Source organism: Pseudomonas putida (assembly GCF_001976065.1).
Classification (GTDB): Bacteria; Pseudomonadota; Gammaproteobacteria; order Pseudomonadales; family Pseudomonadaceae; genus Aquipseudomonas; species Aquipseudomonas serbica.
The window spans coordinates 1-57,671 of the sequence record NZ_MNAH01000016.1 but is presented as its reverse complement, the minus strand read 5'-3'; the positions used below and the strand labels follow the sequence as shown (position 1 = coordinate 57,671).

The window sequence follows — 57,671 nt, the reverse complement described above, 5'->3', positions numbered from 1 at the left end:
GCCCGACGGCCAGGGAGGCGGCAGAAGGCGCGGAACTGGTGATCACCATGCTGCCTGCTGCCGTGCATGTGCGCAGCGTCTGGCTGGGCGAAGACGGTGTGCTCGCCGGTATCGGCAAGGGTGTGCCGGCCGTGGATTGCAGCACCATCGATCCGCAGACTGCCCGTGATGTCGCCGCGGCCGCGGCCAAACAGGGCGTGGCCATGGCCGATGCGCCGGTCTCCGGTGGCACCGGTGGCGCTGCGGCGGGGACCTTGACGTTCATGGTCGGCGCGACCCCGGAACTGTTTGCGACCCTGCAACCGGTGCTGGCGCAGATGGGCCGTAACATCGTCCATTGCGGTGAAGTCGGCACCGGTCAGATTGCCAAGATCTGCAACAACCTGCTGCTGGGCATCTCCATGGTTGGCGTCAGCGAAGCCATGGCGCTGGGTGATGCCTTGGGCATCGACACCAAGGTGCTGGCCGGCATCATCAACAGTTCCACCGGACGTTGCTGGAGTTCGGAGATGTACAACCCATGGCCAGGCATCGTCGAAACGGCACCGGCCTCGCGCGGCTATACCGGTGGCTTTGGTGCCGAGCTGATGCTCAAGGATCTGGGCCTGGCCACCGAAGCGGCCCGTCAGGCGCACCAGCCGGTGGTGCTGGGTGCGGTGGCGCAACAACTGTATCAAGCGATGAGCTTGCGTGGGGAAGGGGGCAGTGACTTCTCGGCGATCATCAACGGTTATCGTAAACCGCAATAATCGAACCTATCGACATTTACCGGGAAATCACATCGCGTGATCTCCCGGTTTTTTTGCATCAGGCAAACACGAAATATTTGCGCACGGTTTCCACCACTTCCCACGTGCCTTTCATCCCCGGCTCAATGACGAAAATGTCGCCGGCGCGCAGGTGGATCGGCTCTTTCCCCTCAGGGGTGATGATGCAGTAACCTTCGCGGAAATCGCAGTATTCCCACTTCACGTATTCCACATACCACTTGCCCGGCGTGCAGATCCAGGTGCCCATGATCTTGCTGCCGTCTTCGCTGGTGTAGGCGTTGAGGTTGACGGTGTGCGGGTCGCCTTCGAGTTTTTCCCATTTGCAGGCGTCGAGTACGGGCAGCGGGTGGGTGTCGCGAAGTACGGTAATCGGTGCGGACATGATGACTCCGGGCGTGAGGGATAACTGAAGTCGCACCCTATAGGGCCTGGTGCGGTATCAGTTGTCTGTGCTCGACATCGGGGTATCCAGAAACGCAGTGACCTTCACCCGCTCAACGCCTGCCAACGGCTGTGGCGCCATTGAAATTTCCACTCGGTAAACCGCCGATATCTGGCAGTTTGTGCGAAAGCCCCAGGTTTTTTCGAAGGTTTTTGCAAGAACATGCACAGGTATCGCTCGTATCATTCACTTCGGAAAAGGCCGAGAGCTGTGCAATGAAAAAAACAATGTCGTGGTGGGACATCAGCCCGCCCTTGAGTACCGCAACACCGACCTGGCCGGGAGATACGCCGTTTCAGGAAGAACGCGTCTGGACGCTGGGGCCTGAATGCCCGGTGAATGTCGGACGCATCACGCTGTCGCCGCACACCGGCGCCCATGTCGACGCGCCTCTGCATTACAGCAAGGACGGTGCGGCCATCGGCGATGTTTCTCTCGATGTGTATATCGGGCCGTGCCGGGTCCTGCATTGCCTGGGCAGCGACACACTGGTGCAACCCGGGCAACTGCAAGGTCGTCTGGCCAACCTGCCCGAACGCGTCCTGCTGCGTACCTATCAACAGGCGCCGCTGACTAGCTGGGACCCCGAATTCACCGCGGTCGGCAAAGACACCGTCGACCTGCTGGCGAGTCTCGGCGTGCGCCTGATCGGTATCGACACGCCGTCGCTGGACCCGCAGCAATCCAAGACCATGGATGCGCACAACGCCGTGGCGCGCCACGGCATGGCCATTCTCGAAGGCATCGTGCTCGATGACGTCCCGGAAGGGGATTACGAGTTGATCGCGCTGCCGCTGCGTTTTGCCAACCTCGACGCCAGCCCGGTCAGGGCTATCTTGCGTCCACTGAATTCACTGCCACATGAGGAGCCTGGTCAATGAGCCAATGTCCGTATTCGCCTGCCAATCAGACAGATGAATGGCATAACGCCGAGCTGAATTTTTCCGACTCCATGAGCTACGGCGACTACCTGGACCTGGGGCGCATCCTCAGTGCCCAGCACCCGTTGTCGCCAGACCATAACGAGATGCTGTTCATCATTCAGCACCAGACCTCCGAGCTGTGGATGAAGCTGATGTTGCACGAGCTCAAGGCCGCCCGCGAACACGTTCGTTTGGGTGAGTTGCCGCCGGCCTTCAAGATGCTGGCGCGGGTCTCGCGGATCTTTGACCAACTGGTGCATGCGTGGACGGTGCTGGCCACCATGACGCCCACCGAGTACCACTCGATCAGGCCTTTCCTGGGGCAATCGTCGGGCTTCCAGTCGTTTCAGTACCGTGAAATCGAGTTCATCCTGGGCAACAAGAGCGCGACGCTGTTGCGCCCCCACGCCCATCGGCCGGAGCTGCTGCAGGAACTGGAAAAAGCCATCGCCACGCCTTCGCTGTATGACGAAGCGATTCGCCTGATGGCCAACGCCGGGCTGACGATCGACCCGCAACGTTTCGAGCGTGACCCAACCGGCCCGACGCAGCATGACGCCTCGGTCGAAGCCGCCTGGCGCGTGGTCTACAAGGATCCGACGCGTTATTGGGACCTCTATCAGTTGGCCGAGAAATTCATCGATCTCGAAGACTCGTTCCGCCAGTGGCGCTTCCGCCATGTCACCACGGTCGAGCGGATCATCGGCTTCCAGCCCGGCACTGGCGGCACGGAAGGGGTGGGTTATCTGCGCAAGATGCTCGATACCGTGCTGTTCCCGGAATTGTGGCGAGTGCGTTCGACCCTTTGATCCGGCAGGCATGAAAAAGCCCCGGCATTCGATGAATACCGGGGCTTTTTGTTGCGCGCTGGATTATTGAGCGACTGGCAAGCGGCGATCGCGCGCCACGCGCACCCGGTAGAACAGGTAGATGATCGCCACCCATACCGGGATGGCGATGACCGACGCGCGTATGCCCGGAATCATCCACATCACGCAGATGATCATGGCCATGAACGCCAGGCACAGGTAGTTGCTGAAAGGAAACCAGAACGACTTGAAGCCCGGCACGATGCCTTGCTGGCCCATGATTTTGCGAAACTTCAGGTGGGTCAGGCTGATCAGTGTCCAGTTGATCATCAACGAAGCGACCACCAGTGCGAACAGCAACTCCAGCGCTTCATGGGGCGCCAGGTAGTTGACCAGCACCGACAGCATGGTGATCAGCGCCGAGATGCCCAGCGCCCGCAGGGGCACGCCCTGTTTGTTCAGTTTCATCAGCGACTTCGGTGCGTCGCCCTGTTCGGCCAGGCCGTAGAGCATGCGGCTGTTGCAGTAGACGCCGCTGTTGTAGACCGAGAGCGCCGCGGTGAGCACCACGAAGTTGAGGATGTGCGCGGCGGTGTCGCTGCCGATCAACGAGAAGATCTGCACGAACGGGCTGCCACTGTAGGCATCGCCGGACGCGCCGAGGGTCTGCAGCAGTTGATCCCAGGGGTACAGCGACAGCAGCACGGTGAGGGCGCCGACGTAGAAGATCAACACGCGATAAACCACCTGGTTGATCGCCTTGGGAATCACCTTGCGCGGCTCGCTGGCTTCAGCGGCCGTGATGCCGACCAGTTCCAGGCCGCCGAAGGAGAACATGATGAACGCCATCGACATCAGCAAGCCGGTGGTGCCGTTGGGGAAGAAGCCGCCGTGGCTCCACAGGTTGCTGACCGACGCCTGCGGGCCGCCGGTGCCGCTGAACAGCATGTAGCAGCCCAGGACGATCATGCCGATGATTGCCACGACCTTGATGATCGCAAACCAGAATTCCATCTCGCCGAAGACTTTGACGTTCATCGTGTTGATCAGGTTGACCAGGACGAAGAACACCGCGGCGCTGACCCAGGTCGGAATCTCCGGCCACCAGAACTGCACGTACTTGCCCACGGCCGTCAACTCGGCCATGCCCACCAGCACGTAAAGCACCCAGTAATTCCAGCCGGACAGGAAGCCGGCATAACCGCTCCAGTACTTGTGGGCGAAGTGACTGAAGGAACCTGCCACCGGCTCCTCGACAATCATCTCGCCCAACTGGCGCATGATCAGGAAGGCGATGAACCCGGCAATCGCATAACCGAGGATCATCGACGGCCCGGCCGACTTGAGCACGCCTGCGGAGCCCAGGAACAGCCCCGTACCAATAGCCCCGCCCAAGGCGATGAGTTGAATATGTCTATTCTTCAACCCCCGCTTGAGCGTTCCCTGTTGCAAGATTTCATCCGCCATCTCGATCCCTTCTGGTTATTGTTGTCAGGCCTGATTTGAAAGATCAGATATTACTCTCGGTAAACTTTTCGTAATACAGGTGAACACTGTCCAGCGCCTGGGCCTGCAACCAGTCCTTGATCGACTCGACCATCGGCGGCGGGCCGCAGACGTACATGTCGACCGGCGCGTCGCGCAGTTCACTGATGTCGAAATGCTCGGCAATGTAGCCGCGCTTGCCCGTCCACTGGGGCGAAGGGTCGCTGACCACTTCGGTGTAGCGAAACCCTGGAAGACGTTCGGCATAGGCCTCGATTCGTGCGCGTTCACACAGATCGGCAGCGTCGCGCACGCCGTAGTACAGATGCACCGGCTGCGCGCAACCGCGTTCGGCGAGATCGTCGAGCATGCCCAGCAGTGCCGACAGCCCGGTACCGCCCGCTACCAGGATCAGCGGTTTGGCCACATGCCGCAGATAGAAGGCGCCCAGCGGTGCCTCCAGCATGATGTCGTCGCCCACCTGGCAGCGATCACGGATGTAGTTGCTCATGACGCCGTCGGGCAACAGGCGAATCAGGAATTGCAGTTGATTGCGTTCACTCGGCCGATTGGCAAACGAGTAGGAACGCTTGCTTTCGGTCCCGGGAATCGACAACCGCGCGTATTGCCCCGGCAGAAAATCCAGTGGGGGCGACGTGCCAAGATCCAGGTGCAGGATCGCAGTGCTGGCTGAAACCTGCCTGACTTCAGTTACCGTCGCGCTCAGTTGTGCCGGACCCGCGGCGTTGCACAGGCTGGAGGCGAAGTCGAAATAGAACGCCGCGTCGGACTTCACCCGCGTCTGGCAGGTGAGCATCTTGCGCTGCTGCAGGTCCAGGCTGGAAAGCGCTTCCTCGTCAACGTAATCCTGGCTGTAGTCGCCCGACTCACAGCGCCCCTGACAGGTGCCGCAAACGCCTTCGCGGCAATCCAGGGGAATATTGATGCCGTTGCGCAGGGCGGCGTCGAGGAGGATTTCGTTGGGTTGTACGGGAAAGAACAGGGTTTTGCCGTCGGCAAAGCTGAACGCTACTTTGTGATTCATGCCTCGGTCTCCAGGGGCTCAGAGGTGGTAGAAGTCGAGTACCGAGTTGATGGTGTCGTTGAGCAGCAGCACATGCTTGCGGCTGATCAGCCAGCTGTCGGCGTGAGGCTTGAGCCGGTAGGTCGCGCGGCCATAGAACTGCTCGGACGTGGCCAGGCGATAGAACAGCGTGTGCCAGTTCAGGCGCACCTCCAGTTCAGCGTTTTCGAGTTCGTCGATCCGCACGTTGTTGATCAGGTGCAAGGTGCGCGGCATTGGCGTCGAGGACGCGGACTTGCCCGTGCGCAGGCGGAACACGCGATCTTCCAGGCCTGAACGGTTGGGGTAGTAGATCAGCGACATCTCGCGCTTGGGGTCGCGGGTGTAGACGTGTTCCGAATCCCATTGCGGCAGGTGGAATTCACTCTGCTCGTCGAACAGCTGGACGTAGGCGTCCCAGTCCTGGGCGTCGCACAGTTCGGATTTGCGGTAGAAAAACTGTTCGATCTGGTACTGCAAGTGCGCATTCATCATTGCACCTCACGGAGTTTCAGGGATTTCGCGTCCAGGCCATCGAGCAGGAATTTCTGCCAGTTGCTGTGCTGGTTGACGTAGAGCCCTTCGTGGGTGAACTCGGTGCCGGTCATGGCCGGGGCAATGCCGATCGCCTCGCTGTTGGGCGTGGCGCCGGTGGCCCAGCGATGACTGCCACGGGAAATGTCGCTCCAGCGCTCCAGGCGTGCCTGGAAGCCGCGCTGGGCTTCACGGAATTCCACCAGGTCGTCCGGTGTGCCCAGGCCCGAGACGTTGAAGAAATCCTCGAACTGGCGAATGCGGTTTTCGCGGTCAGCGTCCGACTCGTTTTTCACCCCGATGCACTGGCTGATGATCTCGGTCTTGTTCCAGGCCACCGGGCGGATGATGCGCAGTTGTGAGCTGATCTGGTCGAGGAAAAACAGGCTCGGGTAGATGTTCAGGTTACGCAGGCGATGCATCATCCATTCGGCCTTTTCCTGGCCGTGTTCTTCGACCAGGCGCGGCATGATGGTGGCGTAGCCCGAGCGTACCGTCGGGTTCGGCATGTCACTGAACAACACGCTGTGACCGTTGTTGAAGGCGAACCAGCCATCATCGGTATTGGCATCGCCCGCCCCGAGCTTGCTGTAGTCCAGGGTGCTGCCACTGCCGGTGCCGTTCTCGCTGTTGACCTGCTGGCGATGCTGCACCGTGGCCACGTAGTTATAGTGGACGGTGCTGACGTGATAGCCGTCGAGGCCGTTTTCGTTCTGCAGTTTCCAGTTGCCGTCGTAGGTGTAGGCCGACTTGCCGGGCAGCACTTCCAGCTCACCGGTGGGCGACTGGGCGACCATCATGTCGAAGAACACCTTGGCGTCGCCGAGGAAGTCTTCCAGGCTATTGTCGGCATGCACATCGAGGCTGATGAACACGAATCCCTTGTAGCTCTCGATGCGGGCTTTCTTCAGGCCACGGGTGGCCTTGTCGAAGCCTTCGGGATACTCGCCAGGCGCCTTGACCTTCACCAGGCGCCCGTCGCTCTTGTAGCACCAGGCGTGGAACGGGCAGGTGAACGTCGACTGGTTGCCCTTGCCGACGCGGGTCAGGGTGGTGCCGCGATGCTGGCAAGCGTTGATCAAGGCGTTGAGCTGACCATCGCCGTCGCGGGTAATGATCATCGGCTGGCGGCCGGCACGCATCGTGACGAAGTCGTGGTTATTGGCCAGCTCGCTTTCATGGCAGGCGTAGATCCAGTTCTTCTCGAAGATCAGTTCCATCTCCAGATCGAACAACTGCGGCTCGGTGAAAATGTCCCGGGCGATGCGGAACACGCCTTCTACCGGACGGAAGTCCAGGCAACCCTGGATAAACGTTTTCCACTGCTCGACGTTTTTTTCGCCACTCATGGGTGTGCACCTGTTTTTTATTGGGGCTAATCGGTGTGCGCATTAGAGGGAGTGGGGTGGGCAGGGGTCTATCCGGTTTGTGGGCGAAGGCAGTCCATAAAATTTGTGGGGTAACACTTGGCTGGGCAGTGACTACCCAAACCGCGCACCAAACGATGAACGGCTGCCCCTGTTTGCAGCAATCAGGTACTGTCTTGCGCAACGTCGAGTGCCTGTTGGAGAGCGTTCACCGGCTGCGTTATCCGCATAGTCGAGGATTGCTATCCACTTAGTTGGCGCCGGCGTTCAATGGCTTGGAACTTGCCTTTTCCACGCCTGAGACGCGCCGTCAGAGCGCGCTGGAAAATAGCCCGTGGGTGCACCGTGATGAACAGCAAAACCGATCCGCAGTGTCGCGACATTCGTGTCGACAGCGATGATCTTGAGGCCGCGAGAAACTGGATGTCCGGTATTTGCGGGCCGCATCGACTCGTGACCACGACGCCCGAGCGAATCCGCTTCCATCACAGCGCCAACATGTTCAAGTCGATGGCCACGACCCTGGGCACCATCGAGTACGGCACCGATGTCACCATTGATATCGAAGATCCCGAACACTTCAGCAGTTACAGCCTGAGCCTGCCCCTGGTGGGCGAGCAGGAACTGAGCAAGAACGGCAGCGTGGTGAAATCCGACCGCGACCAGGGGGTGATCATTTCCCCGAATGAAAACCAGCTGCTGGCGATTTCCGGCGATTGCCGCAAAGTCCAGGTGGTAATCACCCGCGTTGCCATGAGCGAGTCCCTGCAAGGCTTGCTGCAAAGACCGCTGGACGAGCCGCTGCGCTTCGAACCGATGATGGATGCGGTCGACGGCGCGTCGGCGTCTTGGTGGCGCATGGCGCGCTATTTCATCGCCGAGCTGGAACGCAGCAGCGAACTCTACGAGCAGGTCGCCTTCACCCGGGACATTGAAAGTTCTTTGATCAAAGGCTTGATCCTCGCTCAGCCGAACAACTATTCGGAAGAGCTGCGCGAAGTGCTGGGCGTGAAGTTGCCGCACTACCTGATCCGGGCGCGGCAATACATTCACGACAATGCTCGCGAGGCCCTGCATCTGGAGGACATTGAACTCGCCGCCGGGGTTTCGCGCTTCAAGCTGTTCGAGGCGTTCAAGAAGTACTTCGCGTTGTCACCGATGGTCTACCTGAAGAAATACCGATTGAACGGCGTACGCCAGGAGATCCTTGAGCACGGTTCGGCGCGCAATATTTCCGCGATCGCCATGGGCTGGGGATTCAGCCACCTGGGGCGTTTTTCCGCCGAGTACCGCAAGCTGTTCGACGAATCCCCGAGCATGACCTTGCAGCGCAATGAAGCCCGGCGCATGCGCAGCTTCTGAGCGAACCCTGTGGGAGCGGGCTTGCTCGCGAATGCGGTGGTCCAGTGAACATTGATGTCAACTGACACTCCCTCTTCGCGAGCAAGCCCGCTCCCACAGGTTTAGCCGTGCGTTGCTCCCTTACTTGCGCACCACCAGGTCCAGCAACGCTTCGCGCTCCTTGATTTTCTGCAGGACGATTTCCGAGCGGATGTCGGTCACGCCCGCCGTGCGGTTCAAGTGGTTGACGATGAAATCGGAGAAGTGCTTGAGGTTGCGCGCCTGCACCCGCAGCACATAGTTGCTCGCGCCGGTGATCACGTACGCGGTGACCACTTCCGGCCACGACTGGACCTTCTTGATAAAGGTCTCGTGCCAGTCCTCGACGTCCTGTCGCAATGACACATGGACGATGGCCTCCAGTTCGATTCCCAGCCGCTCGGCATTCAGCACGGCGCGGTAGCCGGAAATGACTCCCTCGCTTTCCAGCAGACGCAAGCGGCGTAGACAGGCCGACGGCGACAGGGCGACTTTCTCCGCCAGTTCCTGGTTGCTGATACGGCCATCCTGCTGCAGTTGATGGAGGATTCGCAGGTCTGTCGAGTCGAGATTCATGGTTGAAATAAATCCGTGCTAATGGGCATTGAATTCGAATTTTCTGCGAGATAAGTACTATACGGCTGCTCACTTTGCACGAAAATTCTCCAATGCTTCGTTCATTATCTCTCCACAGAAAAGGCCCGAAAACGCCTGAGCAAACGCTACGACCTTCAAAGAACAGGACGCCCGATGACAACAAGAAACGATTGCCTGGCGCTTGATGCCCAGGACACTCTCGCGCCGCTACGCCAGCAATTTGCGCTACCCGACGGTGTGATTTATCTCGATGGCAATTCGCTGGGCGCGCGCCCGGTCGCGGCATTGGCGCGTGCTCAGGAGGTGATCGCCCAAGAGTGGGGCAATGGCCTGATCCGTAGCTGGAACACTGCCGGTTGGCGTGAGCTTTCCGAGCGTCTGGGAAATCGCCTGGCCGGGCTGATCGGCGCCCGTGACGGTGAAGTGGTGGTGACCGACACGACGTCGATCAACCTGTTCAAGGTGCTCAGTGCCGCGCTGCGTGTGCAAGCCACCAGGTCGCCAACCCGACGGGTGATTGTCACCGAAAGCAGTAACTTCCCCACGGACCTGTACATCGCCGAAGGCCTGGCCGACATGCTGCAGCAGGGTTACAGCCTGCGCCTGGTCGACAGCCCTGAAGAGCTGCCGCAAGCGATCGATCAGGACACGGCAGTGGTGATGCTCACCCACGTCAACTACAAGACGGGCTACATGCACGACATGCAAGCCTTGACCGCACTGGCTCACGAGTGTGGCGCGCTGGCCATCTGGGACCTGGCGCATTCCGCCGGCGCGGTGCCGGTGGACCTGCATCAGGCGGGCGCCGACTACGCCATCGGCTGCACCTACAAGTACCTCAATGGCGGTCCGGGTTCGCAGGCGTTTGTCTGGGTCAATCCACAGTTGTGCGACCTGGTGGCGCAGCCGCTGTCGGGTTGGTTCGGCCACTCGCGGCAGTTCGCCATGGAGTCGCGCTACGAGCCGAGCAGCGGCATTGCGCGCTACTTGTGTGGCACCCAGCCGATCACTTCCTTGGCGATGGTCGAGTGCGGGCTGGACGTTTTTGCCCAGACCGACATGGCCTCCCTGCGCCACAAATCCCTGGCCCTGACGGACCTGTTCATCGAACTGGTCGAGCAGCGCTGCGCCGCTCATGAGTTGACCCTGGTCACACCGCGTGAACATGCCAAGCGTGGCAGCCATGTCAGCTTCGAACACCCTGAAGGTTATGCGGTGATCCAGGCCTTGATCGCCCGGGGCGTGATCGGCGATTACCGCGAGCCGCGGATCATGCGCTTCGGCTTTACCCCGCTGTACACGACCTTCACCGAGGTCTGGGATGCGGTGCAGATCCTTGGCGAGATTCTCGATCAGAAAACCTGGGCGCAAGCGCAATTCCAGGTCCGCCACAGCGTCACCTGATACCGCCGATGTTCACCCTTGTTGCCGGGTTTCCCGGCAGCAGGGTTTCGGTCGTCCTCGATTAACAGTTCTGTGCAATCACAATAATAAGGAGCACGCAGAATGAGACTGTTCACCTGGCCCGCGTTGCCGCTCGCCATCAGCAGTTGCCTAGGACAAATGGCGTATGCCGCCACCGACAATGGATTCGTCGAAGACAGTAGCCTGACCCTGACCAACCGTAACTTCTACTTCTACCGCAACAACCTCAACAACCCGGGTGGTCAGAATTACCGGGATGAATGGGCCCACGGGATCATGCTCGATTACCGCTCCGGCTACACCCAGGGCACGGTGGGGTTCGGGGTCGATGCCTACGCGCAACTGGGCATCAAGCTCGACAGTGGCAAGGGACGCACGGGCACAGGCTTGCTGCCGGTGGATGGAGAGGGTCGTCCCGAGGATGAGTACTCCGAAGCGGGCGGCGCGGTGAAGGCGCGGATATCCCGCACCGAACTCAAGTACGGCAACCTGACGCCGCTCAACCCGGTGTTCGGCACCGGCAATGCGCGACTGTTCACCAGCGTGGCCACCGGCTTTCAGCTGACCAGCAATGAGCTCAAGGCCCTGCAACTGGACATCGGTCATTTCACTGCCGGCAACGACAGCAATTCGACCAATGCCGATGGCGCACTGAAAGCGCTGTACGCTGGCGTGGAAACACGCAGCGTCGATTATCTGGGCGGCAGTTACGCCCTGAGCGATCAACTGAGCGTCAGCCTGTACGGTTCGCAGTTCACCGATATCTGGCGGCAGTACTACGCCAACACCAACTACACCGTTGCCCTGGGTGAAGGCCAGTCGCTGAACCTGGATTTCAACATTTACCGCACTAACGACGATGGTCAGAGCCTGGCCGGCAAGATCGACAACACCACCTGGTCGCTGGCCAGCGCCTACAAGTTCGGTGCCCATCGATTGACCCTGGCGTATCAACAGGTCGATGGCAATGAGCCGTTCGATTACCTGGGTTTCGACCAGCAGCCGGGCACTTCGATTTTCCTCGCCAACTCGGTCCAGGTGCTCGACTTCAACGCCCCCAACGAACGCTCATGGCAACTGCGTTATGACCTGGACATGGCGGCCTTCGGCGTGCCGGGCCTGAGCTTCATGTCGCGTTACGTCAGTGGTGACCATATCGACGACAGCCATTACGACGGTGGTCCCAATAGCGCCTATGGACGCTACGGCGACGATGGCAAGCGCTGGGAGCGCGACATCGAAGCGCGCTACGTCGTGCAGTCGGGCAAGGCCAGGGACCTGTCGGTGCGGGTGCGCCAGGCCAGTGTGCGCTCGACCGCACAAGTGGCGCAGGCCGATACCACGGACAACAACGAAGTGCGCGTCATCATCGAGTATCCACTGAGTATTCTCTGATCCGTGTCCTGCTGTGCGTGGCTGATCCCCACCGGGTAAAAACCAAGACGTGCTCTTCAAGAAAGACAATATTCAGAGGACATAAAAAATGACCGATAACACCGGTTTTGAAACGATATCCAACCGCGAACAGGGCCTGCGGCGGCAGCTGACGTCCGGGCAGATGAGCATGATCGCCATTGGCGGTGCGATCGGCACCGGGCTGTTCATGGGCAGTGCCTACGCGATCGGCTATGCCGGACCGAGCGTGCTGCTCAGCTACGCCATCGGCGCGATCATCACGCTGTTGTTGATGGGCTGCCTGGCGGAAATGACCGTGGCCCATTCGACCTCCGGTTCGTTTGGTGCCTATGCCGAATTCTATGTCAGCCCGCTGGCCGGATTCCTCGTGCGCTACGCCTATTGGGCGGCGATCGTGCTGGCGGTTGGCACGGAGGTAACGGCGGTGGCGATGTACATGAAGTACTGGTTTGCCAACGTGCCGGAGTGGGTGTGGATCGTCTCGTTCTCCAGTGTGCTGATCGTGCTCAACGCGATCAGCGTGAAGACATTCGGTACCTTCGAGTACTGGTTCTCGACCATCAAGATCGGCGCGATTGTCGGTTTCATCATCCTCGCGGTGTACGTGGTGTTCGGTTCCGGCAACCCGGAATACGGCGTGCACAACTACACCGCCCACGGCGGTTTTTTCCCCAATGGCCTGCAGGGCATGTGGGTCGCGGTCATCGTGTCGATCTTCAGTTACCTGAGCGTGGAGATGATCGCGGTGGCCGCCGGTGAGGCGCAGGACCCGGAGCAAGCGGTGAAGAAAGCCTTTCGCGCGACCATCGTGCGGCTGGTGGTGTTCTACCTGCTGACCCTCGCCTTGATGCTGGCAATCGTGCCGTGGGTCCAGGCTGGTCATGCCCAGAGTCCGTTCGTCACGGTCATGCAAGCCATCGGCATTCCCGGCGCCACCGGGGTGATGAATTTCGTGATCCTGATCGCCGCGCTGTCGGCGATGAACAGCCAGTTGTACATCACCACGCGCATGATGTTCAGCCTGTCCCGTGGCGGTTACGCACCCAAGTCCATGGGCAAGCTGAGCAAGACCGGGATTCCGCTCAATGCCCTGTTGTTGTCGAGTTCGGGCATTGCCCTGGCGACGTTGCTCAACATCCTGTACCCGGAAAGTTCGTTCACCCTGATGATGGCGATCTCGATGTTCGGCGCCATCTTCACCTGGTTCATGATCTTCCTGACCCACTACTGTTTCCGTCGTTATCACCAGCGCCACGGCGAGCGAAAACTGTCGTTTCGCATGCGCCTGTTCCCCTTCAGCACGCTGTTGGGACTGGTGTTGATGGGGGCGGTGATGATCACCACCTACTTCACCGAGGCCTTCAAGATGACCCTGGTGTTCGGCGTGCCGTTCCTGTTGCTGCTGACGGTGGTCTACGGCCTGTTTTTCAGGAAGCCCAAACCGGCCTCACTCAGTGCGCAAGGCCTTGAGCAGCGCTCTGGCATAACCGGGCAGGCCAGCGAACGAGCGGGCGCACAGCAGTAGTTTTCGCTGTGCCCAATCCTCCTTCAACGCGTAACTGTTGAGCGGCTGATCCAGTTCCCGTCGCTGGATCGCCGCCAGCGGCACGATTGCCAGCCCGGCGCCGCGAGCGACCATGCGAATCACCCCGTCGAAGCCTTCCGCACGGATGCGGATCTGCATACGCATACCCGCGTGCAACGCCTGTTCTTCGAGGTACACCGCGAGTGCGCTGTTGGCGGCCAGTCCCACGTAATCGTGCTGCAACGTATCGCTGAAACCTGGCGGTTCGCCCTCGGCCAGGGGATGCCCGGGCGGCATGATCAACACCAGCGGATCGTCACGAAAGGGCAGGGTTTCAAGGGAGTGGGTGTCCACCGCGTCGGAGACGATACCCAGGTCGGCTGCGCCCTGGCGCAAGGCGTGGGTGATGCGCGTGCTGGGCAGTTCCTGCAGGTCGATGTCGAGGTTGGGGTGCTCGCGCAGGAAGTCGGCGAGCAACTCCGGCAGGTATTCGGTGATCGCCGTGGTGTTGCACAACAACCGCACCTGGCCTTTGACGCCCTTGGCATAGTCGGCCAGGTCCTGCTGCATGCGTTCGGCCTGTTGCAGCAGGACGCGGGCGTGTTGGGCGAGGGCCTTGCCGGCAGGCGTCGGCGTGACGCCGCGACGGCCGCGTTGCAGGAAATCTGTGCCCAGTGACGTTTCCATCGCGCGGATTCGTGCACTCGCGGCCGCCAGGGACAGATGGCTGCGCGCGGCGCCGGCGGTGATGTTGCCGCTGTCGAGGATGTTCAGGTAGAGGCGCAGGTCGGTCATGTCGAAGTGCATCGTCAGCCCATTTACAAGTGTCGTCTGGGAGGGGCCCTTCGCGGGCAAGCCCGCTCATACAGTGGATCTGTGTCGTTCACATAACCATTGTAGGAGCGGGCTTGCCCGCGAAGGCGTCATTAGCCACAACAAATATGCCAGCCTCTGGATAAACAAGAGGCTCCCTCAGTATATGGCAGATTTTCAACCGTCCCAATCCGGGCTCACCATAGCCCCATGAATACCTTCGTCTCGTTCTATCAGAACCTCGGCCTGGCCCTGTCGCTGCTGGTCATCGCCACCTTCCTGCTGGCCGGCGTGATCAAGGGTGTGATCGGCCTCGGCCTGCCAACCATCGCCATGGGCCTGCTCGGCCTGGCTATTGCACCGTCACAGGCTGCCGCGTTGTTGATCATTCCCGCGACCCTGACCAACGTCTGGCAACTGGCCTTTGGCGGGCATTTGCAGGGGTTGATCAAGCGGCTGTGGCCAATGCTGCTGGCGATTTTCATCGGCACTGGTGCGGGTACGCTGTGGATCGGCATGGTCGGTGGGCACTGGGTAGTGCGCGGCTTGGGCGCAGCGTTGTTGATCTACGCGCTGAGCGGTTTGGTCCTGCCGACCTTGCGTGTAGGTGCTGGCAATGAGCGCTGGTTAGGTCCGCTGTGCGGCGTGCTGACGGGGGTGATTACCTCGGCCACGGGAGTGTTCGTGATTCCGGCGGTGCCGTACCTGCAGGCGCTGGGCTTGAGCAAGGATGAGCTGGTGCAGGCGTTGGGCCTGTCATTCACCGTCTCGACCCTGGCCCTGGCCGCGGGACTGCTCTGGCGCGGCGCCCTCGGTGGCGGCGAATTGAGTGCGTCGCTGTTGGCGCTGATCCCGGCGGTGCTCGGCATGTGGCTGGGGCAGTGGTTGCGCCAGCGGATCAGCGCCCAGTTGTTCAAGCGCGTGTTCTTCATTGGCCTGGGTTTGCTCGGCGGCCATCTGTTGATCAACGGCTAGCGGGCGACGGGCTGATCATTTCGATGGCACGAATCTCGAAATCCCGCTCCAGGTATTCATCGCGCTGCTCGAGGAACTGCTTCATGTGCGGCAGGTTCGAGTGCACGTCAAGATGCTCCTGGGACTGCCAGATCTCATAGAAGATAAACAGGGTCGGGTCCTGCTTGTCGCGCAGCATGTGGTATTCGATGCAGCCGGGTTCGGCGCGACTTGCTTCTACATAGCCGCTGAAAAACGCTTCGAAGGCGTCGGATTTTTCCGGGCGGGTCTTGGCGTGCAGGATGAAGCCTTGCATTTCACTCATCAGAAAACGCTCCTCAGGTCAGAATTGGCCACAGTCTAAGGCAACAATCACTTGCCGATTCGTGCGTGTAGGTCAAATGAATTTTGCGAAAAGTGCGCTTACTCCGCGCGAGGCGGATCGTTAATCTGCCGCCATTCATTTCCTGACCCTTGCCGAGACCTTCCATGAAAAAAGTCCTGTTGCTCAACGGCGGCAAAAAATTCGCTCACTCCGATGGCCGCTACAACACCACCTTGCATGAAGCCGCGCTGAGCGTGCTGGATCGCGGCGGAGTGGATGTCAGAACCACCTTCATCGACGAGGGTTACGACGTCGCTGAAGAAGTTGCCAAATTCCTCTGGGCCGATGTGATCATTTACCAGATGCCCGGCTGGTGGATGGGCGCGCCCTGGACCGTGAAGAAGTACATCGACGAGGTCTTCACCGAAGGTCATGGCAGTCTCTACGCCAGTGACGGCCGCACCCGTTCCGACGCCTCGCAGAAATACGGCAGTGGCGGTCTGGTTCACGGCAAGCAGTACATGCTGTCGCTGACCTGGAACGCGCCGCAGCAAGCCTTCGACGACCCGACTGACTTCTTCGAAGCCAAGGGCGTGGACGCGGTGTACTTCCCGTTCCACAAGGCCAACGAATTCCTCGGCATGACCGCTTTGCCGACTTTCCTCTGTGTGGACGTGATGAAACGCCCGGACATCGAGGCCGATGTGGCGCGTTATGAGCAGCATTTGGCCGAGGTGTTTGGCCTGAAGGCTTGAGGTTCCTTTTGCCCCGCTTCCGGCTACTATCAAGCCTGTTTTTGCATGAGGGGCAACCGTGAAAGCCAGATCCGATGAGTTGCAGATTTTCGTCTGCGTGATCGAGTGTGGGTCGATTTCCGCGGCGGCCGAGCAGGTCGGGCAGACGCCGTCGGCGGTCAGCCGTACGCTGTCGCGGCTGGAGGCCAAGCTCGATACCACGCTGATCAACCGCACCACGCGCCGCATGGACCTGACCGAGGAAGGCAAGTATTTCTTCGAACACGCCAAGCTGATCCTCGATCAGATGGATCAACTCGAGGAGCGCTTGTCCTCACGCCAGCAAACGCCGTCCGGGCGTTTGCGCATCAACGCCGCGTCACCGTTCATGCTGCACGCCATCGTGCCCTACATCGATGAGTTCCGCAGGCTCTATCCCGACATCCAGCTCGAACTCAACAGCAACGACCTGATCATCGACCTGCTCGAGCAAAGCACCGACATCGCCATCCGCATCGGCACCCTGGCCGACTCGACCCTGCACGCCCGCTCGCTGGGGTGCAGCCCGCTGCACATCGTCGCCAGCCCGGCGTATCTGGAAAAACACGGCACACCGACCGCCGTGGCCGACCTGGCCAAACATACCCTGCTGGGATTCACCCAGAACGAGGGCCTCAACCAATGGCCGCTGCGCTACGTGCACGGCGATCGCTGGCCGATCCAGGCGTCGCTCAGCGCCTCCAGCGGCGAAACCATCCGCCACCTGGCGCTGGAAGGCCAGGGCATCGCCAGCCTGTCGCACTACATGACCATCGACGACATTCGTGCCGGACGGTTGAAGGTGTTGCTGGCCGAGTTCAACAGCGGCTATCGCCAGCCGATCAACGCGGTGTATTACCGCAACTCGCAGCTGGCCTTGCGCATTCAGTGTTTCCTCGACTTCATCCAGAGCAAACTGGCGGTGTACGCTTCCACGGATTTCAGCGGCTGATTCGTGATTCCTGCGCAAGAGTGAATTGGGTCAGCGGGGATTTTTCGCCAGTGATCGCTGCTTGATACTCGTTGCATCACTTATCAACGCAGGGAGTTTCTCCATGAACGTATTCGTTACCGGTGCTGCCGGTTTTATCGGCGGCTCCATCGCCACTGGCCTGATCAAGGCCGGTCACAAGGTTACCGGCCTGGTGCGCAATGCCGAACAGGCGGATGAACTGAAAGCACTGGGCATCACACCCGTAATCGGCACGCTGGATGACAGCGCACTGTTAGCCGAACAGGCCAAAGCGGCCGACGCCGTGATCAACGCCGCCAGCAGCGACCATCGCGGCGCTGTCGAAGCCTTGCTCGATGCCCTGCGCGGCACCAACAAGGTGTTCCTGCACACCAGCGGTTCGAGCATCGTCGGCGATGCCTCGGGCGGCAAGTCCAGCGACGTTATCTACCGTGAAGACAACCTGCCGGAACCCACCGTGGACAAGGCTGCACGCGTGGCCATCGACACTCTCATTCTCGCCGCGGCCAAGGATGGCGTGAACTCGGCCGTCATCTGCAACACGCTGATCTATGGCCACAGCCTGGGCGTCAATCGCGACAGCGTGCAGCTGCCGCGCTTGCTGAAGCAGGCACGCAAAAGCGGTGTGGTCCGGCATGTCGGCACCGGGCAGAACATCTGGTCCAACGTGCACATCGAAGACGTGGTGGCCCTGTACCTGCTGGCGCTGAGCAAAAACGTCCCAGGCACGTTCTACTTCGTCGAAAGCGGCGAAGCGTCGTTCATCGACATGACCACGGCGATGGCCGAGGCGTTGAACCTGGGCAAGCCGCAAGACTGGCCTTTGAAGGATGCCGAAGCCGAGTGGGGCTATGAAATGGCCAACTATGGCCTGGGCTCCAACAGCCGGGTGCGCGGCACGCGTGCGCGGGAGATATTGGGCTGGGTGCCGAAGCGTACGTCGGTATTGGAGTGGATTCGTCACGAGATGGTGTGAGTTCGCTTTAGACCGAGTTGCTGCCTTCGCGAGCAAGCCCGCTCCCACATTAGACCGCGTCCGTCTGGACAATGCGGTCAACTGTGGGAGCGAGCCTGCTCGCGAAGGCATTTCTGAAGTCGCTTAAACTGGCCGCAATGCCCTCGATTCCGTAACATCCGCACACTCATTCTTGCTACTCCCTGCATGCGGTCCCCCATGAAACCAAAACATCTACGCGCCGATGCCCTGGCCGGGCTCACGACGTCTTTCGCCCTGTTACCCGAATGCATTGCCTTCGCGCTGGTGGCTCATCTCAATCCGCTGATGGGGCTGTATGGTGCGTTCATCATTTGCACCCTGACCGCGCTGTTCGGTGGCCGGCCGGGCATGGTGTCAGGTGCAGCCGGGTCGATGGCGGTGGTGATCGTCGCGCTGGTGGTGCAGCACGGTGTGCAGTACCTGCTGGCGACGGTGCTGCTGGGCGGGTTGATCATGGCGGCGTTCGGCCTGCTGCGCCTGGGCAAGCTGGTGCGCATGGTGCCGCACCCGGTGATGCTGGGGTTCGTCAACGGCCTGGCAATCGTCATTGCCCTGGCGCAGCTTGAGCACTTCAAGAGTGGTGAGACCTGGCTGAGCGGTACGCCGTTGTACTACATGATCGGGTTGGTGGCGGTGACGATGGCGGTTGTCTATGTGCTGCCGCGTCTGACCCGCGCGATACCGCCGGCGTTGGTGGCGATCTTGGGAGTGGGGTTGGCTGTGCACTTCCTCGGCCTGCCAACCCGGACCTTGGGCGACATGGCACACATCGCTGGCGGCTTGCCGACATTTGACTTGCCAGACATTCCCTGGAACCTGGAAACCCTAGGCATCATTGCGCCCTACGCGTTCTTGATGGCGATGGTCGGCCTGCTGGAAACCCTGTTGACCCTCAACCTCACCGACGAATTCACCGAGAGCCGCGGTTACCCCGATCGCGAGTGCGTGGCGCTGGGCGCGGCCAACGTGGTGTCCGGTATGTTTGGTGGCATGGGCGGTTGCGCAATGATCGGCCAGACGGTGATCAACCTGAGCTCCGGGGGGCGCGGGCGGCTGTCCGGTGTGGTGGCCGGGGTGTCGATCCTGCTGTTCATCCTGTTCCTGTCGCCGTTGATCGAACGTATTCCGTTGGCGGCGTTGGTGGGGGTGATGTTCGTGGTCTCGCAGCAGACTTTCGCCTGGGCTTCGCTGCGGGTGCTGAACAAGGTGCCGTTGAATGATGTACTGGTGATTATCGCGGTGACGGTGATCACGGTGTTCACCGACCTGGCCATGGCGGTATTGTGCGGCATCATCATCGCGGCGCTCAATTTCGCCTGGCAGCAGGCTCGGCAGCTGTACGCCGACAGTCATCTGGAAACCGACGGCAGCAAGCTTTACCGCGTGCACGGCACGCTGTTCTTCGCCTCGACGACCCCTTTCCTCAACCAATTCGACCCGGCCAACGACCCGGCGCATGTGACCCTCGATTGTCATCACCTGAGCTTCGTCGACTACTCGGCTATTGCCGCGCTGGACACCCTGCGCGAGCGTTACAGCAAGGCCGGCAAACACCTGCGGGTGCTGGGCCTGTCCGAGCGCTGCAAGAAACTGCTCAAGCGCGCCCGGGTGCAACACGACTGAGATCCGCCTGCCTGATCGTGATCGTTCCCACGCAGAGCGTGGGAACGATCAGTGCTCGGTGAGGTAATGAAAATCTACCTGCCTGATTTTCATTAATCGCGACACGACATATCCCTTAGCGACATCCCTTACCTCTGCACGAAAATTACTTTCACCTCGTTTGAAAATCGCGCCTCGAAATGTTTTAAGAGTTTCACAAAACTTTCGACGTGACCCTCTCGAGGAGTACCGCATGACCCCGTCCTTCGGCTATTGGCTGCTGGTGTATGCCGCTGTCGCCATCATCGCGCTGATCGTGCTGATCGCCCGTTATCGGCTCAATCCGTTCATTGTCATCACGCTGATTTCCATCGGCCTGGCGTTGGTGGCGGGCATGCCGCCGTCCGGCGTGGTCGGGGCCTATGAGGCGGGTGTCGGCAAGACTCTTGGGCATATCGCGCTGGTGGTGGCGCTGGGCACCATGCTCGGCAAGATGATGGCCGAGTCCGGTGGCGCCGAGCAGGTAGCCCGCACCTTGATCGACCGCTTCGGCGAAAGGAACGCGCATTGGGCGATGGTCTGCATCGCCTTCCTGGTGGGGCTGCCGTTGTTCTTCGAGGTCGGTTTCGTGTTGCTGGTGCCGATTGCGTTCACCGTGGCGCGGCGGGTCGGCGTGTCGATCCTGATGGTCGGCCTGCCGATGGTGGCCGGTCTTTCGGTGGTGCATGCGCTGGTACCGCCGCACCCGGCGGCGATGCTGGCGGTGCAGGTGTACCAGGCGTCGGTGGGGCAGACCTTGCTCTATGCGATTGCGATCGGCATTCCGACCGCGATCATCGCCGGTCCCCTGTACGCCAAATTCATCGTGCCGCGTATCCAGCTGCCGGCGGAAAACCCGCTGGAGCGGCAGTTCCTCGAACGCGAACCGCGCGACAGCCTGCCGAGTTTCGGCCTGACCATGGCGACCATCCTGTTGCCGGTTGTGCTGATGCTGATCGGCGGCTGGGCCAACCTGATTTCCGCCCCGGGCAGCGGCCTCAACCAGTTCCTGTTGTTCATCGGCAACTCGGTCATCGCGCTGCTGCTGGCGACCTTGCTGAGCTTCTGGACCCTCGGCCTGGCCCAGGGTTTCAATCGCGAGTCCATCCTCAAGTTCACCAACGAATGCCTGGCGCCCACCGCCAGCATCACTTTGCTGGTGGGCGCCGGCGGCGGCCTCAACCGGATCCTCGTGGACGCCGGTGTCACCGACCAGATCGTCGGCCTGGCCCACGAATTTCACCTGTCGCCGTTGCTGATGGGCTGGTTGTTCGCCGCATTGATGCGCATCGCAACCGGTTCCGCCACCGTGGCCATGACCACCGCCTCGGGCGTGGTCGCGCCCGTCGCCGTCGCCATGGGTTATCCGCATCCGGAGTTGCTGGTGCTGGCGACGGGGGCAGGCTCGGTGATTTTTTCCCACGTCAACGACGGCGGCTTCTGGCTGATCAAGGAATACTTCAATATGACGGTAACCCAGACCTTCAAGACCTGGACGGTGCTGGAGACCCTGATCTCGCTCGTCGCCTTCGGCCTGACCGTGGGCCTTTCCTACCTGATTTAGCCGGAGCCGCCTGCCATGGACATCCTCTACCAGATCCGCGCCCGCCAGGATTCCTTCAGCGCCGGCGAAGGGCGCATCGCGCGCCTGATGCTCGACGATGTGGGGTTCGCCGCTTCCGCCAGCCTCGATGAGCTGGCGCTGCGCGCAGAAGTCAGCACCGCCACGCTCTCGCGTTTCGCCCGTACGGTCGGCTGCAAGGATTTGCGCGACCTGCGTTTGCAATTGGCCCAGGCCAGCGGCGTCGGCAGCCGTTTTCTCGACCCGGCAGGCACGCCGGAGCAGTCGGCGTTCTACGGGCAGATTGTCGGCGACATTGAGTCGACCCTGCGCCAGCACCTGTCGGCCTTCGACGAATCGCGATTCGCCGATGCGGTGAAACTGCTGGGCAGGGCGCGGATGATCCACGCTTTCGGCATGGGCGGCTGCTCGACCTTGTGCAGCGATGAGTTGCAAGTGCGCCTGGTGCGCCTGGGCTACCCGATCGCGGTCTGTCACGACGCGGTGATGATGCGGATCACGGCGGCCAGTCTCAGCGTCGATCAGGTAGTGATCGTTTGTTCACTGACGGGCATCACCCCCGAGCTGCTGGAAACCGTGGAACTGGCCCGCAACTACGGGGCGCCCATCCTGGCCATTACCCGAGCCGATTCGCCGCTCGCGCAATTGGCCGACATCGTGTTGCCGCTGCAAAGCGCCGAGACCTCGTTCATCTACAAACCGACCGCGGCGCGCTACGGCATGTTGCTCGCCATCGATGTGCTTGCCACCGAGCTGGCACTGGCCAATCCTCAAGACAATCAAGAGCGCCTGCGGCGGATCAAACTCGCCCTGGACGATTACCGCGGCGGCGACGATCACCTGCCGCTGGGAGACTGACATGATGTACGACACGCTGATTCGCAATGCCCTGGTCATCGACGGCAGCAACAGCCCTGGCTACCCGGCCGACGTGGCGATCCGCAATGGCCGCATCGAGCGCATCGGCAACTTGCAGGATGCCCAGGCTCGCGAAGAAATCGATGCCGCCGGCCGCGTCCTGGCGCCCGGCTTCATCGATGTGCACACCCACGACGACACGGTGGTGATCCGTCAGCCGCAGATGCTGCCCAAGCTCAGCCAGGGTGTGACCACGGTGATCGTCGGCAATTGCGGGATCAGTGCGTCGCCGGTGAGCCTGCGCGGCGATCCGCCGGACCCGATGAACCTGCTCGGCAGCGCGGCGGCGTTCGTTTACCCGAAGTTCAGCGATTACCGCGCGGCGGTCGAGGCGGCGAACACCACGCTGAACGTCGCCGCATTGGTGGGCCACACCGCGTTGCGTAGCAACCACCTCGACGACCTGTTCCGCACCGCCACGCCGGGCGAAATTGCCGCGATGCGCGCGCAACTGCGTGACAGTCTCGAAGCCGGCGCCCTGGGCTTGTCCACTGGTCTTGCGTACGCCAGCGCGTTCTCGGCCTCCACCGATGAAGTGATGCAACTGACCGAAGAGCTGACCGCGTTCGGAGCGGTCTACACCACCCATTTGCGCAGCGAATTCGAGCCGGTGCTGGAGGCCATGGACGAGGCGTTCCAGATCGGCCGCCATGCGAAATCCCCGGTGATCATTTCCCACCTCAAATGTGCCGGGGCCGGTAACTGGGGGCGCAGCCCGCAACTGCTGGCGTCCCTTGAACAGGCGGCGAAAACCCACCCGGTGGGCTGCGATTGTTATCCCTATGCCGCCAGCTCCTCGACGCTGGACCTCAAGCAAGTCACCGATGCCCACCGCATTACCATCACCTGGTCAACGCCACACCCGCAGATGGGCGGGCGCGACCTGATGGACATCGCTGCCGAGTGGAACCTGTCGTTGCTCGATGCCGCCCGTCAGTTGCAACCGGCCGGAGCGGTGTATTACGGGATGGACGAAACAGATGTGCGACGGATTCTCGCGCACCCGCTGTCGATGGTCGGCTCCGACGGCCTGCCAGAAGATCCGTTTCCCCATCCACGCCTGTGGGGCGCCTTCCCGCGGGTGCTCGGACATTTCAGCCGTGATGTAGGACTGTTCCCACTGCACACCGCCGTGCACAAGATGACCGGCCTGTCGGCGGCGCGATTCGGCTTGAACCAAAGGGGCGAGATCCGTGAAGGCCACTGGGCCGACCTGGTGCTGTTCGACCCGGCGACCATTCGCGATGTCGCGGACTTCAATGATCCGCAGCGAGCGGCCGAAGGCATCGATGGCGTGTGGGTCAACGGGGTATTGAGTTACCAGGACGGTCAGGCGAACGGGCGCAGGGAAGGGCGGTTCCTGGCGCGGGAAGGAGATTTGCGCGAAGGGTTCCAGCACGGCTAAAAGATCGCAGCCAAGCGCGCAGGATCGTTAACCGCTTCGTGCCAGTATTACTCGATCGTTTTGATGGATATGGGAGGCACTTGAATCTACCTGCTCGCGAAGGGATCTGTCATTCACCGCGCAGTGAGCGTCAGACGCGGAAGTGGCTGACCATCATCTGCAACTGATTCCCCAGCCGCGCCAGCTCGACACTGGACGCCGCCGTCTCATCGCTGGCCGCGGCGGTCTGTTCCGAGACGTCGCGCACGTTGACGATGCTGCGGCTGATCTCTTCGGCTACCGCGCTTTGCTGCTCGGCGGCTGCCGCAATCTGCTGGTTCATCGACTGGATGTTGGACACCGTGCGGGTGATGTTCTCCAGTGAGGCGCCGGCCTTGCGGGTCAGGGCCACGCTGCTGTCGGTCAGGGTGCGGCTGTTGTTCATCACGGTCGCCACTTGCTGGGTGCCGTTCTGCAGGGCGGCCACCAGGCCTTCGATTTCCTCGGTGGATTTCTGCGTGCGTTGGGCCAGGCCCCGCACTTCGTCGGCCACCACGGCAAAACCGCGTCCGGCTTCACCGGCGCGTGCCGCTTCGATGGCCGCGTTGAGCGCCAGCAGGTTGGTCTGTTCGGCCACGGCCTTGATCACGTCCATGACGCTGCCGATCTTGTCGCTTTCCTGTTGCAACAGGCCCATGGCTTCAGTGGAACGTGCCACCTCGCTGGCCAGGCGTTCGATCTGGGTGATGGCCTCGCCGACCACTTTGTCCCCTTCGCGTGCTTCACCATCCGCCGCGGCGGCGGCCTGGGAGGCTTGCTCGGCATTGCGCGCGACCTCCTGCACAGTGGCGGTCATCTCGTGCATGGCGGTGGCGACCTGGTCGGTCTCGACTTTCTGGCTGTTGACCCCGGCGCTGGTCTGCTCGGTCACGGCCGACAGCTCTTCGGCCGCGCTGGCGATCTGGGTAACGCCGTCGCGGATACCACTGATCAGGTCGCGCAGGGTCACGCCCATGCGGGCAATGCCTTGTTGCAAGACACCCAGCTCGTCGCGGCGCGTCACCCGGACGTCCTGGGACAGGTCGCCGCTGGCGATGCGATCGACCACGGCCAGGGTTTCGCGCAGCGGACCGGTGATCTGCCGGGTGATGACGACGGCGGCAATAATGCCCACCAACAAGGCCAGCAGGGTGCTGATCAGTTGCAGGGTACGCGCCTGGGCGCTTTCTGCGTCACGACGGTCGAGCTGGATCTGATACAGCTGCTCGCTCAGGCTGACGATGGCCGCGCCCTGGTCAGTCATTTCCTTGCGCGCCTGCACGGCCTCGCTGTTCGCAGCTTTGTAAGCCTGCAAGGCGCTGCGGTAGTTGCCCAGCGCGGTTTCCAGTTGGCGCAGGGCCTCGGGCTGGACGTCGGTGAGATGCACATTGAGCTGTTTCAGGCTGGCAATCGCGGCGTCCAGTTGGGCCACGGCTTTTTGCTCGGTCTCGGCATTGGTGGTCGCGGTGTAGCCACGCACTTCGTAGCGGGCCAGCAAGAACGCTTGCTTGGCCGCGGTGATGGCCTGGAACTGTTCGAAACGCTGATCGCTCGGCGGCAGTTGTTGCACGCGGCTGTTCAGATCGTCGATCAGCGTGTTGGCCGTTTCGGCGTTGGCCCCCATGGCGTCACGCGCGCTGTTGCCCGTGCGGTAGGCACCACGCATCTTCGCCAGGGACGTCTTGTAGGCGTCTATGACAGTGCCTTGCTCTTTGAGCAGCTTGAGGTTTTCCGGGCTCTTGAACTTCGCCAGCAGCGCTTGCTGCTGGTCGGAAAAAGCCTGCAGGGTGGTCTGCACGTTCTGCGCGGTGGCTTCGTCACCGTTGGTCAGCATGTACTGCAGGCGCACCACGCGCAGCTTGGTCAGGCCGGCGTTGAGCTGGGTGATGTCGCTCATCCAGTTGCTGCGGTCAATCAGGCTGCCCAGGCTGGTCCAGCCGGTCAGGGCGAGGATGCAGGTCAGGGCCAGGACCAGGCCGAAGCCCAAGCCCAGTTTCAGGTTCACGCTGATGTTGCCGAACCAGCTATTCATCAAAATTCCTCCAGGAACGTGGTGTTTCTTGATCGTCGGTTGGCTGGAAGATTGTTGTTCTTAGGCGCCAGCAAGGTGGGTAGCAGGTCTGTATCGGCCGCAATCGCGAGAGCTGAAAGGATTTTGTCGGACGGATGCTGTAACAAGCTTTTGCCACGGGCTTAAGCTTTTTTTCACATTGGTTTCACTGGTAGCCAACGCCCACCTCCTTACCCTCACGGCACCTAATGACGGGCTGCGAGGCGGCTTGATGTGGAACTGAGACTGAGTCTGTTCGGAATAAACCGCTCGATCGACCTGAGCCGTTTTGCCCGTCATCGCAATGCGCTCGTGGTGCTGTCCTCGGCGCTGCTGGCGCTGCCCTTGACGGTATTGCTGCTACGGCCTGCCGCCGTGCCGGACCTGGCCCATGGCAACGTGGAGGGCGCGAGGGCGCTGTTGGCGGGCTGGGCCAAGGGCGACATGATCGTGTTGGTGCGCCATGTCGAGCGATGCGATCACTCCCGCGCCCCCTGCCTGAGCGGCGACGATGGCATTACCGATCGCTCGCGCAGCGTTGCGGTGGCCGTCGGTGCGCAGTTCGAGCAGCTTGGGCTGGGGAAGGCCGACATCTACAACAGTCCGATGGTGCGTACCGCGCAGACCAGCGGGTACATGTTCAACAGGGTCGACGCTGGCGACGACTGGCTGATCAACTGCAAGGGCACGATGTTGCGCGATGCCCTGGCGCACAAAGTCGCCGGGCGCAACCTGATCCTGGTGACCCACAGCGAATGCATGGCGCAACTGCAAAAGGATCTCAAGCTGCCGGCTTCGACCCTCGGCTACGGTGCCTCGCTCTTTGTTAACGCCCAAGCGCTGCAAGCGCCACGCATACTCGGTTTCATCGAAGCCTCGGACTGGCAATCGGTGACCACCGAATGAATCTACTCCCTGAATCAGGACACACGATGCAGATGGCTTCCCGCTCGCGTTTTTACTGGCTGAACTTCGGTATCCCACTGGCCTGCGCGGTCGTGGTGTTCCTGATGTTCGACCTGACCCGGATCGACATCGCCTTCAACAATCTTTTCTTTGACCCGGTGACGCAGACGTTCCCGCTGGACCATGTGCACCTGTTCGAAAAAATCACCCATAAATGGGCGCGGATCATTCCGAACTGGACCGGCGAGATCGCTATCATCGGTGCCTTGCTGTCGTTTCTCTGGCCACGCCTGAAGGCGGAAAAACACGCAAAAATCATCGCCTTCCTGGAAAAGATCAAAGTCGCCCCGGTACTGCGCTTTGCCACCCGACATCGTCGGGATTTCCTCTACGTGGTGTTTGCGTTCTCCATCAGCACCGGCGTCATCCACTACCTCAAGGGCCATACCAGTGTGTATTGCCCGATCGAGACCACCCAGTACGGTGGGAAGATCGAGCACAAGGAGTGGTACGAGAATTTCGATTTACTGAAAGTCGCCGGTGACGGTCGCTGCTGGCCGGGTGGGCATGCCTCCGGTGGTTTCACCATGCTCGCGCTGTACTTTGTTGCCCGCCGTTACCGCTGGCGCTATGCCAAGGCGCTCATGTATGGCTCGCTGGCCCTGGGGTTCATCTATGGCACGACGCGGGTGGTGCAGGGCTGGCACTACATGTCCCACACCTTCTGGGCCGGGATCTTCGTGTGGCTGGCGTGTTTGCTGACGGCGCTGGCGTTTTACGGGCGAGCTCGGCTGGAGATGCCGGTGCTGCAAAAGGATTGTCGCAAATTGCGGGTTGAGCGTAGCCCGCAATTTGAGTGAGATGTTCTGTTTTTTTGTTGCCTGGCAAATTGCTTTCGCGAGCAAGCCCGCTCCCACAATAGTCTTTCGGTGGCCGTAGTATTTGCATACGCCGCAGACTAAATGTGGGAGCGGGCTTGCTCGCGAAGAACGATAACGCGGTCTACTTTCCTAGCCCTGCGGATCGACATTATCCAGCGCCCTGTTCACAGCCAGCTCCGCCAGCATGACGATCTGCGCAATCCCCAGTGCGGTGTTGCGTTGGGGGCCTGTGAGGTAAGTGGTGAAATCATTGAGCATGACGCTGGCTGAAGCCAGTGACTCGCAGGCGTGGGCGAGGAGGCTTTCGGAGTTGATGTCGGGGAGGATCGTGAAGAAGGGGCTGGGGCGGTAGGGCTTGGTGGTTTCGAAGGGGGGATCGGGGGTTAGCTTATCCAAGATGATTGACCTCTTGCGTGGGTGCCAGTATTTGCCGTTCTCACACAGCAAAGAGGTGGCAGCTATGTGCGAGGTGAGAATCCGGTCATAGCCACCCGGTCAGACAAAAGTCTGCCCGCACACAGCCGCCATTACGCATCTACAGGCAGCGGACAAGCTGCCGGCAATTATGCGGATACTGGTAGTGCATGGCTATTACTTGCCGGGTTCTCACACCCGATCACTGAGTGGTCAGTGACGACAAAAGATTAATAAGCCACCTTCCGAGCCACAACCTGAAAGACCTGTGGGATTTTTCTCCGGGATTTGCGCCAGAGTAGGACATTTCTCAAGACAAAAAAAAGCCCGCGGGAGGGCGGGCAAACCGTAGTTTCTTGAATGAGCGAGGGCAAATGTACAGCGAGTTGCCTGAACGCAGGGTGAATAAAAGTTCATGTGGTTCCCGTGGCGCATGCCACCGTGTCTAAGGCAAATGATCCGCGGCAAAATCCTCTTCCGAGCGCGCGCGCAATTTGCCCTTGCGACACGCTTGCTGGAAGCGTTCGAAGTCGCGCTCATTCTGTTCGGTATAGCCCTGGGCATACTGATAGAGCGCATCGGCCAGGGCCTCGCTCTTGCCGATGTAGCCGCTGATGTACGCGGCGCGCCCTGAAGCCTTGGCGTGCGCACGGGCGAGGGCGCGGCCACACAGTTGTGCGTAGGCTGCGAACGCTTCTGCGTCGAAGGTCTCGAGTTCGGCCGAGATCTTCATGTCGCGTAACTGCCGCACGTAGAAGTGACGTCCGTTGGGGCCGGTGGTCCAGCCAAGGAACAGGTCGCTGGCCGATTGCATCAGGCGTTGGCCGTCAACCACGCGCTGACCCTCATGCCTGGCCCGCGACTTGGCCTTCACGTAGCCTGCGAGTACTGAGCGTCGCGCTTCCTTGAATTGCAGGAACAACGGGAATTGCTGCTCGTCGGTCAGCAGCGCCACCAGGCAACGCGTACCGACACTGCCGACACCTGCCACTTTGAACGCCATGTCCTGCACCTCGAAGCGCGACAGCAGTTCGCGGCGGTCGGTTTGCAGCGTGCCGCGGTAGTCGCGCAGGAAGGTGTCATACAGCGGGCGCCAGTCCGACAGGCGCAGCCAGTCATCGTTGGCATCCAGCAAGGTGGTGTGGTTGTGCAGGTGGAAAATTTCCGGCAGGTCGTCGCGAATGATCAGGCGACCTTGTGTGTCCCGTTCGCTGATTTTCGGCAGCAGTTGCGCATGGGTACGACGCTCGGCTTTTTCTATCGCCCGTTGCACATGCTCCAGGGTGTTTTCGCTCGCCTGTGCGTGTAAGTCGTTGTAAGTGATGGACTCGTACCAGGTGTCCAGCGCGCTTTGTTCGGCGCATTCGAGCATCGTTTGCTGATAGGCGCCCACCAGCTGGTGGCAGACTGTTTCTTCCGCGGTACTGCCATGGCGCAAGTCACGGGCAGCCACGAGGAAACTGGCCACCAGCCGCTTCAAGTCCCATTCCCAGGGCCCGGGATGAACCTGGTCGAAGTCATTGACGCTGAACAGCAGATTGCGCTCGGGGGTGGCAAAACCGCCAAAATTCTTCAGGTGACAGTCGCCACAGATCGGCGCAACCAGCCCCATGTCCGGCGTCCCGGCCAGGTCGTGCGCCTGGAGCAGCGCATTGCCGCGAAAGAAGCTGAAAGACGACTCCAGCATGCGGCCATAACGCAATTCGACCAGCGATTGGATGCGACCCTCACTCGACGCCTTGATCAGCGGAATCGGATCGCGATGGGCTTTGCCCAGTGCAGCCTGCTGATTGCGCGGACACTTCTTGCGCGCATCCTTGCCTTGCTTGAGGCGGTCTTTGAGTGCGGTCATGGGGGCTCTTTTGGCGGGGGAGCGAGAGGGTGTGCGGTTGAGTGTAGAAGGGGGATGTGGTTTTTTCCGCGCGTCAAAAATGGCTCAATACTCCACCACCTTTTGCCTGCGCAAAATCCATCCCGCCTCCCCAGGCATCAACCGGTACTGAATCTCACGCATTTTCCCGGTCCGCCCCGCCGAGGCCTCCGCGCTGTCATACAGCGCAAAGCGCTGGACCAAAGTGTTTTCCACCACGGCAAACTCGTCCTCGCCCCGATACCCCTCGGCGATCTTCGGATCTTCGCTGACCGGTGGCAGATAGATCGCACTGAGGGATTTTTTTCGGTTCGCGGCGTAGGCGACGAGCTCGCCAGGCAGTCCACGTCCCGGTGACCTGATGAAGACATAGATTTCCGGTGAGCCATCCCGATCAAGGTCCCCGACCTCCGCCCGGGCAATGTCGCCCGTCAGGGGGTGAGTCATGGCTGAGTTATCAATTTCCAGCCCTCGCGGAGAGATACGCAGCTCCCGACGGCCATCGACCGATGCCTGCGTCACATGAAAAGCGATGCCTTGCAGTTCGAGCGTCTGGTCGAAAGGTCGGCTATAGGCCTCTGTAGCGCCGAGGTTCAACGAGAGACTGTAGTTCGCCACCTCGTTGCGCCGCGCAGCGTTGCGGATGAGGTACACCTGGACAATGTAGTCGCCATCGGCGGGCAGCGGTCCGAGGAAGTGATTGCCCATGATCGAGCCATTGAACAGCGCGTATTCCTCGCCTTTGGCAGTGATATTGAAATAGGCTGAAGCAGTGGAAGGCTTGAGGTCGACCGTCAGCATCTGGCCCGCCTTCGCGCGCAGGCGGTACTCGGCGGTCAGCCGGCCCTTGATCGAGTCGGAGATCCTGATGCTGTCAGCTCCGTTCTTGAAAGAGACATGCTCGACCCGAGGGGCGACTTCGCTGGCGGCCAGTGCCGACAGGCAAACCATTGCCGCTAGGAGGGCGAGAAACCGGGTAGTCATGTTCTGCATTCCTGAATGCTGCTGTTGAATGCCAAGGCAAGTTCGCTCGGCCGAGAATCCGCCAACATTTGAGTCAGTCAGAGTATGTACATTCCTGCCCAATGGGCCCAGACATTCAGTGCAGCACCCATCGAACGACAAACTATCGGAGAGTCTGGCGCCGAGGTTTCTCGCATCTGCTGCATCAACGGCGAACACCTGTTCCTGAAGTCCGAGCCCATTGGCGCGCACAGCGAACTGCCGCAAGAGATTGAGCGTCTGCGTTGGATGAACCGGCTTGATCTGCCTGGGCCAACAGTTCTTGATGCCACGACAGAGAACGATCGCCATTGGTTACTCATGAGTGCCGTCCCCGGACATGACCTGGCCAGTGCCAACGATTTGTCTGCACCTCAAGTGATCGGCATCCTGGCGATGGCGCTGCGTACCCTGCACCAGGTGTCAATTGAGACATGTCCCTTTGACCACTCGCCGGAGCTGCGCATAGAGACCGCCCGGAGCCGAGTGAGTGCCGGGCTCGTTGACGAGGCAGACTTTGACGATGAGCGGAAGGGGCGGACCGCTGAGGATGTTTTCGCAGAGCTGCTGTCGACGCTCCCTGAAACCTGTGATCTGGCGGTCACCCACGGCGATGCGTGCCTGCCGAATTTCATGGTCGAAGGCAGCCGCTTTACCGGCTACATCGACTGCGGTCGGCTAGGCATCAGTGATATCTATCAAGACCTTGCGCTGGCCGCCCGAAGCATAGCGCGCAATCTTGGGCAGGCATGGGTAGCGCCCTTTTTCGTGCCTATGGTGTGGAACCGGATCAGCGACGCATCGCGTTTTACTGTTTGCTGGACGAGTTCTACTGAGCCTGGCTGGCCTCTTCGCGGGCAAGCCCGCTCCCTGCAGGGGGCGTGTGAGCCTTGGTTTACCGAACCCCAGATGCAACAAAACCCGCACTGGGCGGGTTTTGTCTTGCTTCGTATTTGGTGGCCGGGGTAATCTGAACAGGTCTATTAAGTTGTTGATTTTAATAGATAAATATCTGTTAAGTATTTTCTTGGAATACCTTTTGGAATACCCATCGATGAATTTAAATTCGGGACGCTTTGGGTTGAGAAAACTTATCGTGTCACGAGGTAAAGCCTGTGCGCTGTCTCACTCAGTATGAGCTCCTCAAGAATTTTCGTCCTAGACAACTGATGCTCTTCGGCAAGCTTATCGAGGGCGGCGTTGATGTTGTTGTTAAGCACAAAGTTGTACTGCTTCTTGTGGGTAGCGTTCACTCGCGTCTTTTGCGTGCTCCAGCGTCTCTTGATCTTCTCCACGTAGAGCTCTTTTTCGCCGGATGAGGCGCTACTGTGGTCGAAAAACTCCAGTAGCTCGCCATGTCGGGTGAAAGGCTTTTCTTGTCGGATTAGCGTCGGCTGGTTCTGCTCTAGCCAACTCCACGCCAGTGAGCATTTTTCTCGCTCATCTTGGTCTTTGAACCACTTGAAGATTTTGTCGGTTCGCAGGTGCTCATTCCAGTCTTCCGAAAGGTAGCGTAACGCCCTCTCTTTCCTGCTGAATTCCGTATTCCAAAGGTCGAAAAGTACTATCACCTGATCCTTGTTGGGTAGTGTTCGGAAAATGCTGTTGCGCAGCCTTAGGTTGGTCTTCCTCATGGCTTCTGCTGCCAACCATTTCGGCTGCCGCCCGTTCTTTTCTATCCAGCCAAAAGCTTCCAGCGGGAGGAGTTGCGTTTCTCGAGCGTGTTCAATTTCGCGTTTTAGACTTCGGCTGTCTTTGAGTGTCTGCGCGATTTTGTCACGCATCGTAGGGCTATTGAATTGGCAGTCATCGAGGCGCTCTCCTTCCCGTCCGACTAGAGATAGCCACAGCCAGGCCACCTCTCGGTTATTTAGTGACCATCCAGTCAGCAAGGCAGAAAGATTGTCATCGTCATCTTTTTGAGTGTCTTCGCTCAGAACAAAGGTCATGGGTAGATCGCTTATAGATGTTTTGTAGAGCATATTAAGACGATTTCTAGATGTAAGATAGGTGCGTGATAGATAAGGATAAATTTCTATTGTGGCCCGGTTTGTATGGCCCCTACAGCTTTCAAGGGTGCTACAAGCGGGATTTTTGGTAAGTCGGTAAACCTGCAACCTGCGATGCCAGTGGCGTGACATAAGCAATTCGTTGAGGTCAGGATTGACTAGGGATGGTTACGCTCCTTTGAAGTTATTCCCATGGCGGGTCTGCTCACTGCTGCATAAGTGCTCGCACCGACGCTGATGCGGAAAGTCCAGGCACTTACAGAGTGATTGCCGTGATTACGATTTTGGATTGTTCCTGAGCAGTATTTTTTTACTGCCACTGCAGATCCTCTGAGCTAACAGAGGAGCCCGCTCATGAGGATCATTCGCCTGAAAGAAGTAATCGATTCGACCGGCTTGGCACGGTCGACCATCTACAAGTACATCGGGGAGGGCACCTTCCCGAAGCCGGTTTCGTTGGGGGATCGCTGCGTCGGATGGGTAGACAGCGAGGTACACGACTGGATCCTGGCAAGGATTGAGGAGCGCGATTCGGCTGAAGACTCTCCAGTCCGACTTGGCCGCCTGGGCGTGGTCAGCTAGTAGCTAACTTTTAGGCCATGACCGGGCGAAAGCCCGTCATGGCCTTTATGCCGGTTGAGCCTTGCCGACCACTTGGCACTCCCTCCAGTAAGTCCGGGTTATGTTGCTCCCCATCGCTCGGGTTGCTGGAGGTCAGAGGGCCAGTGCCGGAGCTGTTGGAGCTGCCGGACGATGATTTATTTCCGGAGTGAGGCATAGGGTGAAAATGACGGTGTGGCTGGTTAGTCGGGGTCATTTTCCCAGGCACATCGGGGAAGGTGTTTTCGGTATGGGTAATATGCTTTTACTACTACTTACCACCTGTAAGGTTAGTAGGCTGGATACATCATCACCTGATGGGCTATTACCCCTTTTGGCTCGCATACCGGTGGTATCACAACTATCTACTCGGTAGAGGTCTATCGGCCCGGAAAAGGTAGCGGTTAAAAATTACACAGTAGGCACTGGTTATGTAACTCACTAACTGAGAGTCATAACCATGCTTCGACATCCCGATAACACCAATCTCCATCTGCACCGCGAAGACACCTTCGAAGGCTTGCCAGTCATGGTCGAGAAAGGCCCCTTCGTTCGGCAATACCTATCCCGCTTGAAGCGCACCATAGATTTAGCTCTTAGCCAATACTCCAGAGTACTGGCCTTTAGAGTGGATCTCCGTCTGCCGCTCGGAGTCGATCTACCTGAATATGCGTACACGAATGAGGTCATAAGTAGGTTCGTAGCTTCCTTCAGCGCGAAGATCGAGCATAACCGTGACAAGGCCCGTGAGCGGAGCCTGTACGCTCATGACTGCAAGGTCCGCTACGTCTGGGCCAGAGAAGTGGGGCATGGCAACAGGCCTCATTACCACCTGGTGATATTGCTCAATCGAGATGCGTACCGGGCAGTAGGTCGGCTTGTATCCAGACGACCAAGGATCTTTAGTCGCATGGAGGAGGCATGGGCCAGTGCTTTGGGCCTGCCTGACGATCAAGTTGACGGGCTGGTCGAGATCCCTCGCAACGCAGAGTACCGATTAAACCGGTATCTGCGTGCCGGCGATGAGGACGTGCTGCCGGGTCTGTTCTACCGCGCCAGCTACCTGTGCAAGTCAGCTACGAAGTTGTATGGGGACAACCATCATGCCTTTGGATGCAGCAGGAGCTAAACCACGCCTCTGGTCTTGACTCGAGTAGAGGTGCAACGTTATCGAAATCCCTGGTTCGTCGCTCAGATGCCCTGTTATCATCATTTTTAGCATGACTAATGATGGCAGTGTGGACAAGGATCAATTTAAATGCCGAATCTGGCACCGGGTGGAGCCTCACCTAATCAACGCGAACGCCTTTGGCAGATCGATTTCCTAGCGCGTTTTCGTGGTCAGGTGTCCCGGCAGGATCTGGTTCTCCGCTTTGGCATTGCACTGTCAAACGCCACTCGGGACTTCACTCTCTACCGTCAGTTGGCACCTGATAACTTGGATTATGATCACAGTGACAAGGTGTATCGCCGGGCTAGATGCTTCCAGCCGCTGTTCATCTATGATTGTGAACATACCCTGCAAACCCTGACCTGGGGCCAAGGGGTGGGGTTGGAAGCCTGCGACCAGCCGATTCTTGTTGACTCTGCGCCGATACTAAATCAGCCCGATCTAGATATTCTGGCAGCGGTATCTCGTGCCATATATGCCGCCAAGGCGCTGACTATCCGGTATGTGTCTGTTAGCAACGGTGAATCTACACGTGAAATTGTGCCGCACAGCTTGGTCAATACTGGCCAGCGCTGGCATACGCGCGCCTACTGTAGAGCGCATTCCGAGTTCAGGGATTTTGTGCTGACCCGCATCACCGTCGCAGACGAAGTGGACGGCTTGATCGATGCAACGGTTGAGTCTTTGGCTCAGGATCGGGAGTGGAATCGTGAAGTGGAGCTGGAGCTGATCCCGCACCCCCGCGCGACCTATTCCCGTGCCATCGAGCTGGATTATGGTCTCGAATCCGGGCAATCCATCAAGCTGTCAGTCCGGGCAGTAATGGCCGGCTATCTGCTGCGGCGTTGGGGCGTTGACTGCAGTCCCAAGGCATCATTGCACCCTGATGAGTATCAACTGGCGTTGCGTGACCCCGAGGGGGTCGCTAACCAGGTCAACCTGTACATTGCCCCAGGCTTTTACGATGAGAATGGCCTCTGATGAGCTCGACTGAATCCCAACAAAAATTCGGCTTCAAGTTCGGCCGCAACGGTGCCCATTCCGCCCGCACTATGATGCTGGCAGAGATTACCGAGCTGTTTCATGGTCGCGGCGTTGAGACAATCTCAGCCCAATACCAGGAAGACATAGAGCTCTTCAACGTCCTACATAAGCCGACCGAGAAGGCAAGAAAACTGACGTGGCGACATCTCATCGACCTTTATGGCATGGATGTCACTATCCCGTTGTTTCGGACCTTTCGCCGTTTATGGGAAAGCGACGAATCGGCAAGACCCATGCTTGCTTGCCAAATGGCGCTGGCTCGGGACCCACTGCTGCAACTGTCCCAGGACAAGATTCTTTCTCTGGCGCCAGGTCAATGGCTGCCCCGTGAGGAAATGGAGCAGGCGCTGGACGAACAATGCCCGGATCGCTACAGCAAAGCGATGCTCAAATCACTGGCGCAGAACGTCAACGGCACCTGGACGAATGCGGGCTTTCTGAAAGGGCGGATTAAAAAGCACCGTGATGAACCCGACGTGCGCCCGGTCAACGTTGTGTTTGCCTTGTTTCTCGCTTATCTGCAGGGCGCCACCGGCAACCGGCTGTTTACCAGCAAGTGGACCCTCCTGCTTAGCAGCCGCCAGGAGCGATTGCTGGAGTTGGCCCGTCAGGCCAGCTACAGCGGGATGATTAATTTCAAACACTCCAGTGAAGTGGTGGAAGTGACTTTTCCCGACTACCTGACCAAGGAAGAGGAGTCCTGGTTGTATGAGTAACCGATTGAACCGCCTTATCAAGAGCTACACCAGCCATATCAGCCTGCCCTGGTTGAAGGGTTTGGCCAATGAGCAGCGGGTGTTGTTTGCGGTTTACCACAAAGAAGACGAACTCAAACTGCGTGCCAGGGTTGAAGAGTTTCGACTGGCCACTGAAGGCGCCGGCCACCCGTGGCTGGAGCTGGATGTTACCCGCCTGTTCTCTGACTGGATGGCCAAGCAGAAGTACCGCGAAGACTACTTTGAAGACCCGGATACCCTGGCTCCCAAGTACAAGACCTTTGTTCGCCAGTCGGTCGAAGAGCTAGCAGAGAGAATCAACAGCCAAACCGATGAAAAGACCGTCGTCGCGCTCATGGGCTGCGGCACTCTGTTTGGTTTTGCCTCCGTCTCTGACTTTGTAAAGCAGTTGGCTGAGCATGTCCCAGGGCGCCTTTTGGTACTTTTCCCTGGCGAGTACATCAATAACGGCTACCGCTTGCTCGATGCCCGCGACGGCTGGGGTTACCAGGCTACCGCGATCACCGCTGACAACTGAATTCAGCCGTATAAAGACACTAACGCACAGATTGGCGCAGTAGGCGCAAAGGGAGTACGCCCAGGATGTTGAACCGCGAGATTTACCAGCTCGACCCCCAGCAGAACCGTCTGGAAAACAACGGCGTGGCCGAAGTAAAGGACGACCAGTCAGCCCAGGCACTCAAGACCTTGCGCTACGAGCTGCAAACCTTCGTCTGCGACGGTGAATACCAAGCCGGTCTTGATAAGATTCTGTCTGCCTACCTGCGCAATTTGGGCGGTCAGCACGAACAGCCCGGCGTCTGGATCTCCGGCTTCTTCGGTTCAGGTAAATCGCACCTGGCCAAGATGCTACGCGCGTTGTGGACTAACCAGCCGTTCAGCGATGGCGTCTCTGCTCGCGATATTGCCGATTTGCCGCAGGACGTCAAAGACCACTTCAAGGAGCTGAGCAACGCCGCGAACCGCCACGGCGGTCTGCATGCTGCCTCCGGTACTCTTGGCTCCGGCGCCAACAACAACGTGCGCCTGGCTTTGCTCAACATTGTGTTCAAGTCCGCCGATCTACCCGAGCAGTACCATCAGGCCCGCTTTGTGCTGTGGCTGAAAAAGCAGGGTATCTTTGATCGAGTCAAAGACAAGGTCGAAACCGCGGGAGATAGCTGGGACGACGAACTGGAAGACTTATACGTCTCCCGCAGCATTGCAGGAGCATTGCTTGAGGTGGACAGTACGCTAGGCGATGATGTTAAAGGTGTGCGCCAGCTGCTGCGCGAGCAGTACCCCAATGTCCAGGATGTCACCAACCAGCAGATGGTCGACGCCATCCACGATGCCTTAGCTTCGCAAGGCCAGTTCCCGCTCACCCTGGTGGTGCTCGATGAGGTGCAACAGTACGTCGGCTCCGATACTGACAAAGCGCATCAAGTCCAAGAAGTGGTAGAAACCTGCTGCAAGCATTCCGTCTTTCAGAATAAGCTGCTGTTTGTTGCCACCGGCCAGAGCGCCCTGTCGGGCATGCCTAATCTGCAGCGTCTGCTTGGTCGCTTCCAGATTCCAATTCAGCTGTCCGATACCGATGTCGAGTCGGTGATCCGTAAGGTCATCCTGCTGAAAAAAGCCTCGGCCAAGCCGCAGTTGGAGCAGATGTTGCAATCGCATCTGGGCGAGATCTCGCGCCAGCTGCGTGGTACCAAAATCGAGCATCACCAGGATGACGAAAAAGTCATGTTGGCCGATTACCCGCTGCTGCCTGTGCGCCGCCGCTTCTGGGAGCGAGTGCTGCGTATTGTCGACACCACCGGCACTGTTTCGCAATTGCGTAACCAGCTCAAGGTCATCCACGAAGCCGCCCAGGCCACCGCCGATCTGCCGCTGGGCCATGTGGTGCCGGCGGACTTCATTTACAACCAGATCGCCGTCAACCTGCTACAGACCGGCGTCATCTCCAAAGAAATCGCCGAAACCATTGGTCGCCTGTCCGCCGGCGATGCTGACGACAAGCTCAAGTCGCGCATTCTCGGGCTGGTGCTGCTGATCGGTAAACTGCCCTCAGATCCCACCGCCGACTGCGGAGTGCGGGCCACCCCCGACATGCTGGCTGACCTGCTGATTGATGACCTCAATAGCGGCAAGGATTCTATTCGTACCAGCGTGCCCAAACTGCTGCAGGCATTGGCCGACGAAGGCCTTGTTATGCCTATGCAAACCAGCACCGGCACCGAGTTTCGTCTGCAAACTCAGGAGAGTGCGCAATGGTACGACACTCTTCGTCAGGAAGAAGCTGACCTGCGCGGCAATATGCAGCGTATCGAAAATATCCGCGTAGACCTGTTGCACAAAGAACTGCGCCGCCAGGTAGCCCAGGTGCGTCTCACCCAGGGCAAGTGCAATGAGCCGCGCCAAGTGATCCCTTGCTTTGACTCCGAGCTGCCCAAAGACGCCAAAGAAAAAGTATACGCCTGGGTACAGGACGGGTGGAGTATTGATGAGAAGAGCTTCCTCGCCGATGCCCGCAGCCGGCAGCCGGGCGAGCCGACTATTTTCGTCTTTGTACCGGCGCGCAACCGCTCCGAGCTGACCAGCGCCATCATCGCTGAGAACGCCGCTCATGCCACTCTGGAAAAGCGCGGCATCCCCAATACCGATGCCGGCAAAGATGCCCGTAGTGCGATGGAAACCCGCTACCGCGATGCGCAAAAGCAGGTACAAGCACTGCTGCGCGAAATTTTCGACGGCGTGCAGGTGCTTCAGGCCGGCGGTAACGAAGTAGACGGCAACACTATTGCCGACCGGGTAGAAACTGCTGCTAAAGCCTCGCTGATTCGCCTCTACCGCGACTTCGATGCCGCTGACCATACCGGCTGGGGTAAGGTGTACGACCGCGCGAGCAAAGAGGGTGGGCAAAATGCCCTGGAAGCGCTGAGCTACAGCGGTGATGCCGAGCAGCAGCCCGTGTGCGCTGCCATTAAGCGCTATATTGGTGTGTCGAAAAAAGGTAACGAGATTCGTGAGCACTTTCTCGCGGCCCCCTACGGCTGGCCGCAGGACGCCATCGACGGAGGCCTAGCCATTCTGATGGCCACCGGTATTCTCATTGCCTACGACAACCGCAACAACCCGGTTACTGCCACAACGCTGGATCGCAAGCAGATCACCCAGACCAGCTTTAAGCCGGAAAGCATCACCATCCGCCCGGTAGACTTGATCAAAATACGCGGTGTGCTCAGCAGCAGCGGCATCGATTGCCAGCCCGGTGAAGAAGCTACCAAACTGCCCCTTCTAGCTGAAAAAGGCCGTGAACTGGCCAAGCGAGCAGGGGGGGAGGCCCCTCTGCCGAAAACCCCCGACAGCCGTATCTTCGATGAGCTGGCGCGTCACTCTGGTAATGCACAACTCAAGCATGTGCTCGATGAGCAAGACGCCATCAAACAGGCGATCAAGGCCTGGGCCGATATTGCCCGACTTATCGAAGCTCGGCGCGGTGATTGGGCGCTGCTCAAAAACTTACTCGATCTTAGTCGTGGTCTGTCTTTCCATGCTGCTATCCAGACCGAGGTGGATGCCATAGTCAGCCATCGATCCCTGCTGGATGAACCCAATCCGGTATCCGGCCTGGTTCAGCAGTTGGTCAATAAGCTGCGCGATGCCATACAGTTCCATGTGCAGGCCTATCAGGAACGGTATGCCGAATGCCTGATTCAACTGCAGGGCGACAGCCACTGGCAGCAACTCAGTGAGCAGCAAAAAAGCGACATCCTCGGCAAACGTAAACTGCTTACCTTGGCGCAACCGGTGCTGAACGACGCCGAAGCCATCATCGACAGCCTCAATGACGTCAGCTTGGAGCAGTGGACCGATCGCACTGAATCGCTGTCCAGTAAATTCGATAGTGCACGCATGGAAGCCGTTCAACTGCTGCAACCCAAACTGCAGCGCATCAGCCTGCCGCGCAAAACATTTGAGACCGAGGCCGACGTCGACACCTGGCTGGCAGAAGTGAAGCAACAAATCCTGGACAAAATTAACGACGGACCGGTGACCTTCTGATGACTCGACTGCCCCTCGATAAAGCCCTGCGGCGTGCGCTGGAAACCACCGTGGTCAAAGCCCGTGACATTGCCGAGCAGGCTGCCACCCAGGCCCTCAAGCGACTGGGCGTAGGTGATGCTAAACCGGCCGACTACCTGAATGATGAGCAGCGAAAACTGCGCACCCGCCTGCGTGCCCATGGGCGCCAGTTGGGTGACAGCAAAGACGCCAATGGACAGCAAACGATCCATAAGCTGGTCACCGAAGTCGCTTACGAACACTGGCACCGCATGTTGTTTGCGCGCTTTTTGGAACAGAACAACCTGCTCATGTATGACGAGCACACGCACTTGACCCTGGCCGAATGCAACGAGCTGGTGCAAGACCCGGATGTGGCTCGCGACGAACTTGAACGCCGTTGCCAGAGCGGTTGGGAGCTGGCTGGGGTGCTGGCCTCGAAGATGCTACCGCAGATCTTCCGCATTGATTCGCCAGTGTTCGAGCTGGAGCTTGCCCCAGAACATCAGCGCAGCCTGGAGCAACTGGGGACTGGCCTGGCCTTAGAAACCTTTCAGGCCCAGGACAGCCTCGGTTGGGTTTATCAGTTCTGGCAGAGCAAGCGCAAGGAAGAGGTCAACAAGTCCGAAGTCAAGATAGGTGCCGACGAACTCTCGCCGGTCACCCAGCTGTTTACCGAGCCCTATATGGTCAGTTTTCTGCTCGATAACAGTCTGGGTGCCTGGTGGGCCGGCCAGCGCCTGAGTGACAGCGACTGGCAGCACGCCAATAGCGAACAGGAACTGCGCGACAAAGCCGCCATCCCCGGCGCGCCACTGAGTTATCTGCGCTTTGTGAAAGATGAAACGACCCAGCAATGGCAACCCGCCTCTGGCACCTTCGATGCTTGGCCTAAACAGCTGAGTGAACTGAAAGCCCTCGACCCCTGCTGCGGCTCTGGCCATTTTCTGGTGGCCGCCTTCTTGATGCTGGTGCCTATGCGCATGCAGGCCGAGAGCCTCACGGCGCAACAGGCCATCGACCGCGTACTCAGCGACAACCTACACGGCCTGGAGTTGGACCAACGCTGCGTGGAGCTGGCTGCCTTTGCTGTTGCGCTGGAAGCCTGGCGTTACCCGCAGGCCGGTGGCTACCGCAGCCTGCCGGAATTGCACCTGGCCTGTAGTGGACTGTCCATCGCCGCCGCTCGCGAAGAGTGGAAAGAGCTCAGCCGTAGGGCCGGCAAACAGAACCTCACCATCGCCCTGGACTGGATGTATCAGACCTTCCAAGATGCGCCGGTGCTCGGCAGCCTGATCAACCCGCGCCGTAGCAAGGCAGCACAAATCACCCAGTGGAGCGAATTGCAGCAACTGCTGGGCGAGGCGCTCTCGCAGGAACAAATAAAACAGCACAGCGAGGCCGACGGAGAGATCTCTGCCCACACTAACCGTCTGGAAGCGGGTGTCGTCGCTCAAGGCCTGGCCAAGGCCGCCGAGCTTCTGGCCGGGCAGTACACCTGGGTGATTACCAACGTGCCGTACCTGGCGCGTGGTAAGCAGCATGAGATCCTCAAGGACTATTGCGAGGCCTATTATCCCGCAGGCAAGAACGATCTGGCCACAGTATTTCTCGATCGCTGTCTGGAGTTCTGTGTGCAGGGGGGGGCAGCCAGCATTGTCTTGCCGCAGAACTGGTTGTTCCTGACCAGCTACCGCAAATTCCGCGAAAAGCTGTTGCAGAACGACAGCTGGCATTTGATTGTGCGGATGGGTGAAGGGGCGTTTGAATCCTCAGCCGCAGCGGGTGCGTTCGTTGCACTAATTACTCTGAGCCGTGGTAATGCGGCGGGCCAGTCGGCGGATCTACTTCATAGTGGCGAGCCGGGTAACTGGATTCGCGGGGTGGATGTGTCCGAACCGCGCACGGCGGCGGAGAAAGCGACGGGGTTGCTGACGGATGAAGTGAAGAGTGTGGAGCAGGGGAGGCAGTTGGAGAATCCAGATGCTCGCGTTGCTTTAGATGTACTCGGAGCCGAGACATTGTTGGCTGAGCACGCAGACAGCTTTCTTGGGTTGGGGACAGGTGGTTTTGAACAGTTTGGGCGTTGCTATTGGGAGTTTGACGGAAAGCCGCACAATTGGGACTGGTTGCAATCTTCGGCCCAGAATAGTGATGTGATGTTTGATGGTTTATCTTTGTTGGTTGCGTGGGATTATGCGACTAACAGAGTTAGAGGTATGGATAAGCTATACCGTGACAGAATTCATAATCAAGATCAGAGTGGGCAGCAAGCATGGCAAAGGAAGGGCATTTCTATTGCGCTGATGAGAGGTTTGCGAAGCTCTTTTTACCTCGGTAATCGCTATGACAAGTCGATGGCTGCGATCATTCCTCGTGACATGAGTGATCTCAAAGCGATATATGCATACTGCGCGTCACCGGAGTTTCATGATCGTGTAAGAGAGGTTGATCAAAACGTCATAGTGGCCAGTGGAACTATGGTTAAAGTCCCCTTCGACATCGTCCACTGGACAAACGTCGCCGAAGAACAATATCCCAATGGTCTGCCCAAGCCGTACACCAACGACCCCACCCAGTGGATCTTCCACGGCCACCCCTGCGGCTCGGTAATTTGGGACGAAGAGGCAATGTGGACTGCCCACAGCGAACTGCGAGTCGATGACAGCGTGCTGCAAGTCGCCGTCGCCCGTCTGCTCGGCTACCGCTGGCCGGCGGAGATGGATTCGGAAATGGAACTGGCCGCAGAGCAGCGCGCTTGGGCGCAGCGTTGCCAGCAGCTCGATGCTTATGCGGATGACGATGGCATCGTCTGCCTGCCTGCTGTGCGCGGTGAAAAGGCCGCCGACCAACGCCTTGAAGCTCTACTGCAAGCCGCCTACGGTGATGCCTGGACTACGCCACTGAAAAACCGTCTGCTGGAAACCGTCGGCAGCAAGTCCCTCAGCTTGTGGCTACGCGATAAATTCTTCGAGCAGCACTGCAAACTATTTCAGCACCGGCCGTTTATCTGGCACATCTGGGACGGCCTTAAAGACGGCTTTAGCGCCCTGGTCAACTACCACAAACTCGACAAAGCCGGCCTAGAGCGTCTGATTTACACCTACCTTGGTGACTGGATCCGCACCCAACAAACCGGAATGGCCAACGGTGAAGACGGCGCTCAGGAGCGCCTACTGGCCGCTGAAGCTCTCAAGGGGGAGCTCGAAGCCGCGCTCGAAGGCGAAAAGCCCTACGACATCTTCGTGCGCTGGAAGCCCCTGGCCGAACAATCCATAGGCTGGACCCCCGACCTCAACGACGGTGTGCGCCTTAACATCCGCCCGTTCCTTTATGCCCGCGACGTCGGCAAAAAAGGCGCCGGTATCCTGCGCTGGATGCCCAATATCAAATGGACCAAAGACCGCGGCAAAGACGTCGAATCCGCTCCCTGGTACACACTCGGCCTGCAATACGATGAAGGCGAAGGTGCGCGAATTAATGATCACCACTTGTCATTGGCTGAAAAACAGGCGGCAAGGAGCTAGCCCATGATCAAGTCCGTTTACAACTACCCGGTCTCCACCCTGCTCGATATCGAGAGTGGGGTGGTATATGCCATCCCGCGCTACCAGCGTGAATACACCTGGAGTCGGGCGCAGTGGGATGCGCTATTCGAGGATTTGCTGGACAACGAGCTGCATTATTTTCTCGGCTCGATCATTTGCATTAACCAGTCGCAGGATGCGCTGACGGTGCAAAGCCTGGAGCTGGTAGACGGACAACAGCGCATGACCACGATGTCTTTGCTGCTGGCGGCTATTTATCAGAGTTACCGTACCCTGCCGAATCTGGGTATGGAGCAGCAGATTGAGCTCTATAACCTCAAGCACAAACTGGTGCTGAAGAAAAAGCCGGATCAGCCGCGCCTGATTCCCCAGGTGCAAAACAACAACCAGCAGGACTACTTCGCGGTGCTCGGACAGACCGGCATTTTGGACGATGTGGATCCTGTTCCGAATGCGGGCAACCGTCGCGTGCTGAAAGCCTTCCGGCATTTTATCAGTCGCATTGAGCTGTACCTGGAGCACAGCGCTGACCCCATCGCCAGCTTGCAAACCCTGCTGGAGAAGGTAAACACCGCCACCCTAGTAAAGATTGAAGTCGCCGGGCATTCCGACGCTTACACCCTGTTTGAGTCGCTGAACAATCGAGGTGTACCGCTTACGGCCATTGACCTGATCAAGAACAAGTTACTGGCAGTGCTGGAGTCCAAAGACCCCGGAAGCATCGATACGCAGTACAACCGCTGGAAGAAGGTGATTGACGCCCTGGGTGATGACTATACCGTCCAGGAGCGTTTCTTCCGCCAGTACTACAACGGCTTCAAACCCGATTTGAAGAATATCGTTTCAGTACCGGTGGCCACTAAGTCAAATCTGATGCAGGTGTATGAAAAGCTTATCGCTCATGATGCTGAGGGCTTTTTGCACGCCATGATTCGCCTGTCCAGCCGCTATGCCCAAATTGTCGGCTATCGTGCTGTGCCTGAGCAGCACAAACTCTCCAGCCTGCTGCTCTCTCTGGATCGCATCCAGGGTGCCGCCGCTTATTTGCTGCTGATGGTAATAATGGAGCCCCAAACCGACCTGGAACTGAAGCATGAGCACCTTGAGCAGGTAGTGAGCTTTCTGATTGCCTTCTTTGTTCGGCGCAATACGACGGACTTGCCGCCTACCCGTGATTTGACACGTATCTTCATGGATGTGGCTGAGACCATCCGGGAGCTGCGTTCTGGCGATGTGGTCAGTCATATTCAGCATTCACTTAAAGCCGAAAGCGCCAGTGATGAGCAGTTCGAGAAAAGCCTCAGAGGTCCGATCTACGAAGACAACAAGGCGGTCTGTCGCTTTGTGCTTTGCGCCCTTGAAGAAAGCCGCATGACACGCGAAACCCAGGTCGATCTGTGGGCACTGAAGGGCAAACAGTACGTATGGACCATCGAGCATATCTTTCCCCAGGGTGAAAACATTCCTGACAGTTGGGTGCAGATGATTGCCGATGGGGATGCGAACCTGGCCGAACAACACCGGCAGACCTACGCCCATTGCCTGGGTAACCTAACCATCTCTGGCTATAACAGCGCGCTGGGCAATAAGAGCTTTGCTGAGAAGCAAAGCCGCACCGACAGCCAGGGCAGAGAGGTTGGCTACAACAACGGCCTCTATCTGAACCAAGCACTGGCCACGGAGGACAGCTGGACCGTGGAGAAGCTGGAGGCGAGAACGGTACAGTTGGTGCTAGAGGTACAGGCGAAGTATCCATTGGTTATTACGGTCGCATGATCAAGCCTGCTTAATGAATCCCAAGGATTGATATGAAACTGATTGATTTGCTGGCCACCGAAATCCGGAACAGCGCTGCCTACAACTCCAATGTACAAGTTGCTCCCAGCGTAATCCTGTGGACTGACATACTGCGCCAGTGGGAGCCAGCATTACCATTGCTGCAAGCTGCAATGCCGGAGCTGATTGTGTTGGGTGACTACGCCCCCGCTAAGAAAGCCGGCCCAGCTATTTGGATCAAATGTGTGGTCGAAAATGCACTACCCAACATCGAGCTTCCGGCAGATCGAACGCCGATCCTATATTTACCGGGCGTATCGCGTCGCGACTTAAGTGCTATCGGCTCCTGCCCGGACGCCCTCAAGCCGCTGGCTGAGCTTCAGTACCGGGGTTGTTGGTGGATCTACAACAACTCTGGCCGTGATTGGACGGTGAACGCCTTTTTGATCTCTAGTAACGGCGGAGCCGGGCTGGATGTAGCTAAAGATGAGAAAACCCAACAAGCCATGCAGCGCGTTTTGCCTGAGATTTTGGAAAGTGAACGTGATGAGCTGATCAACCGCCGCCTGGAAGCGGCTGATTTCAACAAATTGGTAAGCAGTGATCCGGTGCGTGACTTGCTCAGTTGGATGAATGACAGCAAGAGTTGCCGTGAACGTTGGGACGTATCACGCTGGCAAGCCCTGGTCGGTATCTGCGAAACCGAGTATCACTTCAATCCTGACCTGGCTGGTGAGCTGACGGCCGCCGAGCTGCTGTGCCAACGCCAGGGTATTTGGGGCAGTGTATGGCAACGTTATGCTGAGTCTTGCCACCATTATCCTTTCTTGCCGCAGTTGTTGCTCAAGGTCCAGCCTGACTTGGCTTCAAGCGGTGAAAGTTATCCGACCATCAATGTCAGTGAAGAGCAATACCTGGAGCAGACGCTACAGCAGTTGCTAGAGCAAGGTGCTGCCCAGGTTCGCCAAAGCCTGCGGACACTTGAGCAACGGCATGCGCCGCGGCGTACTTGGATTTGGTCTGAGCTCGGTCTGGCTCCATTGGCAGGCGTTCTTGAGCACCTGAGCCAAGTGGCTGAGAAAACCACAAAGGTCTTCTCCGGCATTGATGCGGAAGAAATGGCCGCGCAGTATCGGGAGCACTACTGGCAGGCTGATGATCAGATGCTCAAAGCCTTGGCTTTCCCCTTGTCAGCAAGCCAGCAAGTTCTTGTGCAGCAGATTCTCGCGCTGATCTACACGCCTTGGCTGGATGAGGTGACGCGTAATTTCCAAGGCGTGATCAAGTCTAAGGGCTATCCGGGCAGTAACCAGGTGAATGAAGCCACGGCTGAGTATGCCGTGGCAGGCGAAGTAGTGTTTTTTGTCGATGGGCTGCGTTATGACATCGCCAAACGCCTGAATCAGGCTCTGCAAAGGTTGGGAGCCGTAACGCTTTCGGCAAACTGGGCGGCTTTGCCCTCAGTTACGGCAACCGCGAAAGCAGCGGTAACCCCTGTGCATAACCGCTTGACTGGCAGAACCACTGACCGGGATTTTGAGCCCAGTTTGCTGGACGAAGACAAGGACTTCTCAGCTTATTACCTGAAGAAGTTTCTGCAGGAAAAAGGCTGGCAGTACCTGGATGAGGGCGATTCAGGCGACGCAGCATCCAATGCCTGGGTGCAAAGCGGTGATATTGACAAAGAAGGCCACGTGAGGGGGCTCAAGCTGGCGGCGCGAATTGATACCTTGCTGGCTGAAGTCGTGGAGCGAGTTGAAGAACTCCTGGCAGCAGGCTGGCGCAAAATTCGCATCGTCACCGACCACGGCTGGATGCTGACGCCCGCACCGATGGTGAAGGTCGAATTGGCCAAACATTTGACCGAAACGCGCTGGGGCCGCTGCGCGGTCATCAAGGATTCTGTGGACAGCGGTTATCAGCAGGTTGGTTGGTACTGGAACGGTGCCGTCAGTATTGCCATGGCTCCAGGTGCCTGTAGTTTCAAGGCAGGACAGCACTATGACCACGGTGGTCTGAGCCTGCAGGAGTGTTTGACCCCGGTGCTAGAGGTGCGCAGCACAAAAGCACCAGTTACGACCTCAGCGATCTCTGCAACACTTTTGGATCTGCGCTGGATGGGATTGACCTGTAAAGTCCAGGCGCAAACCAGTGCTGAAGGGGTACTGTCGGTACTCAGAACGCACCCGGCTGACCCGGATTCAGAAATAACCAAGCGCAAGCCGCTGAAAGAAGGCAAGTGCACTCTGTTGGTAGATGACCAGTACGAGGGCACTACTGCTGTATTGGTGCTTCTGGATGACCGGGGCAATGTGCTGGCGAAAAAACCAACTCTGGTAGGAGACGAATAAGTGGAAATGGATGCGCTGGATCGTAAGTCCGCGGAGGTCTTTGAGGGGTACTTGGTTCGCAAAGACCTGGTGCGCACTTTTGCGCGTCAATTTCCGGTTCCGACCTATGTCGTCGAGTTCATGCTGGGTAGATATTGCGCCTCGACCGATCCCGTTGAAATCGAAGAAGGTTTGGAAATCGTTCAGCGACAGCTGTCCGATCGCACCGTGCGTGCCGGCGAAGAAGAGCTGTTCAAGGCACGAGCCTATAAAACCGGCTCTGCCAAACTGATCGATATTGTCAGCGTGCGGTTTGTAGAAAAGGAAGGTGGTTACCTGGCGTCTTTGCCCAGCTTGAATCTCAATCGGGTGCGCATCCCAGACAAGATTGTTGATGACAACGAGCGTCTGCTGACCGGTGGCTTTTATGCTGAGGTGACGCTGGAGTACGACAGCATCATAGCTGAGGAAAAGGGTAACGCCTTTGGTATTGCAGAGTTACGCCCCATCCAGATGTCCAAGCGCAACGTGTTGGATATCATGGCAGAGGCGCGTACCCGATTCAGCAGCGAAGAGTGGCGGGATTTCCTCACACGCTCCATCGGCCTGGAGCCAAGTGCGCTGTCGCCGCGAGCTATAGACGCCATCATGCTACGCATGGTGCCGTTCGTTGAGCGTAACTACAACATGGTCGAGCTGGGGCCGCGGGGCACGGGCAAGAGTCACCTGTTTCAACAAATATCGCCCTACGCGCATTTAATTTCAGGCGGCAAGGCGACCATAGCCAAGATGTTTGTCAATAACGCCAGCGGGCAGCGCGGCTTGGTGTGCCAGTACGACGTGGTTTGCTTTGATGAGGTCAGCGGGATCTCCTTCGATACCAAGGAAGGGATCAACATCATGAAGGGCTACATGGAGTCCGGCGAGTTCAGCCGTGGGAAGGAAAGCATTCGAGCCGATGGCTCCATGGTGTTTGTCGGCAACTTTGATGTAGATGTCGAACACCAGCAGCGAGTAGGCCATCTGTTTGGCCCACTCCCAGCAGAAATGCGTGATGACACCGCCTGGATGGACCGTATCCATTGCTATCTGCCTGGCTGGGACGTACCTAAAATGAACAAGTCACTGACCACCGACCATTTTGGCCTGGTCAGTGACTTCTTTTCCGAGTGTATGAGTCGCCTGCGCTTCCAGAGCCGCGTATCTGCCATGCAGAATCGCGTTCACCTGGGCGGAGCACTCAGTGGCCGTGATACCAATGCGGTCAACAAAACCGTCTCCGGATTGCTCAAGCTGATGTATCCAGGCCAGGACATGGCAGTGTCCGACGAGGATTTGGAATGGGCTACCCGTCTGGGGCTTGAGGTACGGCGCCGGGTCAAGGAACAGCAAAAACGAGTCGGCGCCGCCGAGTTTCGTAACACTCACTTCAGTTACTTCATTGGTGATGACGGGGTCGAGAAGTTCGTGGCTACGCCGGAACTGCGCGCCGACAACGAGATCGGTGATGACCCGCTGGAGCCAGGCCAGATATGGACCATCAGCGAAGGCGGGGCGGACATCGACGACAACGCCGGCCTGTATCGCATTGAGGTGAATGAAGGCCCGGGCTCTGGGGTGCGCATCCTCAATAGTCCGGCACCCGCAGCCTTCAAGGAGTCGCTACGCTATGCCGAGCAGAACCTTTATTCCAGAACAACTCAGCTCATTGGGGACCGCGACCCACGGGCTCATGAGTTCTCTGTGCAGCTAAGGGCCTTCGACGCCGCCAAACGCGGTTCCAAACTGGGCATGGCGGCGCTGATTGCTATGTGCAGCAGCTTGCTGAAAAAGTCGGTGAAGGGCGGAGTGATCGTCGTCGGCGAGATAAACCTTGGCGGCTCGATTGAGCCGATTAGCAGCGCAGTGAATATTGCCGAGCTGGCTGTAGAGAAGGGCGCCAGCGTGCTGCTCATGCCTGTCACAGCCAGGCGCCAGCTGTATGACTTATCTGATGACATGGCAACAAAGATCGACATCCAGTTCTACCAGGATGCACGGGATGCGTTGTTGAAAGCGATTGTGGAGTAGGGGGGATGGAAGCTAACCGCCTACCGTTTAGCAATCATTGAAGATGGTATCAGAGCCGCCCTTGTCCACAGGACAAGCCTGCGGTCTGTAGCTGCAGCAGATTGGGTGAAAGAAAGAAGGCCGTGCATCAACCAACGTCCGTCGCCTGCGAGCGACGGACGTTGGTTGATGCTCACGATTATCCAGATGTGTTATTTGCAGTGCTCCGTAGCCGACTGAAAATCAAGCAAGTCAGTACTGCTGCAATCAGCAGCGGCGGAAACCGCACCATGAGAATCAACAGAAGTAGCGCTGTCATGCATCCGGCAAGAATGCCGACGAACATGAACATGGCTGCGAAGATTCGTACCAGTTGCTTCATGCCTCCTTCCTCACAGGTAGCCCTGTTCGGCCAGCGATGTACAGCCGTCACTGCCAACGATGATGTGGTCCAGCGTTCGTACCCCAATCAGATTCAGCGCTTCTCTGAGCGTGCGCGTTAGCGAGCGGTCAGCCTGGCTGGGCTCAGGATCACCGGATGGGTGATTGTGCACCAAGATCACGGCTGCGGCATTGTGCTCTAGGGCGATCTTGACCACCTCCCTCGGGTACACGCTAGCACCGTCTAGGGTGCCTCTGAATAGCTCCCGAAAGCTGATTACCCGATGTTTAGTATCGAGCAGTAGCAAAGCAAAAACTTCGTGCTCGTGATACTGCAATAACGTTTGCAGGTGGCTGAAAACCTGCTTCGGATCAGTAAGTGCCCTGCCTTTAGACAGGCGACTCATCGCTAGTTGTTGAGCCATCTGCAGTATGTCGGCCTCTGTGACGGGGGATTCCATGACATAGGTTCCGTTCGTTTCACCGGCTTTGAGCTTGTGATATTTCATGCGGAAAATCCTTTTGAACACAGTGCGGCATAAGCGCTGCGCAATGCGCAGCACTGCCCGGAAAAAGGTGGGTTGTAAGTCAGGCAGGCAAATTGAAGCGATGACCGCAGATGGGGCCGAGATTGTTCGCCAGGACGTGACGATCCAGTTTTTCGCCAAGCTGAGCACCAAGCGCGCACCCTCCCACACCGCCAGCAAGGCCGCCGAGGACTGCTCCGGAGATCGTGTCGAGGGTGATACTTAGCGGTCCGGCAATAGCACCGATAGCAGCGCCGAACCGGCCGCCTGTCAAATGCAGAGCTTGCGCCGCGTGCCGCGCCGCCAACGGTGCCAATAGTGCCAATGGTGCCAATGGTGCCAATGGCTGCGCCAATTTTCACGGCGTTTCTGAGTGAGGCAATTGTGGGGGAATTGCAAAGGGGACACTGCAATGACATGGGATGGCTCCGTGAGGGATTGTCATGGCAGTGATGTAGGACTGAAAATAATTTGATTCGAGTTTCTTCCTATAGTTTCTAGAGGGGTGTAAACCCTTTTTCCGATGTGTCGTCTAGCTTTGGTCGGTTGATACGCTTCATGTTGGCGGCTGTGGCGGATCGCCAACAACAGGTGGTCATGAGTGACGATGAAAATTACGATTTTGTGGCAATTGATGGTGCTCGCCGCGCTTAGGTTGGCGTTGAGTCGTGAACCAGCTGGGGATGCTAAACAGGTTGTAGATGATTACCGTCGTCACAATCGCCGGACAGGCTCTTGTCGGCGGTCCGCTTTTCGGTGGCCGCTTCAGTTCAGTCATTGCCTTCGTAAGTGTTGAGGCGTTTCATGGGCTCTTGGATGCGCCGCGCCATTCGTTTCGCGCTGGTTGAGATAGATGCAGATTGTTCTTCATAGAAGAGGCAAAAAACCGGCGCTTTTCGGGCTTTTTCAGGCTTATTGATAGAAAGCCTCAATTAGGGGTTGACGGCAGATCCTGGAAGTCTATAATTCGCCCCACTTCCAGCGCAGTCGAAACGGAAAACTCGTTGGTAAACAAAGAGTTACGCGGTTTTCGATGGCGAGTTGATTCAATTCATCGAAGCCCAGAAGGAGTTGATACGGTCGCGTTGTTTGACCCTGTTAACGGTTCGATCCACTCGGTCGAAAGCGGTATAAAACAGGTGTTGACAGCAGCGAGTAACGCTGTAGAATTCGCCACCCGCCAACGAGTGATCGAAAGCGCCAAGTGGTTGAAGTTACAAGGGAAACTTTGAAAGCTTCGGAAATAACCGCTTGATAGCAGCAGAGGAAAGCGTACAGCGCGCGCCTCGGTTGAGACGAAAGATCTTAACCAACCGCTCTTTAACAACTGAATCAAGCAATTCGTGTGGGTGCTTGTGGAGTCAGACTGATAGTCAGCAAGATTATCAGCATCACAAGTTACTCCGCGAGAAATCAAAGATGTAACCAACGATTGCTGAGCCAAGTTTAGGGTTTCTTAAAAACCCAAAGATGTTTGAACTGAAGAGTTTGATCATGGCTCAGATTGAACGCTGGCGGCAGGCCTAACACATGCAAGTCGAGCGGATGACAGGAGCTTGCTCCTGAATTCAGCGGCGGACGGGTGAGTAATGCCTAGGAATCTGCCTGGTAGTGGGGGACAACGTTTCGAAAGGAACGCTAATACCGCATACGTCCTACGGGAGAAAGCAGGGGACCTTCGGGCCTTGCGCTATCAGATGAGCCTAGGTCGGATTAGCTAGTTGGTGAGGTAATGGCTCACCAAGGCGACGATCCGTAACTGGTCTGAGAGGATGATCAGTCACACTGGAACTGAGACACGGTCCAGACTCCTACGGGAGGCAGCAGTGGGGAATATTGGACAATGGGCGAAAGCCTGATCCAGCCATGCCGCGTGTGTGAAGAAGGTCTTCGGATTGTAAAGCACTTTAAGTTGGGAGGAAGGGCATTAACCTAATACGTTAGTGTTTTGACGTTACCGACAGAATAAGCACCGGCTAACTCTGTGCCAGCAGCCGCGGTAATACAGAGGGTGCAAGCGTTAATCGGAATTACTGGGCGTAAAGCGCGCGTAGGTGGTTYGTTAAGTTGGATGTGAAAGCCCCGGGCTCAACCTGGGAACTGCATTCAAAACTGACAAGCTAGAGTATGGTAGAGGGTGGTGGAATTTCCTGTGTAGCGGTGAAATGCGTAGATATAGGAAGGAACACCAGTGGCGAAGGCGACCACCTGGACTGATACTGACACTGAGGTGCGAAAGCGTGGGGAGCAAACAGGATTAGATACCCTGGTAGTCCACGCCGTAAACGATGTCAACTAGCCGTTGGGAGCCTTGAGCTCTTAGTGGCGCAGCTAACGCATTAAGTTGACCGCCTGGGGAGTACGGCCGCAAGGTTAAAACTCAAATGAATTGACGGGGGCCCGCACAAGCGGTGGAGCATGTGGTTTAATTCGAAGCAACGCGAAGAACCTTACCAGGCCTTGACATCCAATGAACTTTCCAGAGATGGATTGGTGCCTTCGGGAACATTGAGACAGGTGCTGCATGGCTGTCGTCAGCTCGTGTCGTGAGATGTTGGGTTAAGTCCCGTAACGAGCGCAACCCTTGTCCTTAGTTACCAGCACGTAATGGTGGGCACTCTAAGGAGACTGCCGGTGACAAACCGGAGGAAGGTGGGGATGACGTCAAGTCATCATGGCCCTTACGGCCTGGGCTACACACGTGCTACAATGGTCGGTACAGAGGGTTGCCAAGCCGCGAGGTGGAGCTAATCCCAYAAAACCGATCGTAGTCCGGATCGCAGTCTGCAACTCGACTGCGTGAAGTCGGAATCGCTAGTAATCGCGAATCAGAATGTCGCGGTGAATACGTTCCCGGGCCTTGTACACACCGCCCGTCACACCATGGGAGTGGGTTGCACCAGAAGTAGCTAGTCTAACCTTCGGGAGGACGGTTACCACGGTGTGATTCATGACTGGGGTGAAGTCGTAACAAGGTAGCCGTAGGGGAACCTGCGGCTGGATCACCTCCTTAATCGACGACATCAGCTGCTCCATAAGTTCCCACACGAATTGCTTGATTCATTGAAGAAGACGATAAGAAGCAGCCCTAAAAGGTTGTAACTTAGTTCGTTAGAGCGCACTCCATGCTCTGTGGTAAAGAGCAGGGTGAGGTCGGCCTTGTAGCTCGAAATTGGGTCTGTAGCTCAGTTGGTTAGAGCGCACCCCTGATAAGGGTGAGGTCGGCAGTTCGAATCTGCCCAGACCCACCAATTTTGTGTGGGAAACGCCTGTAGAAATACGGGGCCATAGCTCAGCTGGGAGAGCGCCTGCCTTGCACGCAGGAGGTCAACGGTTCGATCCCGTTTGGCTCCACCACTACTGCTTCTCTTGTATAAAGCTTAGAAATGAGCATTCCATCGGTTCGATGGTGAATGTTGATTTCTAGTCTTTGACTAGTTCGTTCTTTAAAAATTTGGGTATGTGATAGAAAGATAGACTGAACGTTACTTTCACTGGTAACGGATCAGGCTAAGGTAAAATTTGTGAGTTGCTCTTAGGAGCGCAATCGAATTTTCGGCGAATGTCGTCTTCAYAGTATAACCAGATTGCTTGGGGTTATATGGTCAAGTGAAGAAGCGCATACGGTGGATGCCTTGGCAGTCAGAGGCGATGAAAGACGTGGTAGCCTGCGAAAAGCTTCGGGGAGTCGGCAAACAGACTTTGATCCGGAGATGTCTGAATGGGGGAACCCAGCCATCATAAGATGGTTATCTTGTACTGAATACATAGGTGCAAGAGGCGAACCAGGGGAACTGAAACATCTAAGTACCCTGAGGAAAAGAAATCAACCGAGATTCCCTTAGTAGTGGCGAGCGAACGGGGACTAGCCCTTAAGTGGCTTTGAGATTAGCGGAACGCTCTGGAAAGTGCGGCCATAGTGGGTGATAGCCCTGTACGCGAAAATCTCTTAGTCATGAAATCGAGTAGGACGGAGCACGAGAAACTTTGTCTGAATATGGGGGGACCATCCTCCAAGGCTAAATACTACTGACTGACCGATAGTGAACTAGTACCGTGAGGGAAAGGCGAAAAGAACCCCGGAGAGGGGAGTGAAATAGATCCTGAAACCGTATGCGTACAAGCAGTGGGAGCAGACTTTGTTCTGTGACTGCGTACCTTTTGTATAATGGGTCAGCGACTTATTTTCAGTGGCGAGCTTAACCGAATAGGGGAGGCGTAGCGAAAGCGAGTCTTAATAGGGCGTCTAGTCGCTGGGAATAGACCCGAAACCGGGCGATCTATCCATGGGCAGGTTGAAGGTTAGGTAACACTGACTGGAGGACCGAACCGACTACCGTTGAAAAGTTAGCGGATGACCTGTGGATCGGAGTGAAAGGCTAATCAAGCTCGGAGATAGCTGGTTCTCCTCGAAAGCTATTTAGGTAGCGCCTCATGTATCACTGTAGGGGGTAGAGCACTGTTTCGGCTAGGGGGTCATCCCGACTTACCAAACCGATGCAAACTCCGAATACCTACAAGTGCCGAGCATGGGAGACACACGGCGGGTGCTAACGTCCGTCGTGAAAAGGGAAACAACCCAGACCGTCAGCTAAGGTCCCAAAGTTATGGTTAAGTGGGAAACGATGTGGGAAGGCTTAGACAGCTAGGAGGTTGGCTTAGAAGCAGCCACCCTTTAAAGAAAGCGTAATAGCTCACTAGTCGAGTCGGCCTGCGCGGAAGATGTAACGGGGCTCAAACCATACACCGAAGCTACGGGTATCAYCTTCGGRTGATGCGGTAGAGGAGCGTTCTGTAAGCCTGTGAAGGTGAGTTGAGAAGCTTGCTGGAGGTATCAGAAGTGCGAATGCTGACATGAGTAACGACAATGGGTGTGAAAAACACCCACGCCGAAAGACCAAGGTTTCCTGCGCAACGTTAATCGACGCAGGGTTAGTCGGTCCCTAAGGCGAGGCTGAAAAGCGTAGTCGATGGAAAACAGGTTAATATTCCTGTACTTCTGGTTATTGCGATGGAGGGACGGAGAAGGCTAGGCCAGCTTGGCGTTGGTTGTCCAAGTTTAAGGTGGTAGGCTGGAATCTTAGGTAAATCCGGGATTCTAAGGCCGAGAGCTGATGACGAGTGTTCTTTTAGAACACGAAGTGGTTGATGCCATGCTTCCAAGAAAAGCTTCTAAGCTTCAGGTAACCAGGAACCGTACCCCAAACCGACACAGGTGGTTGGGTAGAGAATACCAAGGCGCTTGAGAGAACTCGGGTGAAGGAACTAGGCAAAATGGCACCGTAACTTCGGGAGAAGGTGCGCCGGTGAGGGTGAAGGACTTGCTCCGTAAGCCCACGCCGGTCGAAGATACCAGGCCGCTGCGACTGTTTATTAAAAACACAGCACTCTGCAAACACGAAAGTGGACGTATAGGGTGTGACGCCTGCCCGGTGCCGGAAGGTTAATTGATGGGGTTAGCTAACGCGAAGCTCTTGATCGAAGCCCCGGTAAACGGCGGCCGTAACTATAACGGTCCTAAGGTAGCGAAATTCCTTGTCGGGTAAGTTCCGACCTGCACGAATGGCGTAACGATGGCGGCGCTGTCTCCACCCGAGACTCAGTGAAATTGAAATCGCTGTGAAGATGCAGTGTATCCGCGGCTAGACGGAAAGACCCCGTGAACCTTTACTATAGCTTTGCACTGGACTTTGAATTTGCTTGTGTAGGATAGGTGGGAGGCTTTGAAGCGTGGACGCCAGTTCGCGTGGAGCCATCCTTGAAATACCACCCTGGCAACTTTGAGGTTCTAACTCAGGTCCGTTATCCGGATCGAGGACAGTGTATGGTGGGTAGTTTGACTGGGGCGGTCTCCTCCTAAAGAGTAACGGAGGAGTACGAAGGTGCGCTCAGACCGGTCGGAAATCGGTCGTAGAGTATAAAGGCAAAAGCGCGCTTGACTGCGAGACAGACACGTCGAGCAGGTACGAAAGTAGGTCTTAGTGATCCGGTGGTTCTGTATGGAAGGGCCATCGCTCAACGGATAAAAGGTACTCCGGGGATAACAGGCTGATACCGCCCAAGAGTTCATATCGACGGCGGTGTTTGGCACCTCGATGTCGGCTCATCACATCCTGGGGCTGAAGCCGGTCCCAAGGGTATGGCTGTTCGCCATTTAAAGTGGTACGCGAGCTGGGTTTAGAACGTCGTGAGAC

At 58.0% G+C, this 57,671-nt stretch carries 43 protein-coding genes, 2 tRNA genes, 2 rRNA genes and 2 pseudogenes (1 of these 49 running past the window's edge); 32 read left to right on the top strand and 17 right to left on the bottom strand.

The features are described from left to right. A protein-coding gene (mmsB, locus tag BKX96_RS31745; protein ID WP_077186383.1) for a 3-hydroxyisobutyrate dehydrogenase crosses the window boundary here: on the top strand, positions 1–749 show its 3' portion. The gene continues 139 nt to the left of window position 1, outside the view; 749 of the gene's 888 nt are visible here — the last part of the coding sequence; its start codon lies beyond the left edge, outside the window; it ends in the stop codon at positions 747–749. Between the two features lie 58 nt (positions 750–807). Here mmsB and BKX96_RS31740 read toward each other — a convergent pair whose 3' ends face one another. Next, the gene (locus BKX96_RS31740) at positions 808–1,152 is read right to left on the bottom strand and encodes a cupin domain-containing protein (protein WP_008024653.1); all 345 of its coding nucleotides are present in this window, start codon (positions 1,150–1,152) and stop codon (positions 808–810) included. A gap of 275 nt (positions 1,153–1,427) precedes the next feature. On the opposite strand from BKX96_RS31740, the gene kynB reads away from it, so the two are divergent. Then, positions 1,428–2,093 (top strand): arylformamidase, encoded by a 666-nt coding sequence (gene kynB / locus BKX96_RS31735; protein ID WP_046820671.1) that lies wholly within the window; start codon positions 1,428–1,430, stop codon positions 2,091–2,093. After that, positions 2,090–2,944, top strand: coding sequence for a tryptophan 2,3-dioxygenase (gene kynA / locus BKX96_RS31730; RefSeq protein ID WP_046820670.1), 855 nt, complete (start codon positions 2,090–2,092; stop codon positions 2,942–2,944). Before kynB ends, kynA begins: the two co-directional genes overlap by 4 nt. A gap of 63 nt (positions 2,945–3,007) precedes the next feature. On the opposite strand, the gene BKX96_RS31725 is transcribed toward kynA, so the two are convergent. From BKX96_RS31725 to antA, 4 genes are read right to left on the bottom strand one after another with little or no spacing between them, the layout of a single operon-like run. Next, the gene (locus tag BKX96_RS31725) at positions 3,008–4,411 is read right to left on the bottom strand and encodes an amino acid permease (RefSeq protein ID WP_046820669.1); all 1,404 of its coding nucleotides are present in this window, start codon (positions 4,409–4,411) and stop codon (positions 3,008–3,010) included. Between the two features lie 43 nt (positions 4,412–4,454). Beyond that, entirely contained in the window at positions 4,455–5,474 is a 1,020-nt protein-coding gene (gene antC / locus BKX96_RS31720; RefSeq protein WP_077186382.1) for an anthranilate 1,2-dioxygenase electron transfer component AntC, read from the bottom strand. 18 nt (positions 5,475–5,492) lie between these two features. Next, the gene (gene antB / locus BKX96_RS31715) at positions 5,493–5,984 is read right to left on the bottom strand and encodes an anthranilate 1,2-dioxygenase small subunit (RefSeq protein ID WP_077186381.1); all 492 of its coding nucleotides are present in this window, start codon (positions 5,982–5,984) and stop codon (positions 5,493–5,495) included. Next, complete coding sequence (gene antA / locus BKX96_RS31710) at positions 5,984–7,375, bottom strand: anthranilate 1,2-dioxygenase large subunit (protein ID WP_046820666.1); 1,392 nt, start codon at positions 7,373–7,375, stop codon at positions 5,984–5,986. The genes antB and antA overlap by 1 nt, the downstream gene beginning before the upstream one ends. Positions 7,376–7,741: 366 nt before the next feature. Between antA and BKX96_RS31705 the strand changes: the two genes are divergently transcribed. Continuing rightward, the gene (locus BKX96_RS31705; RefSeq protein ID WP_082240526.1) at positions 7,742–8,755 is read left to right on the top strand and encodes an AraC family transcriptional regulator; all 1,014 of its coding nucleotides are present in this window, start codon (positions 7,742–7,744) and stop codon (positions 8,753–8,755) included. A 120-nt stretch (positions 8,756–8,875) separates the two neighbouring features. Here the strand turns inward: BKX96_RS31705 and BKX96_RS31700 are convergent, their stop codons facing one another. Then, entirely contained in the window at positions 8,876–9,349 is a 474-nt protein-coding gene (locus BKX96_RS31700) for an Lrp/AsnC family transcriptional regulator (protein WP_046820664.1), read from the bottom strand. A 174-nt stretch (positions 9,350–9,523) separates the two neighbouring features. On the opposite strand from BKX96_RS31700, the gene kynU reads away from it, so the two are divergent. The 3 genes from kynU to BKX96_RS31685 all read left to right on the top strand — a co-directional run bounded on the left by kynU (position 9,524) and on the right by BKX96_RS31685 (position 13,736). Further along, on the top strand, positions 9,524–10,774 hold the full coding sequence (kynU, locus tag BKX96_RS31695) for a kynureninase (RefSeq protein WP_046820663.1): 1,251 nt from the start codon (positions 9,524–9,526) through the stop codon (positions 10,772–10,774). Between the two features lie 102 nt (positions 10,775–10,876). Then, positions 10,877–12,190 (top strand): OprD family porin, encoded by a 1,314-nt coding sequence (locus BKX96_RS31690; RefSeq protein WP_077186380.1) that lies wholly within the window; start codon positions 10,877–10,879, stop codon positions 12,188–12,190. 88 nt (positions 12,191–12,278) lie between these two features. After that, a complete protein-coding gene (locus BKX96_RS31685) occupies positions 12,279–13,736 on the top strand; it encodes an amino acid permease (RefSeq protein WP_046820661.1) in 1,458 nt (485 codons plus the stop codon). Here the strand turns inward: BKX96_RS31685 and BKX96_RS31680 are convergent. Next, complete coding sequence (locus tag BKX96_RS31680; protein ID WP_077186379.1) at positions 13,659–14,543, bottom strand: LysR family transcriptional regulator; 885 nt, start codon at positions 14,541–14,543, stop codon at positions 13,659–13,661. The genes BKX96_RS31685 and BKX96_RS31680 overlap by 78 nt on opposite strands. 216 nt (positions 14,544–14,759) lie before the next feature. On the opposite strand from BKX96_RS31680, the gene BKX96_RS31675 reads away from it, so the two are divergent. Then, positions 14,760–15,524, top strand: a complete 765-nt coding sequence (locus BKX96_RS31675; protein ID WP_077186378.1) for a sulfite exporter TauE/SafE family protein — start codon at positions 14,760–14,762, stop codon at positions 15,522–15,524. Here the strand turns inward: BKX96_RS31675 and BKX96_RS31670 are convergent. Next, entirely contained in the window at positions 15,514–15,828 is a 315-nt protein-coding gene (locus BKX96_RS31670; RefSeq protein WP_046820658.1) for a putative quinol monooxygenase, read from the bottom strand. The two genes, BKX96_RS31675 and BKX96_RS31670, sit on opposite strands and share 11 nt — an antisense overlap. Before the next feature lie 164 nt (positions 15,829–15,992). Here BKX96_RS31670 and mdaB point away from each other — a divergent pair, with 164 nt between their 5' ends. The 7 genes from mdaB to BKX96_RS31635 all read left to right on the top strand — a co-directional run bounded on the left by mdaB (position 15,993) and on the right by BKX96_RS31635 (position 24,117). Further along, positions 15,993–16,583, top strand: a complete 591-nt coding sequence (mdaB, locus tag BKX96_RS31665) for an NADPH:quinone oxidoreductase MdaB (RefSeq protein WP_046820657.1) — start codon at positions 15,993–15,995, stop codon at positions 16,581–16,583. A 58-nt stretch (positions 16,584–16,641) separates the two neighbouring features. Further along, positions 16,642–17,553: a LysR family transcriptional regulator gene (locus BKX96_RS31660; RefSeq protein WP_046820656.1), complete on the top strand. Its 912-nt coding sequence runs from the start codon at positions 16,642–16,644 to the stop codon at positions 17,551–17,553. Positions 17,554–17,656: 103 nt separating this feature from the next. Next, on the top strand, positions 17,657–18,550 hold the full coding sequence (locus tag BKX96_RS31655) for an NAD-dependent epimerase/dehydratase family protein (protein WP_077186377.1): 894 nt from the start codon (positions 17,657–17,659) through the stop codon (positions 18,548–18,550). 198 nt (positions 18,551–18,748) lie between these two features. Beyond that, positions 18,749–20,194 carry a SulP family inorganic anion transporter gene (locus BKX96_RS31650; protein WP_077186376.1) on the top strand — a complete coding sequence of 482 codons (1,446 nt, stop codon included), beginning with the start codon at positions 18,749–18,751 and terminating at the stop codon, positions 20,192–20,194. A 232-nt stretch (positions 20,195–20,426) separates the two neighbouring features. Then, entirely contained in the window at positions 20,427–21,776 is a 1,350-nt protein-coding gene (locus BKX96_RS31645; protein ID WP_077186375.1) for a GntP family permease, read from the top strand. A 15-nt stretch (positions 21,777–21,791) separates the two neighbouring features. Continuing rightward, positions 21,792–22,652, top strand: coding sequence for a MurR/RpiR family transcriptional regulator (locus tag BKX96_RS31640; protein WP_077186374.1), 861 nt, complete (start codon positions 21,792–21,794; stop codon positions 22,650–22,652). Between the two features lies 1 nt (position 22,653). Then, positions 22,654–24,117 carry an N-acyl-D-amino-acid deacylase family protein gene (locus tag BKX96_RS31635; protein ID WP_046820651.1) on the top strand — a complete coding sequence of 488 codons (1,464 nt, stop codon included), beginning with the start codon at positions 22,654–22,656 and terminating at the stop codon, positions 24,115–24,117. A gap of 130 nt (positions 24,118–24,247) precedes the next feature. On the opposite strand, the gene BKX96_RS33685 is transcribed toward BKX96_RS31635, so the two are convergent. Continuing rightward, positions 24,248–25,111 carry a methyl-accepting chemotaxis protein gene (locus BKX96_RS33685; RefSeq protein WP_410454556.1) on the bottom strand — a complete coding sequence of 288 codons (864 nt, stop codon included), beginning with the start codon at positions 25,109–25,111 and terminating at the stop codon, positions 24,248–24,250. After that, positions 25,106–26,032 (bottom strand): annotated as a pseudogene (locus BKX96_RS33680) (methyl-accepting chemotaxis protein); the annotation flags it as partial. The gene BKX96_RS33685 and the pseudogene BKX96_RS33680, both read right to left, overlap by 6 nt. A 387-nt stretch (positions 26,033–26,419) precedes the next feature. Here BKX96_RS33680 and pmrG point away from each other — a divergent pair. Beyond that, entirely contained in the window at positions 26,420–27,091 is a 672-nt protein-coding gene (gene pmrG, locus BKX96_RS31625) for a lipopolysaccharide core heptose(II)-phosphate phosphatase PmrG (protein WP_077186373.1), read from the top strand. A 26-nt stretch (positions 27,092–27,117) separates the two neighbouring features. Then, positions 27,118–27,951, top strand: a complete 834-nt coding sequence (locus tag BKX96_RS31620) for a phosphatase PAP2 family protein (protein ID WP_046820648.1) — start codon at positions 27,118–27,120, stop codon at positions 27,949–27,951. Positions 27,952–28,101: 150 nt separating this feature from the next. Here the strand turns inward: BKX96_RS31620 and BKX96_RS31615 are convergent, their stop codons facing one another. The 3 genes from BKX96_RS31615 to BKX96_RS31605 all read right to left on the bottom strand — a co-directional run bounded on the left by BKX96_RS31615 (position 28,102) and on the right by BKX96_RS31605 (position 31,240). After that, positions 28,102–28,368, bottom strand: a complete 267-nt coding sequence (locus BKX96_RS31615) for a DUF6124 family protein (protein WP_077186372.1) — start codon at positions 28,366–28,368, stop codon at positions 28,102–28,104. A gap of 463 nt (positions 28,369–28,831) precedes the next feature. Continuing rightward, positions 28,832–30,238 carry a DUF2252 domain-containing protein gene (locus BKX96_RS31610; RefSeq protein WP_077186371.1) on the bottom strand — a complete coding sequence of 469 codons (1,407 nt, stop codon included), beginning with the start codon at positions 30,236–30,238 and terminating at the stop codon, positions 28,832–28,834. 84 nt (positions 30,239–30,322) lie between these two features. Beyond that, positions 30,323–31,240 carry a hypothetical protein gene (locus BKX96_RS31605; RefSeq protein ID WP_077186370.1) on the bottom strand — a complete coding sequence of 306 codons (918 nt, stop codon included), beginning with the start codon at positions 31,238–31,240 and terminating at the stop codon, positions 30,323–30,325. Between the two features lie 84 nt (positions 31,241–31,324). Between BKX96_RS31605 and BKX96_RS31600 the strand changes: the two genes are divergently transcribed. Continuing rightward, positions 31,325–32,227, top strand: a complete 903-nt coding sequence (locus tag BKX96_RS31600) for an APH(3') family aminoglycoside O-phosphotransferase (RefSeq protein ID WP_082240525.1) — start codon at positions 31,325–31,327, stop codon at positions 32,225–32,227. A gap of 122 nt (positions 32,228–32,349) precedes the next feature. Here BKX96_RS31600 and BKX96_RS31595 read toward each other — a convergent pair whose 3' ends face one another. Beyond that, the gene (locus BKX96_RS31595) at positions 32,350–33,207 is read right to left on the bottom strand and encodes a hypothetical protein (RefSeq protein ID WP_138233667.1); all 858 of its coding nucleotides are present in this window, start codon (positions 33,205–33,207) and stop codon (positions 32,350–32,352) included. A gap of 414 nt (positions 33,208–33,621) precedes the next feature. On the opposite strand from BKX96_RS31595, the gene BKX96_RS31590 reads away from it, so the two are divergent. The 10 genes from BKX96_RS31590 to brxL all read left to right on the top strand — a co-directional run bounded on the left by BKX96_RS31590 (position 33,622) and on the right by brxL (position 50,590). Further along, positions 33,622–33,849, top strand: coding sequence for a helix-turn-helix transcriptional regulator (locus BKX96_RS31590; protein ID WP_057024534.1), 228 nt, complete (start codon positions 33,622–33,624; stop codon positions 33,847–33,849). A gap of 478 nt (positions 33,850–34,327) precedes the next feature. Continuing rightward, entirely contained in the window at positions 34,328–34,996 is a 669-nt protein-coding gene (locus BKX96_RS31585) for an inovirus Gp2 family protein (RefSeq protein ID WP_057024535.1), read from the top strand. Positions 34,997–35,125: 129 nt separating this feature from the next. Beyond that, the gene (locus BKX96_RS31580; RefSeq protein ID WP_143512494.1) at positions 35,126–36,019 is read left to right on the top strand and encodes a helix-turn-helix transcriptional regulator; all 894 of its coding nucleotides are present in this window, start codon (positions 35,126–35,128) and stop codon (positions 36,017–36,019) included. Further along, a complete protein-coding gene (locus BKX96_RS31575; RefSeq protein WP_057024537.1) occupies positions 36,019–36,798 on the top strand; it encodes a hypothetical protein in 780 nt (259 codons plus the stop codon). The genes BKX96_RS31580 and BKX96_RS31575 overlap by 1 nt, the downstream gene beginning before the upstream one ends. After that, on the top strand, positions 36,791–37,336 hold the full coding sequence (locus BKX96_RS31570; protein ID WP_057024538.1) for a BREX protein BrxB domain-containing protein: 546 nt from the start codon (positions 36,791–36,793) through the stop codon (positions 37,334–37,336). The genes BKX96_RS31575 and BKX96_RS31570 overlap by 8 nt, the downstream gene beginning before the upstream one ends. A 65-nt stretch (positions 37,337–37,401) precedes the next feature. Continuing rightward, positions 37,402–40,866, top strand: a complete 3,465-nt coding sequence (gene brxC / locus BKX96_RS31565) for a BREX system P-loop protein BrxC (RefSeq protein WP_057024539.1) — start codon at positions 37,402–37,404, stop codon at positions 40,864–40,866. Continuing rightward, complete coding sequence (locus BKX96_RS31560; RefSeq protein ID WP_057024540.1) at positions 40,866–44,393, top strand: Eco57I restriction-modification methylase domain-containing protein; 3,528 nt, start codon at positions 40,866–40,868, stop codon at positions 44,391–44,393. Before brxC ends, BKX96_RS31560 begins: the two co-directional genes overlap by 1 nt. Positions 44,394–44,396: 3 nt before the next feature. Next, entirely contained in the window at positions 44,397–46,190 is a 1,794-nt protein-coding gene (locus BKX96_RS31555; RefSeq protein WP_057024541.1) for a DUF262 domain-containing protein, read from the top strand. Positions 46,191–46,222: 32 nt separating this feature from the next. Continuing rightward, the gene (gene pglZ, locus BKX96_RS31550) at positions 46,223–48,541 is read left to right on the top strand and encodes a BREX-1 system phosphatase PglZ type B (RefSeq protein ID WP_057024542.1); all 2,319 of its coding nucleotides are present in this window, start codon (positions 46,223–46,225) and stop codon (positions 48,539–48,541) included. A gap of 6 nt (positions 48,542–48,547) precedes the next feature. Next, complete coding sequence (brxL, locus tag BKX96_RS31545) at positions 48,548–50,590, top strand: BREX system Lon protease-like protein BrxL (RefSeq protein ID WP_231989068.1); 2,043 nt, start codon at positions 48,548–48,550, stop codon at positions 50,588–50,590. A gap of 178 nt (positions 50,591–50,768) precedes the next feature. On the opposite strand, the gene BKX96_RS31540 is transcribed toward brxL, so the two are convergent. The 3 genes and pseudogenes from BKX96_RS31540 to BKX96_RS33675 all read right to left on the bottom strand — a co-directional run bounded on the left by BKX96_RS31540 (position 50,769) and on the right by BKX96_RS33675 (position 51,896). After that, the gene (locus BKX96_RS31540) at positions 50,769–50,951 is read right to left on the bottom strand and encodes a hypothetical protein (protein WP_057024544.1); all 183 of its coding nucleotides are present in this window, start codon (positions 50,949–50,951) and stop codon (positions 50,769–50,771) included. A 10-nt stretch (positions 50,952–50,961) separates the two neighbouring features. Next, positions 50,962–51,459: a RadC family protein gene (radC, locus tag BKX96_RS31535; RefSeq protein ID WP_057024545.1), complete on the bottom strand. Its 498-nt coding sequence runs from the start codon at positions 51,457–51,459 to the stop codon at positions 50,962–50,964. A 79-nt stretch (positions 51,460–51,538) separates the two neighbouring features. Next, a pseudogene (locus BKX96_RS33675) lies at positions 51,539–51,896 on the bottom strand (hypothetical protein). Positions 51,897–52,953: 1,057 nt separating this feature from the next. Between BKX96_RS33675 and BKX96_RS31520 the strand changes: the two are divergent. The 4 genes from BKX96_RS31520 to BKX96_RS31505 all read left to right on the top strand — a co-directional run. Next, positions 52,954–54,490, top strand: a 16S ribosomal RNA gene (locus BKX96_RS31520). 161 nt (positions 54,491–54,651) lie between these two features. Further along, positions 54,652–54,728, top strand: a tRNA-Ile gene (locus BKX96_RS31515). A gap of 30 nt (positions 54,729–54,758) precedes the next feature. After that, positions 54,759–54,834: transfer RNA gene (locus BKX96_RS31510), tRNA-Ala, on the top strand. A gap of 246 nt (positions 54,835–55,080) precedes the next feature. Further along, a 23S ribosomal RNA gene (locus BKX96_RS31505) occupies positions 55,081–57,671 on the top strand; the annotation flags it as partial.

Excerpts from the sequence above, each read along its gene's own strand:
- BKX96_RS31740 (WP_008024653.1), bottom strand. The coding sequence starts at position 1,152 with ATGTCCGCACCGATTACCGTACTTCGCGACACCCACCCGCTGCCCGTA.
- kynB (WP_046820671.1), top strand. The coding sequence starts at position 1,428 with ATGAAAAAAACAATGTCGTGGTGGGACATCAGCCCGCCCTTGAGTACC.
- kynA (WP_046820670.1), top strand. The coding sequence starts at position 2,090 with ATGAGCCAATGTCCGTATTCGCCTGCCAATCAGACAGATGAATGGCAT.
- BKX96_RS31725 (WP_046820669.1), bottom strand. The coding sequence starts at position 4,411 with ATGGCGGATGAAATCTTGCAACAGGGAACGCTCAAGCGGGGGTTGAAG.
- antC (WP_077186382.1), bottom strand. The coding sequence starts at position 5,474 with ATGAATCACAAAGTAGCGTTCAGCTTTGCCGACGGCAAAACCCTGTTC.
- antB (WP_077186381.1), bottom strand. The coding sequence starts at position 5,984 with ATGAATGCGCACTTGCAGTACCAGATCGAACAGTTTTTCTACCGCAAA.
- antA (WP_046820666.1), bottom strand. The coding sequence starts at position 7,375 with ATGAGTGGCGAAAAAAACGTCGAGCAGTGGAAAACGTTTATCCAGGGT.
- BKX96_RS31705 (WP_082240526.1), top strand. The coding sequence starts at position 7,742 with ATGAACAGCAAAACCGATCCGCAGTGTCGCGACATTCGTGTCGACAGC.
- BKX96_RS31700 (WP_046820664.1), bottom strand. The coding sequence starts at position 9,349 with ATGAATCTCGACTCGACAGACCTGCGAATCCTCCATCAACTGCAGCAG.
- kynU (WP_046820663.1), top strand. The coding sequence starts at position 9,524 with ATGACAACAAGAAACGATTGCCTGGCGCTTGATGCCCAGGACACTCTC.
- BKX96_RS31690 (WP_077186380.1), top strand. The coding sequence starts at position 10,877 with ATGAGACTGTTCACCTGGCCCGCGTTGCCGCTCGCCATCAGCAGTTGC.
- BKX96_RS31685 (WP_046820661.1), top strand. The coding sequence starts at position 12,279 with ATGACCGATAACACCGGTTTTGAAACGATATCCAACCGCGAACAGGGC.
- BKX96_RS31680 (WP_077186379.1), bottom strand. The coding sequence starts at position 14,543 with ATGCACTTCGACATGACCGACCTGCGCCTCTACCTGAACATCCTCGAC.
- BKX96_RS31675 (WP_077186378.1), top strand. The coding sequence starts at position 14,760 with ATGAATACCTTCGTCTCGTTCTATCAGAACCTCGGCCTGGCCCTGTCG.
- BKX96_RS31670 (WP_046820658.1), bottom strand. The coding sequence starts at position 15,828 with ATGAGTGAAATGCAAGGCTTCATCCTGCACGCCAAGACCCGCCCGGAA.
- mdaB (WP_046820657.1), top strand. The coding sequence starts at position 15,993 with ATGAAAAAAGTCCTGTTGCTCAACGGCGGCAAAAAATTCGCTCACTCC.
- BKX96_RS31655 (WP_077186377.1), top strand. The coding sequence starts at position 17,657 with ATGAACGTATTCGTTACCGGTGCTGCCGGTTTTATCGGCGGCTCCATC.
- BKX96_RS31650 (WP_077186376.1), top strand. The coding sequence starts at position 18,749 with ATGAAACCAAAACATCTACGCGCCGATGCCCTGGCCGGGCTCACGACG.
- BKX96_RS31645 (WP_077186375.1), top strand. The coding sequence starts at position 20,427 with ATGACCCCGTCCTTCGGCTATTGGCTGCTGGTGTATGCCGCTGTCGCC.
- BKX96_RS31640 (WP_077186374.1), top strand. The coding sequence starts at position 21,792 with ATGGACATCCTCTACCAGATCCGCGCCCGCCAGGATTCCTTCAGCGCC.
- BKX96_RS31635 (WP_046820651.1), top strand. The coding sequence starts at position 22,654 with ATGATGTACGACACGCTGATTCGCAATGCCCTGGTCATCGACGGCAGC.
- BKX96_RS33685 (WP_410454556.1), bottom strand. The coding sequence starts at position 25,111 with ATGGGCGTGACCCTGCGCGACCTGATCAGTGGTATCCGCGACGGCGTT.
- BKX96_RS31620 (WP_046820648.1), top strand. The coding sequence starts at position 27,118 with ATGCAGATGGCTTCCCGCTCGCGTTTTTACTGGCTGAACTTCGGTATC.
- BKX96_RS31610 (WP_077186371.1), bottom strand. The coding sequence starts at position 30,238 with ATGACCGCACTCAAAGACCGCCTCAAGCAAGGCAAGGATGCGCGCAAG.
- BKX96_RS31605 (WP_077186370.1), bottom strand. The coding sequence starts at position 31,240 with ATGACTACCCGGTTTCTCGCCCTCCTAGCGGCAATGGTTTGCCTGTCG.
- BKX96_RS31600 (WP_082240525.1), top strand. The coding sequence starts at position 31,325 with ATGTACATTCCTGCCCAATGGGCCCAGACATTCAGTGCAGCACCCATC.
- BKX96_RS31595 (WP_138233667.1), bottom strand. The coding sequence starts at position 33,207 with ATGACCTTTGTTCTGAGCGAAGACACTCAAAAAGATGACGATGACAAT.
- BKX96_RS31590 (WP_057024534.1), top strand. The coding sequence starts at position 33,622 with ATGAGGATCATTCGCCTGAAAGAAGTAATCGATTCGACCGGCTTGGCA.
- BKX96_RS31585 (WP_057024535.1), top strand. The coding sequence starts at position 34,328 with ATGCTTCGACATCCCGATAACACCAATCTCCATCTGCACCGCGAAGAC.
- BKX96_RS31580 (WP_143512494.1), top strand. The coding sequence starts at position 35,126 with ATGCCGAATCTGGCACCGGGTGGAGCCTCACCTAATCAACGCGAACGC.
- BKX96_RS31575 (WP_057024537.1), top strand. The coding sequence starts at position 36,019 with ATGAGCTCGACTGAATCCCAACAAAAATTCGGCTTCAAGTTCGGCCGC.
- BKX96_RS31570 (WP_057024538.1), top strand. The coding sequence starts at position 36,791 with ATGAGTAACCGATTGAACCGCCTTATCAAGAGCTACACCAGCCATATC.
- brxC (WP_057024539.1), top strand. The coding sequence starts at position 37,402 with ATGTTGAACCGCGAGATTTACCAGCTCGACCCCCAGCAGAACCGTCTG.
- BKX96_RS31560 (WP_057024540.1), top strand. The coding sequence starts at position 40,866 with ATGACTCGACTGCCCCTCGATAAAGCCCTGCGGCGTGCGCTGGAAACC.
- BKX96_RS31555 (WP_057024541.1), top strand. The coding sequence starts at position 44,397 with ATGATCAAGTCCGTTTACAACTACCCGGTCTCCACCCTGCTCGATATC.
- pglZ (WP_057024542.1), top strand. The coding sequence starts at position 46,223 with ATGAAACTGATTGATTTGCTGGCCACCGAAATCCGGAACAGCGCTGCC.
- brxL (WP_231989068.1), top strand. The coding sequence starts at position 48,548 with ATGGATGCGCTGGATCGTAAGTCCGCGGAGGTCTTTGAGGGGTACTTG.
- BKX96_RS31540 (WP_057024544.1), bottom strand. The coding sequence starts at position 50,951 with ATGAAGCAACTGGTACGAATCTTCGCAGCCATGTTCATGTTCGTCGGC.
- radC (WP_057024545.1), bottom strand. The coding sequence starts at position 51,459 with ATGAAATATCACAAGCTCAAAGCCGGTGAAACGAACGGAACCTATGTC.